This window comes from Demequina sp. NBRC 110055 (assembly GCF_002090135.1).
Taxonomy (GTDB): Bacteria; Actinomycetota; Actinomycetes; order Actinomycetales; family Demequinaceae; genus Demequina.
The window spans coordinates 1-45,501 of record NZ_BBRL01000012.1 but is presented as its reverse complement, the minus strand read 5'-3'; the positions used below and the strand labels follow the sequence as shown (position 1 = coordinate 45,501).

Annotated in this window: 45 protein-coding genes; 18 read left to right on the top strand and 27 right to left on the bottom strand. The window is 69.8% G+C overall.

Features of this window, described 5'->3' with window-relative positions:
* Window positions 1-360: 360 nt before the first annotated feature.
* From tyrS to argC, 13 genes are all read right to left on the bottom strand, one after another.
* The gene (gene tyrS, locus B7K24_RS13050; protein WP_084130780.1) at window positions 361-1,620 is read right to left on the bottom strand and encodes a tyrosine--tRNA ligase; all 1,260 of its coding nucleotides are present in this window, start codon (window positions 1,618-1,620) and stop codon (window positions 361-363) included.
* A 306-nt stretch (window positions 1,621-1,926) separates the two neighbouring features.
* Entirely contained in the window at window positions 1,927-2,496 is a 570-nt protein-coding gene (locus tag B7K24_RS13045; protein WP_084130774.1) for a uridine kinase, read from the bottom strand.
* Between the two features lie 20 nt (window positions 2,497-2,516).
* Window positions 2,517-3,644 carry an o-succinylbenzoate synthase gene (gene menC, locus B7K24_RS13040; RefSeq protein WP_084130773.1) on the bottom strand — a complete coding sequence of 376 codons (1,128 nt, stop codon included), beginning with the start codon at window positions 3,642-3,644 and terminating at the stop codon, window positions 2,517-2,519.
* Window positions 3,641-4,384 (bottom strand): hypothetical protein, encoded by a 744-nt coding sequence (locus B7K24_RS13035; RefSeq protein ID WP_084130772.1) that lies wholly within the window; start codon window positions 4,382-4,384, stop codon window positions 3,641-3,643. The genes menC and B7K24_RS13035 overlap by 4 nt, the downstream gene beginning before the upstream one ends.
* On the bottom strand, window positions 4,381-5,508 hold the full coding sequence (locus tag B7K24_RS13030) for a M20/M25/M40 family metallo-hydrolase (RefSeq protein ID WP_084130771.1): 1,128 nt from the start codon (window positions 5,506-5,508) through the stop codon (window positions 4,381-4,383). Before B7K24_RS13030 ends, B7K24_RS13035 begins: the two co-directional genes overlap by 4 nt.
* 42 nt (window positions 5,509-5,550) lie before the next feature.
* Window positions 5,551-6,981 (bottom strand): argininosuccinate lyase, encoded by a 1,431-nt coding sequence (argH, locus tag B7K24_RS13025; protein WP_084130770.1) that lies wholly within the window; start codon window positions 6,979-6,981, stop codon window positions 5,551-5,553.
* Between the two features lie 16 nt (window positions 6,982-6,997).
* Window positions 6,998-8,200 (bottom strand): argininosuccinate synthase, encoded by a 1,203-nt coding sequence (locus tag B7K24_RS13020; RefSeq protein WP_084102817.1) that lies wholly within the window; start codon window positions 8,198-8,200, stop codon window positions 6,998-7,000.
* A gap of 81 nt (window positions 8,201-8,281) precedes the next feature.
* Window positions 8,282-8,770 carry an arginine repressor gene (gene argR / locus B7K24_RS13015; protein ID WP_084130769.1) on the bottom strand — a complete coding sequence of 163 codons (489 nt, stop codon included), beginning with the start codon at window positions 8,768-8,770 and terminating at the stop codon, window positions 8,282-8,284.
* Between the two features lie 5 nt (window positions 8,771-8,775).
* Window positions 8,776-9,705 carry an ornithine carbamoyltransferase gene (gene argF, locus B7K24_RS13010; RefSeq protein ID WP_084130768.1) on the bottom strand — a complete coding sequence of 310 codons (930 nt, stop codon included), beginning with the start codon at window positions 9,703-9,705 and terminating at the stop codon, window positions 8,776-8,778.
* Window positions 9,705-10,952 carry an acetylornithine transaminase gene (locus B7K24_RS13005; protein WP_084130779.1) on the bottom strand — a complete coding sequence of 416 codons (1,248 nt, stop codon included), beginning with the start codon at window positions 10,950-10,952 and terminating at the stop codon, window positions 9,705-9,707. Before B7K24_RS13005 ends, argF begins: the two co-directional genes overlap by 1 nt.
* Window positions 10,949-11,866: an acetylglutamate kinase gene (gene argB / locus B7K24_RS13000; protein WP_084130767.1), complete on the bottom strand. Its 918-nt coding sequence runs from the start codon at window positions 11,864-11,866 to the stop codon at window positions 10,949-10,951. The genes B7K24_RS13005 and argB overlap by 4 nt, the downstream gene beginning before the upstream one ends.
* On the bottom strand, window positions 11,863-13,038 hold the full coding sequence (gene argJ, locus B7K24_RS12995; RefSeq protein WP_084130766.1) for a bifunctional glutamate N-acetyltransferase/amino-acid acetyltransferase ArgJ: 1,176 nt from the start codon (window positions 13,036-13,038) through the stop codon (window positions 11,863-11,865). Before argJ ends, argB begins: the two co-directional genes overlap by 4 nt.
* Window positions 13,035-14,084: an N-acetyl-gamma-glutamyl-phosphate reductase gene (argC, locus tag B7K24_RS12990; protein WP_084130765.1), complete on the bottom strand. Its 1,050-nt coding sequence runs from the start codon at window positions 14,082-14,084 to the stop codon at window positions 13,035-13,037. Before argC ends, argJ begins: the two co-directional genes overlap by 4 nt.
* 60 nt (window positions 14,085-14,144) lie before the next feature.
* On the opposite strand from argC, the gene B7K24_RS12985 reads away from it, so the two are divergent.
* Both B7K24_RS12985 and B7K24_RS12980 read left to right on the top strand, forming a co-directional pair.
* Entirely contained in the window at window positions 14,145-15,128 is a 984-nt protein-coding gene (locus B7K24_RS12985) for a quinone oxidoreductase (RefSeq protein WP_084130764.1), read from the top strand.
* A gap of 76 nt (window positions 15,129-15,204) precedes the next feature.
* A complete protein-coding gene (locus tag B7K24_RS12980) occupies window positions 15,205-15,714 on the top strand; it encodes a GNAT family N-acetyltransferase (protein ID WP_084130763.1) in 510 nt (169 codons plus the stop codon).
* Window positions 15,715-15,721: 7 nt separating this feature from the next.
* On the opposite strand, the gene B7K24_RS12975 is transcribed toward B7K24_RS12980, so the two are convergent.
* Window positions 15,722-16,396, bottom strand: a complete 675-nt coding sequence (locus tag B7K24_RS12975; protein WP_084130762.1) for a hypothetical protein — start codon at window positions 16,394-16,396, stop codon at window positions 15,722-15,724.
* Between the two features lie 56 nt (window positions 16,397-16,452).
* On the opposite strand from B7K24_RS12975, the gene B7K24_RS12970 reads away from it, so the two are divergent.
* From B7K24_RS12970 to B7K24_RS12955, 4 genes are read left to right on the top strand one after another with little or no spacing between them, the layout of a single operon-like run.
* Window positions 16,453-17,484, top strand: coding sequence for an NAD-dependent epimerase/dehydratase family protein (locus B7K24_RS12970; RefSeq protein WP_084130761.1), 1,032 nt, complete (start codon window positions 16,453-16,455; stop codon window positions 17,482-17,484).
* Window positions 17,481-18,209: a TetR/AcrR family transcriptional regulator gene (locus tag B7K24_RS12965; RefSeq protein ID WP_084130760.1), complete on the top strand. Its 729-nt coding sequence runs from the start codon at window positions 17,481-17,483 to the stop codon at window positions 18,207-18,209. Before B7K24_RS12970 ends, B7K24_RS12965 begins: the two co-directional genes overlap by 4 nt.
* Window positions 18,210-18,263: 54 nt before the next feature.
* On the top strand, window positions 18,264-19,253 hold the full coding sequence (locus tag B7K24_RS12960) for a zinc-binding alcohol dehydrogenase family protein (RefSeq protein ID WP_084130759.1): 990 nt from the start codon (window positions 18,264-18,266) through the stop codon (window positions 19,251-19,253).
* 39 nt (window positions 19,254-19,292) lie between these two features.
* Window positions 19,293-19,967 carry a hypothetical protein gene (locus tag B7K24_RS12955; protein ID WP_084130758.1) on the top strand — a complete coding sequence of 225 codons (675 nt, stop codon included), beginning with the start codon at window positions 19,293-19,295 and terminating at the stop codon, window positions 19,965-19,967.
* Between the two features lie 36 nt (window positions 19,968-20,003).
* Here B7K24_RS12955 and tal read toward each other — a convergent pair whose 3' ends face one another.
* A complete protein-coding gene (gene tal, locus B7K24_RS12950; RefSeq protein WP_084130757.1) occupies window positions 20,004-21,128 on the bottom strand; it encodes a transaldolase in 1,125 nt (374 codons plus the stop codon).
* Between the two features lie 238 nt (window positions 21,129-21,366).
* Between tal and zwf the strand changes: the two genes are divergently transcribed.
* Both zwf and gnd read left to right on the top strand, forming a co-directional pair.
* Window positions 21,367-22,788, top strand: a complete 1,422-nt coding sequence (zwf, locus tag B7K24_RS12945) for a glucose-6-phosphate dehydrogenase (RefSeq protein ID WP_084130756.1) — start codon at window positions 21,367-21,369, stop codon at window positions 22,786-22,788.
* Window positions 22,789-22,833: 45 nt separating this feature from the next.
* Window positions 22,834-23,871: a phosphogluconate dehydrogenase (NAD(+)-dependent, decarboxylating) gene (gene gnd, locus B7K24_RS12940; protein WP_307182645.1), complete on the top strand. Its 1,038-nt coding sequence runs from the start codon at window positions 22,834-22,836 to the stop codon at window positions 23,869-23,871.
* On the opposite strand, the gene B7K24_RS13700 is transcribed toward gnd, so the two are convergent.
* On the bottom strand, window positions 23,872-24,336 hold the full coding sequence (locus B7K24_RS13700) for a hypothetical protein (RefSeq protein ID WP_234986714.1): 465 nt from the start codon (window positions 24,334-24,336) through the stop codon (window positions 23,872-23,874).
* Between the two features lie 114 nt (window positions 24,337-24,450).
* On the opposite strand from B7K24_RS13700, the gene B7K24_RS12935 reads away from it, so the two are divergent.
* A complete protein-coding gene (locus B7K24_RS12935; RefSeq protein WP_373994172.1) occupies window positions 24,451-25,347 on the top strand; it encodes an SDR family oxidoreductase in 897 nt (298 codons plus the stop codon).
* 74 nt (window positions 25,348-25,421) lie between these two features.
* Here the strand turns inward: B7K24_RS12935 and B7K24_RS12930 are convergent, their stop codons facing one another.
* The 3 genes from B7K24_RS12930 to B7K24_RS12920 all read right to left on the bottom strand — a co-directional run bounded on the left by B7K24_RS12930 (window position 25,422) and on the right by B7K24_RS12920 (window position 28,556).
* On the bottom strand, window positions 25,422-25,640 hold the full coding sequence (locus B7K24_RS12930; protein WP_084130755.1) for a hypothetical protein: 219 nt from the start codon (window positions 25,638-25,640) through the stop codon (window positions 25,422-25,424).
* 433 nt (window positions 25,641-26,073) lie between these two features.
* Window positions 26,074-26,889 carry a phosphodiester glycosidase family protein gene (locus B7K24_RS12925; RefSeq protein WP_144268322.1) on the bottom strand — a complete coding sequence of 272 codons (816 nt, stop codon included), beginning with the start codon at window positions 26,887-26,889 and terminating at the stop codon, window positions 26,074-26,076.
* 41 nt (window positions 26,890-26,930) lie between these two features.
* The gene (locus B7K24_RS12920) at window positions 26,931-28,556 is read right to left on the bottom strand and encodes a sodium:proton antiporter (protein WP_084130753.1); all 1,626 of its coding nucleotides are present in this window, start codon (window positions 28,554-28,556) and stop codon (window positions 26,931-26,933) included.
* Between the two features lie 123 nt (window positions 28,557-28,679).
* On the opposite strand from B7K24_RS12920, the gene B7K24_RS12915 reads away from it, so the two are divergent.
* A complete protein-coding gene (locus B7K24_RS12915; RefSeq protein WP_084130752.1) occupies window positions 28,680-28,973 on the top strand; it encodes a hypothetical protein in 294 nt (97 codons plus the stop codon).
* 22 nt (window positions 28,974-28,995) lie between these two features.
* Here the strand turns inward: B7K24_RS12915 and B7K24_RS12910 are convergent, their stop codons facing one another.
* Window positions 28,996-30,123 carry an Rv2578c family radical SAM protein gene (locus B7K24_RS12910; protein WP_084130751.1) on the bottom strand — a complete coding sequence of 376 codons (1,128 nt, stop codon included), beginning with the start codon at window positions 30,121-30,123 and terminating at the stop codon, window positions 28,996-28,998.
* Between the two features lie 48 nt (window positions 30,124-30,171).
* Window positions 30,172-30,942: a hypothetical protein gene (locus B7K24_RS12905; RefSeq protein WP_084130750.1), complete on the bottom strand. Its 771-nt coding sequence runs from the start codon at window positions 30,940-30,942 to the stop codon at window positions 30,172-30,174.
* A 239-nt stretch (window positions 30,943-31,181) separates the two neighbouring features.
* On the opposite strand from B7K24_RS12905, the gene B7K24_RS12900 reads away from it, so the two are divergent.
* The 6 genes from B7K24_RS12900 (at window position 31,182) to B7K24_RS12875 (ending at window position 37,361) form a co-directional block, all read left to right on the top strand.
* Window positions 31,182-33,095 (top strand): DUF4914 family protein, encoded by a 1,914-nt coding sequence (locus B7K24_RS12900; RefSeq protein ID WP_084130749.1) that lies wholly within the window; start codon window positions 31,182-31,184, stop codon window positions 33,093-33,095.
* Window positions 33,096-33,151: 56 nt separating this feature from the next.
* The gene (locus B7K24_RS12895) at window positions 33,152-33,673 is read left to right on the top strand and encodes a GNAT family N-acetyltransferase (protein WP_084130748.1); all 522 of its coding nucleotides are present in this window, start codon (window positions 33,152-33,154) and stop codon (window positions 33,671-33,673) included.
* A 78-nt stretch (window positions 33,674-33,751) separates the two neighbouring features.
* Window positions 33,752-34,414 carry a sugar O-acetyltransferase gene (locus B7K24_RS12890; RefSeq protein ID WP_234986713.1) on the top strand — a complete coding sequence of 221 codons (663 nt, stop codon included), beginning with the start codon at window positions 33,752-33,754 and terminating at the stop codon, window positions 34,412-34,414.
* Window positions 34,415-34,513: 99 nt separating this feature from the next.
* Complete coding sequence (locus tag B7K24_RS13580) at window positions 34,514-35,467, top strand: hypothetical protein (protein ID WP_084130747.1); 954 nt, start codon at window positions 34,514-34,516, stop codon at window positions 35,465-35,467.
* A gap of 155 nt (window positions 35,468-35,622) precedes the next feature.
* Window positions 35,623-36,123: an RNA polymerase sigma factor gene (locus tag B7K24_RS12880; protein ID WP_084130746.1), complete on the top strand. Its 501-nt coding sequence runs from the start codon at window positions 35,623-35,625 to the stop codon at window positions 36,121-36,123.
* The gene (locus tag B7K24_RS12875) at window positions 36,120-37,361 is read left to right on the top strand and encodes a hypothetical protein (protein ID WP_084130745.1); all 1,242 of its coding nucleotides are present in this window, start codon (window positions 36,120-36,122) and stop codon (window positions 37,359-37,361) included. The genes B7K24_RS12880 and B7K24_RS12875 overlap by 4 nt, the downstream gene beginning before the upstream one ends.
* A gap of 10 nt (window positions 37,362-37,371) precedes the next feature.
* Here the strand turns inward: B7K24_RS12875 and B7K24_RS12870 are convergent, their stop codons facing one another.
* Entirely contained in the window at window positions 37,372-37,827 is a 456-nt protein-coding gene (locus tag B7K24_RS12870; RefSeq protein ID WP_084130744.1) for a DUF1801 domain-containing protein, read from the bottom strand.
* 1 nt (window position 37,828) lies between these two features.
* Window positions 37,829-39,232: a serine hydrolase gene (locus B7K24_RS12865; RefSeq protein WP_144268321.1), complete on the bottom strand. Its 1,404-nt coding sequence runs from the start codon at window positions 39,230-39,232 to the stop codon at window positions 37,829-37,831.
* Between the two features lie 256 nt (window positions 39,233-39,488).
* Between B7K24_RS12865 and B7K24_RS12860 the strand changes: the two genes are divergently transcribed.
* Together B7K24_RS12860 and B7K24_RS12855 are read left to right on the top strand one after the other, a co-directional pair.
* The gene (locus B7K24_RS12860; protein WP_084130743.1) at window positions 39,489-40,889 is read left to right on the top strand and encodes a hemolysin family protein; all 1,401 of its coding nucleotides are present in this window, start codon (window positions 39,489-39,491) and stop codon (window positions 40,887-40,889) included.
* Window positions 40,882-41,937, top strand: coding sequence for a hemolysin family protein (locus B7K24_RS12855; protein ID WP_084130742.1), 1,056 nt, complete (start codon window positions 40,882-40,884; stop codon window positions 41,935-41,937). The genes B7K24_RS12860 and B7K24_RS12855 overlap by 8 nt, the downstream gene beginning before the upstream one ends.
* A 62-nt stretch (window positions 41,938-41,999) precedes the next feature.
* Here B7K24_RS12855 and B7K24_RS12850 read toward each other — a convergent pair whose 3' ends face one another.
* From B7K24_RS12850 to B7K24_RS12840, 4 genes are all read right to left on the bottom strand, one after another.
* Window positions 42,000-42,152, bottom strand: coding sequence for a methionine/alanine import family NSS transporter small subunit (locus B7K24_RS12850; protein ID WP_084102846.1), 153 nt, complete (start codon window positions 42,150-42,152; stop codon window positions 42,000-42,002).
* Window positions 42,149-43,813, bottom strand: coding sequence for a sodium-dependent transporter (locus tag B7K24_RS12845; protein WP_234986712.1), 1,665 nt, complete (start codon window positions 43,811-43,813; stop codon window positions 42,149-42,151). Before B7K24_RS12845 ends, B7K24_RS12850 begins: the two co-directional genes overlap by 4 nt.
* A gap of 133 nt (window positions 43,814-43,946) precedes the next feature.
* Window positions 43,947-44,270, bottom strand: a complete 324-nt coding sequence (locus B7K24_RS13695; RefSeq protein WP_373994171.1) for a hypothetical protein — start codon at window positions 44,268-44,270, stop codon at window positions 43,947-43,949.
* Window positions 44,209-45,480 carry a DUF222 domain-containing protein gene (locus tag B7K24_RS12840; RefSeq protein ID WP_084130740.1) on the bottom strand — a complete coding sequence of 424 codons (1,272 nt, stop codon included), beginning with the start codon at window positions 45,478-45,480 and terminating at the stop codon, window positions 44,209-44,211. Before B7K24_RS12840 ends, B7K24_RS13695 begins: the two co-directional genes overlap by 62 nt.
* Window positions 45,481-45,501 lie beyond the last annotated feature (21 nt).

Here is a 45,501-nt window from a genome sequence, read left to right as displayed (position 1 = left end):
CATCTTTGCCTTTCGGCTCGGATTTGGGGCAACCCTTCTAACTTACACTGTTCGATCCGCGGTGTCAAATCGGCGTTGTCGGCCGGTTTCAACCGTGTTTCGTCCAGGGCTCTCAACCTTACACCCTCGAGCACGCTTCAGCGACCCGGGTTTCTCAGTGGAGATTGGCTGTCTGGCGGGGCGGGCCTCAAGCTTTTCGCTTTCGTCCCGCGCTCCCTTCCTTGGCAGCGAGGAAGACATTACGGGCTTGAGCGGGCACCCGTCAAATCGCGTGAATCTCGGGCGTGTCGCGCCTCCGGGAGCAACAAAGCCCCTGGCAAACGCAGTAGTGGCGGCTGCCAGGGGCTCTGAGGTGGGCGACTACGCCCGCACAAGTCCCACAGATTTTTTTCCGCGCCGGAGGACAAACCAGCCCCCGGCAAGCGGGGCATGAGCGGTGACGACCGCGTCGAGGCCGTCAACCTTGACGTTGTTCACGTAGGCCCCGCCGTCCTGGATGGCCCTACGAGCGTCCGACTTCGACTGCACGATGCCGGCCTCCACCAGCGCATCGACCACGAGGGTCTCTTCCGCGATCTCGGCCGAGCCCAGTTCCGCAGCACACCCAGAGAGGGTCTCGGCATCGAGATCGGCCAGCTCGGCCCGCCCGAACAACGCCTGCGATGCGGTAACCACAGCAGCGGCCGTCGCATGCCCGTGCACCAGTGCGGTCACGTCGTACGCCAGGGTGCGCTGCGCCTCACGCTTGAAGGGCTCCTCCGCCGTCAGCCGTTCCAGCTCGGCGATCTCCGCACGCGTGCGGAAGGTGAACACCTTGAGGTAGTTGGCCACGTCGGCATCGGCCTGGTTGAGCCAGAACTGGTAGAAGGCGTACGGGCTCGTCATCTGGGGATCGAGCCACACGGTGCCGGACTCGGTCTTGCCGAACTTGGTGCCGTCCGCCTTGGTGATCAGCGGCGTCGACAGCGCATGCACGCTGACGCCTTCGGCCTTGCGGATGAGTTCGGTTCCCGACGTGAGGTTGCCCCACTGGTCGGAGCCACCCGTCTGGAGGCTGCACCCGTGACGGCGGTACAGCTCGAGGTAGTCCATGCCCTGCAGCACCTGGTAGCTGAACTCGGTGTACGAGATGCCGTCGTCCGAGTTCAGCCGGCGCGCCACCGTGTCCTTCGCGAGCATGGTGCCCATCCGGAAGTACTTGCCCACGTCGCGCAGCAACTCGATGGCGGACATGTCCTTGGTCCAGTCAAAGTTGTTCACCATGGTGGCGGCATGCTCACCCTCGAAGTCGAGGAAAGGCTCGATCTGGCCACGGATGCGCTCCACCCATTGATGGACGACCTCAACCGGGTTCAGTGTGCGCTCCCCCGCCATCTTGGGGTCGCCGATCAATCCCGTCGCACCACCCACGAGGAGCAACGGGTTGTTGCCGGCCTGCTGGAAGCGCTTGACCGTGAGGATCTGGACCAGGTTGCCAATGTGAAGGCTGGGCGCCGTCGGGTCGAAGCCGCAATACAGAGTGATCGGGCCCTCGTCGAGAGCCGCACGCAGCTCGTCTTCACCGGTGGTCTGGGAGATTAGCCCGCGCCAGGCGAGCTCGTCGAGGATGTGATCGTTCATGGTGTGGCCATTGTGCCAGGCCCATACGCCGAGAAGGTGAAGCGCCCGCATCGCCATTGACACGGGCAACATTTGGGCGAGGGACATCCGCCAGACAAGATTTGTCGCTGGGTACGCGCCCAGAAGCCTCGAATCGGCGCTGAGGGGTGGACATCCATGAGGGTCCAACCGACTCGGGTCGTCGCGTACCCAGCGACTAGTTCAAAGGTAGGACCCCGGACCTGAGAGGTCTCTCAGATACTGCAACGGGTCACATGGTCCCGCGTGAGAAGTGACATGGTCCCCGCGCCGGCCCACATCCCCACGCTAGGCTCCGGTCCACTCCACGGCCCCGCCGTCCACGATGAGGTCGGCGGCTCCCCGCGTGCCGTCCGCCGCAAAGTGTTCGCGCTCACCGCGCGCCCAGGCACGCCAGTGTCCCTCGCTGTCGGCGCCCTCGCGGTGCAGCCACCTCTCATGGCGCACATCGACCGGCGCCTCGACCCAGATGAGGAGGCTCGCGTGGCTGCGAGCGTCGCGCTGGCCCACGCCGACGCCCTCGATCAGCACAACAGGTGCGGGGGCCAGCGTCAGTTCCTCGCCCCGCATTCCCTGGTGCCAGTCCCACCGCGCGAACGTCGCCGGCGCTCCGGACGTGAGCGGCTTCACCACCTGGCCGACGAGCAGCGGTGTGAGAGTCGCGAGCCCGCCCCATCCCTCATACATGTCGTCGGCGTGCAGCACTGGCGCGTCATGGAGGATGCCGGCGAGGCGGCAGGCGAGGGTGGTCTTGCCCGCTCCCGCGGGACCGTCGATCAGGACGATGCGGCTGCCACCCGAGGTGGGTGGGGCCGCCGCGACACGCGCGGCGAGGTCGTCGAGCGGCGACTGGGGCATCGGCCCAGGGTACGGGCTGCCTACGCGACGCTCACGACACGGGCCGCGTCGCCGAAGCGTGCGAGGGCGTCGGCGTGAGGCTCCTCGCACAGCCCGGGGAAGGTGGGCACGGCGATGTGGCCGTCGTCGATCACGTACGGCGTAGTGAGGTCTTCGGCGTAGAAGCGGGAGGACGCGGAGATGTCGCCCGGCAGCGTGAACCCCGGCAGCGCCGCGAGGGCGGCGTTGGCTCCCCTGGCCAGTCCCGTCTCGAGCATCCCGCCACACCACACCGCAATGCCGCTGGCGCGTGCGACGTCGTGGATGCGGCGAGCCTCGAGATAGCCGCCCACGCGCGAGGGCTTGATGTTGATGACGGCGGCCGCGCCCAGGTGGATGGCGTCGGCAGCGGAGGCGGCCGAAACCACCGACTCGTCGAGGCACATGGGAGTGGTCATGACGCGCGCAAGCTCGGCGTGCTGACGCAGGTCGTCCTCGGCGAGCGGTTGCTCGATCAGCAGCAGGTCGAAGGCGTCGAGGCGGCGCAGATGCGCGGCGTCGACGAGGGTGTAGGCCGCGTTCGCATCGACCTGCAAGGGCACGTCGGGGTGCGCCTCGCGCACCGCACGCACCGGCTCCACGTCCCATCCGGGCTGGATCTTGAGTTTGATGCGCTGATATCCCTCGTCGACGTAGCCCGCCACGGTGTCGAGCAGCCGCGGGATAGAGTCCTGGATGCCCACGGACACGCCCGAAGGGACGCGCGTACGGGTGGCGCCGAGGTAGGCGGCAAACGACAGTCCGGACGCCTTCAGCTGAGCATCGAGCACGGCGGCCTCGAGTGCGGCCTTCGCCATGCGATGCCCCACGATCGGCTCGAGGACCTCGCCGACGGTCTCGGCCGTCAGTCGGTCGTCGCGCGAGGCCGCCGCGAGCCGTGGCAGCAGGAACCGTTCGATGACATCGGCCGCGCCGGCGGCGTACTCCTCGGAGTACACGGGCTCGGCAAGGGCTCCACACTCCCCCCAGCCCGTCGTCTCGACGCCGTTCACCCGCGCGTCCACGCGCACGGTGAGGACCGTCCTCGCCGTCTGGGTGGAGAAGGAGGTGGTGAACGGGGTGACGAGCGGCACGCGCAAGGTCTGCAGGGTCACGGTGTCGAGGATCATGGGGTCTGCTCCAAGAGGTAGGAATGGTCGTCGAAGCCCGTGACGGACCAGCCGCGGCCGATGCGTCCGTTCAGTTCCGTACGTAACCGCGCCCGCCAGTCGGCCGCCTGGGCGGGGTCACTGCGGCGCAATGACTCGATGTCGGCGGGGACGGGCACACGCAGGGCGGAGGGAGTGGCGGGCAGGGCGCCACCGTGCACGCCGACCGGACGTGTGAGGTCCCAGGCGACGAGCAGCCGGTCGCTGCCCTGCCCGACGTTGACGGCATCGGCCATCTCGCCGTAGAAGTCCACGAGGTACTCCTCGACGCTGACGCCCAGTCGGCCGATGTTGAAGGCCGCGTTGCGCGCCACCAGCGGGTCGAAGGTCCAGGTCACCCGGGTCAGTCCGCGCTCGAGGCACCAGGCACGCTGATCGAGTTTGAGCGCGAGGCCGATGCCGCGGCGCGCCGCCTCGGGCGCGACGCCGGCGACGTGGGAGTGCAAAGCATCGCCCAGTGGCACGGCGAAGTAGCCGACACAGGCGGCCACGAGTCGCGCGTCCGTGTACGCACCCGCGACGTACGCGCCGCTATGTCGCAGCGCCGCCATGAGCGGCGCCTCGATCACGGCGTTGCCCCACAGCTGTTGCAGCAGGACGGCGGCGTCCCAGGTCTCGGTGGCGCCGAGGGGGCGGATGACGACACCGGCGGCGCTCGCCGCAGCGTCGGCCTCCACGCGCGCTTCGGCGGCCTCACTCATGCCGGGTTCCTCAGCACGTCGTCGATGATGGCGGCCAACAACGCGGTACGGGGTTCGACATGGGCGACGAGGACGTGTTCGTCGTCGGCGTGCGCTCCCCCGCCCACACCGCCGAGCCCGTCGAGGGTGGGCACGCCAAGCCCCGCGGTGAAGTTGCCGTCAGAGGCGCCCCCGACGGCGCAGTCGGACAGGTCCGCGATGCCAACCTCGGGGGCGATGCGGGAGGCGCGCGCGTACAGCCCCGCGGCCCGCTCGCGTTCGAGAGGGGGGCGATTAATACCGCCGTCGATGCTGAGGCTCGCCCCGGACACGGTGGGCGCGAGGCTGCGGATGGAGGCATCGACGCGCTCCAGCTCGGCGGCGGACGAGGCGCGCACGTCGACATCGATCGAGGCGGTCGCCGGCACCGTGTTGAGCGTGCTGCCGATGCGCCCGGAGGTGGGCGTCACGGTCGTACCGAGCGATGCGTCCCCGAGGTCCGCGATGGCATGAATGAGGTGGGCGAGCTCGACGCCGGCGTTGATACCCGCTTCGGGTTCGAGGCCGGCGTGCGCGGCGCGTCCGTGAGCATGCACCGTGTACATCGACGTGCCCTTGCGCGCCGTCTTGAGGGCGCCGCCGGGACCGGAGGCCTCGAGAACCAGGACGGCGTCGGCGCCGGATGCCTCGTCCTCGAGCAGGGCGCGCGAGGTGACGGAGCCGACCTCTTCATCCCCGGTGACAAGGAGCGTGACCCCCGCCACGGCATCGGCGCCCCGAGAGGCCAGGGACGCGACGGCGTGGGCGGCCTGCACGAGACCGATGACCATGTCGAAGCAGCCCGGCCCCGTGAGGACCCCGTCGCTCACCTGGACGGGGTGCGTCGCGAGCGATCCGTGCGGCCAGACGGTGTCGTGATGGCCGAGGAGCAGCACGCGGGTGGGCACGCCGAAGCGCCAGCGCAGGTGCGTGACGCCGTCGATGACGATGCGTTCGGGTGTCGCGGGCAGCCCCGCGGCGGCGAAACGGGCGCCCAGCACCTCCGCAGTGAGGTCGGCGCTGCGCGCGACGGCTTCGAGGTCCGAGGATGGCGACTCGCACGCCAGCAGGCGTAGCGCATCGTTCAGCATGTCGTCGAGGCTCATCGTGTGCATCCTGCCAGGGACGACGCTAACGCGAAAGGGCCGTCAGCTCGCGGCGGCCGCCCAGGGCCGGAAGTGGGCGACCCTCGCACGGGCCGCCTTGCCCTGTTCCACCACGCGCGCCGGGGCGGTGCCGCCGATGCCGTCGCGGGCCGCGAGCGAGCCCTCAACGGTGAGGACCGACAGGACGTCGACGGTGAGATCGGGGTGGATCGCCTGCAGCTCGTCCTCGGTGAGCTCGTGCAGTTCCTTGCCGCGCTTCTCGCACAGTCGCACGCAGGCGCCGGCGACCTCGTGGGCCACACGGAAGGGGGTGCCCTGCTTGACCATCCACTCGGCGATGTCCGTCGCGAGCGAGAAGCCCGCAGGGGCGAGCTCCGCCATGCGCTCCTCGCGGAACACCAGCGTGCGGATCATGCCGGCGAACGCGGGCAGGAGCACCTCGAGCGTCTCGACCGCGTCGAGGGCGGGCTCGTGAACCTCCTGAATGTCGCGGTTGTACGCGAGCGGCAGGCCCTTGAGGGTCGCCAACAAGCCGGTGAGGTCGCCGATGAGGCGCCCTGCTTTGCCGCGGGCCAACTCGGCGATATCCGGGTTCTTCTTCTGCGGCATGATCGACGAGCCGGTCGAATAGGCGTCGTCCAGGCCGGCGAAGCCGAACTCGACGGTCGCCCAGGCGATGACCTCCTCGGCGATGCGCGACAGATCGACGCCCATCATCGCCGTCACCCACGTGAACTCGGCGATCACGTCGCGCGAGGCGGTCGCGTCGATCGAGTTCTCGCACGGGGCGAGGAAACCCAGTTCGTCGGCGACACCCTGCGGGTCGAGACCCAGGGTCGAGCCGGCCAGCGCACCCGCTCCGTACGGGGAGAACGCGGCGCGTGCGTCCCAGTCGGTGAGGCGCTCGACGTCCCGCAGCAGCGGCCACGCGTGGGCCATGAGGTGGTGGCCCAGCGTCACGGGTTGTGCGTGCTGGAAGTGGGTGCGCCCCGGCATGGGGGCGTCGAGGTGGCGGTCGGCCTGCTCCAGTAGGGCGTCCACGACGTCCAGCACCCCGACGGCGATGATGCGGGCGTGGCGGCGCAGGTACATGCGCGGGAGGGTCGCGATCTGGTCGTTACGCGAACGGCCCGCGCGCAGCTTGCCGCCGACCTCGGGGCCGATGCGCTCGATCAGCAGGCGCTCGAGGGCGCCGTGGACGTCCTCGTCGGACTCGGCCGGGCCGACGGCCCCGGACGCCACGTCGGTGCGCAGCGCCTCGAGGCCGTCGACCATGGTCGAGGTCTCGTCATCGGTGAGCAGCCCGGCACGCTGCAGGGCGTGCGCGTGAGCGATGGATCCGCGCAGGTCGTCGTCGGCGTAGCGCCAGTCGAAGTGCGTGGACTTGCTCAGGCGCGCGAGGGCTTCGGCGGGGCCGTCGGCGAAGCGGCCGCCCCACAGGTGTCCCTCGTTCGTACCGTGCTGCTCAGTCATGATGACAGTGTCCCTCTCAGCCGTTCAGGCGCTCGGCGCGCGCCGCGGCCTGCTTGGCGGCCAAGCCGTAGATCTCGATGAAGCCGCGGGCGGCGGACTGGTCGAACGCGTCGCCCTCGTCGTACGTGGCGAGAGCGAAGTCGTACAGGCCGGTGTCCGAGCGGCGGCCGGTCACGGTGGCGCGGCCGCCGTGCAGGACCATTCGGATATCGCCGTTCACATACTTCTGGGTGTCGTAGATGAACGTGTCGAGGTTGTCCTTCAGCGGCGAGGACCACATGCCCTCGTAGACCAGCTCCGACCACTTCTGCTCGACGTGGCGCTTGAAGCGGCCCTGCTCGCGCTCGAGGGTAACGTTCTCGAGCTCGCGGTGCGCCTCGATGAGGGCGATCGCGCCGGGAGCCTCATAGACCTCGCGAGACTTGATGCCGACCAGGCGGTCTTCGACGATGTCGATGCGGCCGATGCCATGGGCACCCGCGCGCTTGTTCATGATCTCGATCGCCTGCAGCGGCGTGACCTTCTCGCCGTCGATCGCGACGGGGATGCCGTGCTCGAACGTGATGACGACCTCGTCGGGCACCGGCGGGAAGGCCGGGTCATCCGTGTAGTTGTAGATGTCCTTGGTGGGCGCGTTCCAGATGTCCTCAAGGAAGCCGGTCTCGATGGCGCGACCCCAGACGTTCTGGTCGATCGAGAACGGGTTGGACTTGGTGGTCTCGATGGGCAGCTCGTGGCGGGCGGCGTACTCGATGGCCTTGTCGCGGGTCAGCGCGAGGTCACGCACCGGGGCGATGCACTTGAGCTCGGGGGCGATCGAGGTGATGCCCACCTCGAAGCGAACCTGGTCATTGCCCTTGCCGGTGCAGCCATGGGCCACGGTGGTGCCGCCGAAGTCGCGGGCGGCCTTAACGAGGTGCTTCACGATGACGGGGCGCGACAGGCTCGAGACCAGCGGGTACTTCTCCTGGTACAGGCCGTTGGCCTGGAGCGCGGGCATGCAGTACTCCTCGGCGAACTCGTCGCGCGCGTCGGCGACGTAGGCCTCCACCGCGCCGCAGTCGAGCGCGCGCTGGCGGATGACCTCGAGGTCCTCGCCGCCCTGGCCGACGTCAACCGCCACCGCGATGACCTCGGCGCCCGTGGCATCGGCGATCCAGCCGATCGCTACCGAGGTGTCGAGTCCGCCCGAATAGGCCAGTACGACTCTGTCCGTCATGTCTGTCTCCTTGCATTGCTCTGAATGGTGGTGCCGGCGTGAGGCCGGAAACTGCTGCTGGGGCGAGGGGCGAACGGCCTGCTAGTGGCCGCCGCCCGCGGCTCGCTCCAGGAAGCGCTGCGCGAGGCGCAGGCCGCCGTCCGGGTCGCGAGAGATCACCATGATGGTGTCGTCGCCGCCCACACAGCCGAGGATCTCGATGTCGTCGTGCTGGTCGATGGCGCTCGCAAGGTATTGGGCCGCGCCCGACGGGGTACGGATGACCGCCAGGTTGGCGGAGCCGTCCGCCGCGAGCAGGAGCTCGCCGCACAGCCGGGTGAGGCGCTGGTCGGTGTCCTCGGACGCGGTCAGCGAGTCCGAGGTGGCGTAGACGTGGGCGCCGCCGAGGCCGCGCACCTTGATGGCACCGATGTCGACGAGGTCGCGTGACAGCGTCGCCTGGGTGACGTGGATCCCCTGCTGCTCGAGCCGCAGCGCGAGCTCGCCCTGCGAGCGCACCGCCTCGGTCTCGATGATGCGACGGATGAGCGCCTGGCGCGCCGCCTTCGTCGCGGGGATGGTCTGGGTCATGACGTTCAGTGCTCCACCAGCCACGTCAGCAGCGCCTTCTGGGCGTGCAGGCGGTACTCGGCCTCGAGCCACACGAGCGACTGCTCGCCGTCGATGACGTCGGCGGTGATCTCCTGCCCGCGGTAGGCGGGCAGGCAGTGCAGCACGTGGGTGCCGGGCGCGGCGAGCTCGAGCGTGTGCGCGTTCACCTGGTACGGCGTGAAGACCTGTGCACGCTCGGCCTTCTGAGCCTCGTCGCCCATGGACACCCAGGTGTCGGTGGCGATCACGTCGGCGCCGGTGACGGCCTCGTCGTGGCTCGTGGTGACGAGGACCGAACCGCCGGTCTCGTCGGCGATCTGTTCGGCGCGCGCGACCACATCGGCGTCCGGCAGGTAGCCAGCCGGGGTGCCGATGCGCACGTGCATGCCGGCCAGCGCCCCACCCAGCAGGTAGGAGTGCGCCATGTTGTTCGCGCCGTCGCCCACGTACGCGAGGTCCAGGCCGGACAACGCGCCGACACCGCCGCGCGCATCAGCCACCGCGGCAAGGTCCGCGAGGATCTGGCACGGGTGGAAGGAGTCGGTCAGCGCGTTGACGACGGGCACCGAAGTGCCCTCGGCCATCTGCTCAAGGAGCTCCTGGCCGAAGGTGCGCCACACGATCGCGCTCGTCATGGACTCGAGCACGCGCGCGGTGTCCGCGATCGGCTCTCCGCGGCCCATCTGCGAGCTCTGCGAGTCGATCACGAGCGGGTAGCCACCCAGCTCGGCGACGCCGGCGGAGAACGACACGCGCGTGCGCGTCGAGTGCTTGTCGAAGATGATGGCCACGGCCTGCGGGCCCTCAAACGGCCGGCGCGAGAAGCGGTCGCCCCGCATGGCGAGCGCGAGCTCGAGGACCTCGCGTTGCTCGGCAGGCGTGAGGTCGTCGTCGCGCAGGAAGTGACGGGTCATCACTGGTCTCCTGAGGTGAGGGGATGCGCGGCCAGGTGGCCCTCGATCCACGTGAGGAAGGTGTCCGCCTCGGCGGTCGTGAGGGTCAGCGCGGGCACCAGGCGAAGCGTGTCAGGGCTGGGCGGGTTCACGATGAATCCCGCAGCCACGGCCGCCTGGGCGATCTCGGCGCTCGCCGGAGCGGCCAGGCCGATGCCCAGCAGCAACCCCTCGCCGCGCACCTCGAGCACACCCGCCATCGCCTCGAGGCGCTCGCGCAGGTGCGCGCTGACGGCCTTGACGTTGGCGATCAGGTCCTCGTCCTCGATGACACGTAGCGTGGCCAAAGCGGCGGCCGCGGCGAGCGGGTTGCCACCAAATGTGGTGCCGTGTTCGCCCTTGCCGAGCATGGTCCCGCAGCGCTCGCCGAAGGCGATGACGGCTCCGATGGGGAACCCGCCGCCGAGGCCTTTGGCGAGCGTCATGACGTCGGGCTGGATGCCGTGCAGCTGGTGGGCGAACCACGCACCCGTGCGGGCCACGCCGGTCTGGACCTCGTCGAATACCAGCAGCGCGTCGTGGCGGCGAGTGAGCTCGCGGGCCTTCGTCAGGTACGCGTGGGTCAGCGGGATGACGCCGGCCTCACCCTGGATGGGCTCGAGCACGATCGCGGACAGGTCGTCCGCATGGGCGGCCACCGCATCGGCCAGCGCCTGTTCATCGTTGACGGGCACGAACACCACGTCGCCGATGAGCGGAGCGAAGGGGGCGCGGTAGGCCTCCTTGTGGGTCAGCGCGAGGGCGCCGGTCGAGCGGCCGTGGAAGCCGCCCTCGAGCGCGATGATGGTGCTCTTGCCGGTCTTGCGGGCCATCTTGATGGCGGCCTCGTTGGCCTCGGTGCCGGAGTTCGCAAAGAAGACACGCGAGCCGGTCGGCGCCTGCGCGAGGTCCAGCAGCTTTTCCGCCAGGGCGATCTGGGGCTCGGTCGCGAAGAAGTTCGACGTGTGCGACAGGGTCGCCGCCTGCGTGGCGATGGCCTCGACCCACGCGGGGTGGCCGTGGCCCAGCGCGTTGACCGCGATGCCGCCCAGCAGGTCCAGGTAGCGGTTGCCGTCGGCATCCCAGACGTAGGAGCCCTCGCCGCGCTTCAGCACCCGCATGGGCACGCCAAAGGTGCCCATCAGGGAGTGCTGGTAGCGCTGCAGGTCGACGGCGCCGCGCTCGAGGCCGGCCTCACCGTGGGTGCTGAGGGGCTGCTGCGCGCTCATGCCCACAGGTCCGTGTCGTCGGGGCGCACCATGGTGCCGATACCGGAGGTGGTGAAGATCTCGGTGAGCACCGAGTGGGGCTCGCGGCCATCGATGATGTGCGCCTGGGGCACGCCGCCGCGCACGGCGCGCAGGCATGCCTCCATCTTGGGCACCATGCCGGAGGCGAGCGAGGGCAGCAGCTTTTCCACGTCGCTCGCGTGGATGCGGCGCACCAACGAGCTGCGGTCGGGCCAATTGGCGTACAGACCCTCGACATCAGTGAGCATGACGAGCTTGCGGGCGCGCAGCGCCACCGCAATGGCGGCGGCGGCGGTATCCGCGTTCACGTTGAGCACAGTGGTGGGATCGTCCATGTCGGGCGCGACGGTGCTGACCACGGGGATGCGGCCCGCGTGGATGATGTCCTCGATCGCCGCGGGGTTGACCTTGACGACGTCGCCGACCTGGCCCACGTCGACGGGCTGGCCGTCGATCTCGGCGGTGCGGCGCTTGGCCTGCAGCAGGCCGGCGTCCTCGCCCGACAGGCCCACGGCGAGCGGGCCATGGTCGTTGATGAGTCCCACGAGCTCACGCGACACGGAGCCGGTGAGGACCATGCGGACCACATCCATGGCCTCGGGGGTCGTGACCCGCAGGCCGCCGCGGAACTCGGACTCGATGCCCAGGCGGCCGAGCATGTCGTTGATCTGCGGGCCGCCGCCGTGGACGACGACGGGGTGCAGGCCCAGGAGGCGCAGATGCACCACGTCCTGGGCGAAGGCGGCCTTGAGGTCGTCGTCGATCATGGCGTTGCCGCCGTACTTGATGACGACGGTGGCGCCCGTGAAGGACTCGATCCAGGGCATGGCGTCGATGAGGACGCCCACCTTCTGCTGGGGCGTGAGGTCGGGGTACTCGATGTCGGTGCTCATGAGGAGTAGGCGCTGTTCTCGTGGACGTAATCGTGGGTGAGGTCGTTGGTCCAGACGGTGGCAGAGGCGTCGCCGGCATGCAGCTCGACGATGACCTCCACCTCGCGCCCGGTGAGGTCGACGAGGTCGCGGTCCTCCCCCACGCCGGCGGCGCGGCAGACCTGGATGCCGTTGACCCACACGTCGAGGGTGCGGGCGTCGAACGGGGCCACCTCCGCGGGCACGGTGCCTGCGGCCGAGATGATGCGGCCCCAGTTGGGGTCGTTGCCGAAGATCGCGGTCTTGAAGAGGTTGGAGCGGGTAATGGCGCGGGCGACCGCCTCGGCGGCGGCCTCGGTGGTCGCTCCGCGCACGGTGACGGCGATGTCGTGGGCGGCGCCTTCGGCATCGGCCACCAACTGGCGGGCCAGGCTCGCGAGGACCTTGGTGAGGGCCTGTTCGAACGCCGCGGCGTCTGGGGTCTCGCCGCTCGCGCCGGACGCCATCAGCAACACCGTGTCGTTGGTCGACATGCAGCCGTCCGAGTCGACGCGGTTGAGGGTCGAGGCGACGGCCGATGCGAGGGCCGCCTGGGCGGTCGCGGCATCGACCTGGGCGTCGGTGGTCACCACGCACAGCATGGTGGCCATGCCGGGGGCGAGCATGCCCGCTCCCTTGGCCATGCCGCCCACGGTCCAGCCGTCGCGGGTCGCGACGGCCGTCTTGGAGACGGAATCGGTGGTCATGATGCCTTCGGCGGCATCCTGGCCGCCGTCGGCGCTCAGGCCCGCGATGGCGGCATCGGCCCCAGCGAGAAGGTTGTCCATCGGCAGGCGCACGCCGATGAGCCCGGTGGAGCACACGGCGACGTCGCCAGCGCCGGTCTCGCGGCCGGAGGCTGTGAGCGCCTGCGCGACATGCTCGGCCGTGGCGTGGGTGTCGGCGAACCCTTCGGGTCCGGTGCACGCGTTGGCGCCGCCGGAGTTGAGGATGACGGCGTCGATGCGGCCATCGGAGGCGGCCTCACGCGACCACGTCACGGGTGCCGCCTCGACGCGGTTGGTCGTGAAGACCCCGGCGGCAACCTTGGACGGCCCGTCGTTGACGACGACGGTGACGTCCTTGGCGCCGGTGGACTTGATGCCGGCCGCGACGCCTGCCGCGACGAAGCCCTGTGCTGCGGTCACGCTCACGGCGCTACCCCCTGAAGCTGCAGGCCGGTGGTCTCGGGATACCCCAGCGCGATGTTCATGGACTGGAGGGCCGCTCCCGCGGTGCCCTTGACGAGGTTGTCGATCGCGCTCACCACGACCACCCGGCCCGCCTTCTTGTCGACGGCGACCTGCACCAGGCAAGTATTGGCGCCGAGCGTGGCGGCGGTGGTGGGCCACTGTCCCTCGGGGAGGACGTGGACGAACGGCTCGTCGGCGTACGCGTTCTCCCACGCGGCGCGCACCTCATCGGCGCTCACACCCGCGGCCAGCGGCGCGGTGATGGTCGCGAGGATGCCGCGGGCCATGGGCACGAGGGTGGGCGTGAAACTGATCTTGACGTCCTCGGCGCCGGCGACCTCGAGGTTCTGCACGATCTCGGGGATGTGACGGTGAGTGCCGCCCACGGCATAGGGGCTCGCCGCGCCCAGGCCCTCGGAGGCCAGCAGGTTGGTCGCGAGCTTCTTGCCCGCGCCGGAGTAGCCGACCGCGAGGACGGCCGTGATGTCGGTCGGGTCGACCACTCCCGCCGCGACGCCGGGCTGCAGGCCCAGGGTGACGGCGGTGACGTTGCAGCCGGGCACGGCGACGCGCTTCGCGCCCGCGAGAGCGTCGCGCTGGTGGCCGCTCCCGGTGATGAGCTCGGGCATGCCGTAGGGCCAGGCGCCGGAGTGGTCGCCGCCGTAGTACTCGGCCCAGGCCGCGGAGGAGGCGAGGCGATGGTCGGCGCCGCAGTCGAGCACGAGGGTGTCGGGCGGCAACTGCGCCGCGATCTCACCGCTGGTCCCGTGCGGCAGGGCGAGGACGACGACGTCGTGGCCCGCGAGCGTGTCGACGCTCGTCTCGACGATCTCGCGAGCCGCGAGGGTTCGCAGGTGTGGCTGATGCACCCCCAATCGATCGCCGGCGGAGGAGTGCGCGGTGAGCGAGCCGAATTCGACGTCCGGGTGCTCGCTGAAGACGCGCAGGACCTCGCCGCCGACGTATCCGGAGGCTCCAGAGACTGCGACCTTGAGTGCCATGTGCATAACTATACAGATCTTTGCATGACACGACGACGGCGCGCGGGGCCGTGTCACGATGGTGCCATGCGCGCCGTCATCGCACCCGTCGCCGGTCCCGCCAGCACGATGGAGATGCGAGACGTGCCCGCTCCCGAGCCCGACCCCGGCCAGGTCGTGGTCGACGTCGCCGCCGCCGGCGTCAATTTCATCGACACCTACCGGCGCTCGGGCGTCTACCAGGTGGACTACCCGCACCGCGTGGGCGCGGAGGGCGCGGGACACGTCGTTGATGTGGGCCCCGGCGTCACGGGGGTGGCCGTGGGCGACCGCGTCGCCTGGTGTGCGGCTCCCGGCTCGTACGCCGAGCGCGTCGCCGTGGACGCTGCCGACCTGTACGCCGTGCCGGCCGACGTCGACCTCACCGTCGCCGCCGCCGCGATGCTGCAGGGGCTTACCGCTCACTACCTGTGCACGTCGAGTTATGCAGTGGCGGACGGGCACACCGTGCTCGTGCATGCCGGCGCCGGCGGCGTGGGGCTGCTGCTCACGCAGATGGCGGTGAACCGCGGCGCGCGCGTCATCACCACCGTGTCCACCGCAGAGAAGGAGGCCCTGTCGCGAGGGGCGGGCGCGGCCGAGGTGATCCGCTACGACCGCTTCGCCGACATGGCGTCCGAGCTTCCCACGCGCGTGCGTGAACTCACGGACGGCGAGGGCGTGGACGTCGTGTACGACGGCGTGGGTGCCGCCACCTTCGACGGCTCACTCGCTTCGCTCGCCGTGCGAGGCACCCTGGTGCTGTTCGGCGGCGCGTCGGGACAGGTCACACCGTTCGACCTGCAGCGCCTCAATGCGGGCGGCTCGCTCACGGTGACGCGTCCGACGCTCGAACACTTCCTGCGGACACCTGAGGAGCGCGCATGGCGGTCGCAAGAACTCTTCGCGGGGATCGCGGACGGCTCGCTCGACGTGCGCATCGGCGCGACCTATCAGCTCGGTGAAGCCCGCGCCGCACACGAGGCTCTCGAGGGTCGCACCACGACGGGAAAGGTCCTGCTCCTGCCGTAAAGCCGGGACGCACCTCGCAACTCCGGTGACGCGGATTCGTCACGCGTTCGTGACACGCACACGGCACAATGTGGCCATGCAGTTCCTCCGCCTGCGCGTGATGCGCGAGTCCGACCTCGACGCGGTGCTGCGCCTGAACAACGACGCCTCCCCCACGATCCGTCCCCTCGACGCCGCGGCGTTGGCCGAGTTGCGCGGTATGTGCGACGTGGCCCTCGTGGCGACCAGCCGCGTGGGCGACATCACCGCGTTCCTGCTCAGCCTGGGCGGCGGCCAGCCATATGCCTCACCCAACTATCGCTGGTTCGAGGAGCGCCACACGCGCCACCAGTACATCGACCGCATCGTGGTGTCCTCGGCGGCGCGCGGCACCGGCATCGGCCGGGCGCTATACGAGTCCGTCTTCGAGCGGGCCCGCGAGCGCGGCGCGAACGAGGTCACCACGGAGGTCGCGCTCGAACCGCTCGATCAGCGCTCCCTGTCGTTTCACGAGGCGCTGGGATTCCGCCGGCTCGGCGAGCATGCCCTCACCGACGGCCCCGCGCGGGTGGCACTCCTGGCCCGCACCGTCGACGGCCTGCCGTAGGGGGTCGTCAGAGTTCGGGCGTATCTCCCGGCGCGTCATTCGCCGTGATGATGGTCCACAGCGCATGCTGGAGTACGCGACGCTGCACACTCATGCGCCGTGCGGCCTCCGTGAGCGCGCCCGACGCCCCGTCGACGCCCAGCGTGACCGCGTCCTCTCCCACGCTGTCCGCGATGAAGGCCACCATGCGCGTGTCCGGACGCAGGTCGGCCTGCATGTGCACCGCGATCGAGTCGGCCGTCACGGGGCCGATACCGCGCACACTCATGAGGACGCGCTCGACGGCCCTCGAGGCATCGGTGGCCGCCTCACGAAAGCGCACCGCTGAGGTGATGCCCTGCTCCGCCAGCAGGCCGGCGGCCTCGAGGACCACCTCGACGCGCCTGCGTGGCACCCCGAGCACCGTGGAGCCGCCCCACTCGTCGCCGAGGTAAGCGGCGAGGTCATCGGGTGCAATCGCCGCGAGGTCGGCGAGGTTGTCGAGCATGCGACCGGGACGGGCCACCATGTAACGGGAGGCGAGCGAGTCCACGACGCGGCCCTGGACCTGCGCGGCGAACACGCCACCGATGAGCGCGAGCTCGGCCTGGGCCGGAAACCCCCACGGCGCGGCGTCTCGCCATCCACGCGGCAGCTCGGTGGACACGGCGCGCTGGAGCGCGACCCCCCAGTCGTCGATCATGGCGTCAGAGTACTCCCGCGAATGAGGCCCGAGGCGCCTGACAGTAGCCTGAGGGCATGCGCATCCTCATTGTCGGAGGGACCGGCCTCATTTCGTCCGAGGTGGCCCAGGCGGCCGTCGCCGCCGGCCACGAGCTCACCCTCGTCAACCGCGGCCGCTCGGCCACCGCCCAGCCTCCCCACGGCGCCCGGAGCGTCGTCGTCGACGCGACCGACGCATCGGCCCTTCGTAGTGCCCTCGCAGGCGAACGGTACGACACCGTGCTGCAGTCGATCGCCTTCACGCCCGAGCATGTCGCCGCCGACGTCGAGACCTTTGCGGCGCTGACGGATCAGTACGTGTTGATCGCCACCTCGGCGAGTTATCAGACGTTCGATCGGCTCCACCTCACCCGCGAGGACGACCCGCAGGAGAACCTGTTCTGGGAGTACGCACGCCTCAAGGCGCAGGCGGAGCAGGTGCTCCGCGAGCACGCGACCGCGGCCGGGCTGGGTTACACGATCATCCGGCCCGCGCACACGTATGGCCCCAGCAAGATCCCGGCGTTCACCGGCAACAGCCGCCACCCGTGGACCATCGTGGAGCGCATGCGGCGCGGCGCGGACGTCGTCATTCCCGGTGACGGGACAGGACTGTGGACTCTCACCCATGCGCGCGACCTCGCGGCGGCGGCCGTGGGCCTGTTCGGCAACGACCGCGCACTGGGCGAGGCGGTCCACATCACGTCGGACGAGGCGCTGACGTGGAACGCCATCTATGGCGCGATCGCCGACGCCGCCGGGCTCAGCGCCGAGCAATTCGGAGCCCAGCGCGTCTGTGTCCCCTCCGACGCCATGGTGACGGCCGCGCCCGATCAGGCTGGCTCGATCTACGGCGACAAGATGCACCCCGCCGCCTATGACACGTCGAAGATCAAGGATCTGGTGCCCGGCTGGGAGGCCAAGATTTCGTTCGCCGAGGGCATCCGCGAGTGTGTGGAGTGGTTCGAGGCCGATCCCGCACGCCAGAGCGTGGACGACGCCGCCAACACCATGCTCGATCGGCTCGCCGCTATCTATCGTCACGCCCTCGCCGAGGCGGGCGCATGACGCTGTTTCGCCGGGGGCGCGCGCAGGCGATGGCAGGCGAGGACGCGTCCGCGCGCGAGCGCATGCTCGAGGCCACCGTCGAGGTGCTCGGGCGCGACCCGGGTGCGCCGCTGGGGGCGGTCGCGCGGCGCGCCCGCGTCGACGAGGACACGGCGCGGCGGCTCTTTCCCACCAGGGCCGCGCTCGTGGAAGCCACGGTGGTGCGCGGCGCCGCACGCCTCGCCGGGGCGGTGTTCCTCGACGACGGTGAGCCGCTGACGCAGATCGCCATGCTGATCGGACGTGTCTGGCAGGACCAGGCCCCCGTCCTGCCTCTCGCCCGCATGGCGGCGCGCGGCCCGTACCGCCGGGCGGTCGAGAAGGCGCTCACCCCCCTGCGTGCCACGCTGCGCGAGGCGGTGGCCGACGCCTCCGTCCGGCTCGAGATTCGTGACGACCTCTCCCCCGCCGCCATCGCGTGGCTCATCGAGCAGGCAACCGTCGACGTCATCGAAGCGGCCGACGCGAAGGCGCTCGGGGACGTCGACGGCCTGCAGCTCGTCATGACACACGCGCTGTGTGCCGCGGGCCTGGGGTGGGCCGCCGCCACCGAGGTAGCGACCGAAGCGCGGGTGAGGCTCGCCGGCCCCGACGCCACCACGCCCCCTGCCCTGCCGCCGCACGACGCGCCCGACCACCCCGCCGACGACGCCTCCCCGGAACAGGTCGACCCGCCCCAGGGTTGACGCCCCAGACAAGCACTCCGGCAGGCATCGGGCCTGTCGCGACAGGAGGACCTCATGCATGCCATCGCCGCGCTCGACTCGCGACCCGTCGAGGACCCGCTCGCCCTCCAGGACATCGAGGTCTCCGACCCCACCGTCCGCGATCGCGACCTCCTCATCCGTGTCGAGGCGGTCTCGGTCAACCCCACGGACGTGAAGCGCCGGATGAAGGTCAAGGCCGATGGCCCGCCGCGCATCCTCGGCTTCGACGGCGCGGGCACCGTGGTAGCCCTCGGCTCCGCCGTCGAGGGCTTCGCGGTGGGTGACGAGGTGTGGTGGTCGGGTGACGCGTTCCGCGACGGATCGAACGCGGACCTGCAGGCCGTGGACTACCGGATCGTCTCCCGCAAGCCCGAGTCGGTCTCCTTTGCCGATGCCGCCTCGCTGCCGCTGACGGCCATCACCGCGTGGGAGGGCATGTTCGAGCGAATGCGGATCAACCGCGAGGACACCGGCACGATTCTCATGGTGGGCGGCGCCGGCGGCGTGGGCTCCATCCTGATCCAGCTCGCCAAGCGGCTGACGGGCCTGCGCGTCATCGCGACGGCGTCGCGCGAGGAATCCGCGGCATGGTGCCGGCGGATGGGGGCCGATGCGGTGGCCGACCACCGCGATCTGGCCGCCTCGGTCCTGGAGCTCGCGCCCGATGGCCTCGAGTACGTGTTCTCGTCGTACACGCCCGGCAACATCGAGGCCTACGGTCAGGTGCTGCGACCGTTCGGGCAGATCGTGTCGATCGACGGCGGGAAGCTCGACCTGTTGCCCCTGTTCGCAAAGTCCATCGGCTTCCACTGGGAGTACATGTTCGCGCGCTCGCGGTACGAGACATGGGACATGGCCGAACAGGGTCGGATGCTCGCGGAGACGGCGGCGCTCGTGGACGCCGGCGAGGTGGTCCCCACCGCCACCGCACGCATCGGCGATTTCTCCGCCGCCGGCATCCGTGAGGCTCACCGGCTCGTCGAGTCGGGCCGGCTCATCGGCAAGGCGGTCGTCCACCGCTAATCACTCGCGCGCGCCGCCCGCGTCTGGCACGCTCGAGTCATGCGCTCCTCGATCGCGGTGACCGCCACGTCCGTGGGTCTGGTCCTTGCGCTCGCGGGGTGCGCGGGCGGCGACGCCGACCCCGCGTCGTCGGGCGCGCCGTCCCCCCGGGCGGGCGACGCCGAGGCGGCGCCCACGGCATCCGCCACCGCATCGGCGAGCGCAACGAGCGGGACCTCGCAGACGTCGCCGGACGCCATCGCCGGCGGCATCGACCCCTACTGTGAGGCGGCGCGCGACGGCTACGCCGCGCAGATCGCGTTGCTCGAGGCGACGGACGCCAAGAGCATCGAGACGGGCATCGAGGACGACGCGGGCAGCATCGACGTCGTCAACGCCGCGGGCGCCCGCATGCTCGAGGCCATCGCCACCCTCGAGGAGGAATGGGGCGCCGCGCACGACAGGATCGACTCGGTCGCCTGGGACGACGCCGCCGCCTCGGTCACGACGGCTCAGGCGGACCAGGCCTTTGTCGACTTGTTCGCGTACATCGACGTGTACGCGCGCCCCGAGGCCGAGATCGTGGCCTCCGTCGGCTCGATCGCCGAGTACGACGAGGCCATGGTGACGTTGTTGGCGCAGCCTGGCGCCGCGGAGTCCATCGGATCGGGGGCCGCCGCAGTGAGCCACATCGTCGCGTACACGCGGGCCCGCTGCGGCGACCTGTCCGAGTAGGAGCCGTGAGAGCGCGACCTCACGCGCGCGACCTGCCTATCGAGCCAGCTGCTCGGCGACGCGGGCGAGGAGTTCCTCCCACGCGTCCGCGAACTTGGCGATGCCCTTGTCCTCCAACTGCGCCGTGACATCGGCCATATCGACGCCGGCGGACGTGAGTGCGCCGAACGTCGCCCGCGCCTCGTCGCCGGTGCCATGCACCGTGTCCCACCCGTCGGTCGACGCCGGCACGGGGCCGTGATCGGCGAAGGCATCGATCGTCGACTCGGGCATGGTGTTGACGGTGCCGGCCGTCACGAGCTCGTCGACGTACATCGTGTCGGGATAGGCGTCGTTCTTCACCGACGTCGACGCCCAGAGCGGACGCTGCGGGTGGGCTCCCGCCGCGGCGAGTGCGGCCCACCGGGGCGAGGCGAGGACGTCTTCATGGTGTTCGAACGCGAGACGCGCGTTCGCGATCGCGGCCGTGCCGGCAAGCGGTGATCCCTCACCCAGGGCCGACAGCCGCTTGTCCACCTCGGAGTCCACGCGGGAGATGAAGAACGAGGCGACCGACTCGATGCCGGCGAGGTCGTGGCCGGCCTCGAGGGCTTCCTCAAGCCCCGACAGGTAGGCGTCAACCACGTCGCGGTAGCGCTCGAGCGAGAAGATCAGCGTGACGTTGACCGAGATGCCCTCGGCGATCGCGGCACGAATGGCGGGAAGGCCCTCGACGGTCGCGGGAATCTTGATCATGACGTTGGGCCGGTCCACCAGCCACCACAGTTGGCGCGCCTCCGCGATGGTGGCCTCGCTGTTGCGGGCGAAGCGCGGGTCGACCTCGATGGAGACGCGGCCGTCCACGCCGTCGGTCGCGTCGTAGACGGGGCGCAGCACGTCGCATGCCTCGCGCACGTCAGCGGTGGTAATCATCCGCACCGACTCCTCGACGTCCACGCCGCGGGCGGCGAGCTGAGCGATCTGGTCGTCGTACTGATCGGAGCCGGACACGGCGGCGGCGAAAATCGAGGGGTTGGTGGTGACGCCCACGATGGACTTTTCTGCGACGTCGCGGGCCAGCGAACCGCTTGCGAGACGCTCGCGGCTGAGGTCGTCGAGCCAGATGGACACGCCGGCGGCGGACAGCGCGGCGAGCGGGGTCGTGGTCGAGGTGGTCGTCATCGGGGTTCTCCTTGCGTCGTTGCGTTGCGCGGGCATGCTCGCGTCAACGAGGCCACCCGCGCCGGGATTCCGTCGGCCAGCATAGGAGGGGGCCGATGCGGCGGCCAGGAAACCCGGCGATCGTCACCGAGGGTTCACCTCGGTCGCGTCACGAGGGGGTTGCCATGGTGCGTTCCGCCGCACAGGCAACTAGGCTCGCCAACGCGACCCACCTGCACGTATCGATGTCTGGAGTGTCATGCCTGGAGCCGCCCCCGGTACCCCATCCGATGCGCTCGTGTTCTTTGGCGCGAGCGGAGACCTGGCCCGCAAGTCGATCTTCCCGTCCCTGTATCGGATGGTGAAGGCGGGCACCTTGGACGTCCCCGTCATCGGCGTCGCGTTCTCCCAGTGGAGCGTCGATGACCTGGCCGAGCGTGCCCGCGAGGCGGTGCGCGCCAAGCACGGCGATGCGGTGGACGCCGAGGCGCTTGAGCGCCTGGTGGGGCTGCTGCGCTACGTCGACGGCGACTACCAGGACGCGGCGACTTTCCAGGCGCTGCGGGATGCTCTCGCCGAGTGTGCCCGCCCCACCCATTACCTGGCGATTCCGCCGTCGCTCTTCGGCACCGTCGTCCAGGGACTGAAGGCCGTGGGGCTGCACGGGGACGCGCGGGTGGTGGTGGAGAAGCCGTTCGGCCGTGACCTCGCCAGCGCGCGCGACCTCAATGCCGTGATCCGCGACGCGTTCGACGAGGAGTCGATCTTCCGCATCGATCACTTCCTGGGCAAGGAAGAGATCATGAACCTGCTGTACTTCCGGTTCGCGAACGCCATGTTCGAGCCGATCTGGAACCGCAACTACATCCAGTCCGTGCAGGTAACCCTGGCCGAGGACTTCGGGGTGCGCGACCGCGGGTCGTTCTATGAGTCCGCCGGGGCGCTGCGCGACGTCGTGGAGAATCACCTGTTCCAGATCGTCGCCCTGCTCACGATGGAGGCGCCCACGTACCAGGGCTACGGCGCTGTGCAAGCGGCGAAGGTCAACGTCTTCAAGGCGATGCGGCCGCTGAGGCGCCAGGACTACGTCCGCGGCCAGTTCGTGGGTTACCGCGACGAGCACGGCGTGGACCCCCACTCCGATGTCGAGACCTACGCGGCCGTGAAACTCCACATCGACTCGTGGCGGTGGGCGGGAGTGCCGTTCTATCTGCGCACCGGCAAATGCCTCGCGGTCTCCGCCGGCGAGGTCGTGGTGAACTTCACGCGGCCGCCGCAGGCCCTGTTCGACGATGCTCAGGACCCCGATCAGCATCCCAATCGGCTGCGCTTCCGCCTGTCTCCCGAGGGCGAGATCGGGCTGTCCGTACGCGTCAAGCGTCCCGGCGAAGAGTTCGTGGGTCACGAACAGGAACTGAAGCTACCCACCGAAAGCCCACTCGAGCGCGAACCCTACGAGCGACTCCTCGCCGATGCCCTGCGCGGCGACAGCGCCCTGTTCACCCACGAAGACTCGGTCGAGGCGGCCTGGCGTGTGGTCGACGACGTCCTCACCGACCACGCTCCCGCCATCGCGTACCAGCCGGGCTCGTGGGGCCCGGAGGAGGCCGCCGGCCGCCTCATCGGCGACGACGGCCCCTGGCACAATCCCGCAGTCCTGCCCGGACACGGCGGCCACTAGGCCCGCCCACGGCATCGGCCCCCCTACGACGACAAGGAGACGGATATGACGACGACACCCCTGCAGCTGGGCATGATCGGCCTGGGGCGGATGGGCGCGGGCCTCAGCCGCCGGCTCATGCGCGACGGCCACACGGTGGCGGTGCACGACGTGTCCCCCGAGGCGATCGACGCCCTCGCGGCCGAGGGTGCCGTCGCGGTCCGCGAGGTCGCCGACTTCGTGACGGCGCTCGAGGCGCCTCGCGCGATCTGGGTGATGGTGCCGGCGGGGCGCATCACGCAGTCCGTGATCGAGTCGCTCGCCGCCGTCCTGGAGCCCGGCGACACCATCATCGACGGTGGCAACAGCTACTACCGCGACGACCTCGCGCACGCGGCGACGCTCGCCGAGAAGGGCATCCACCTGGTGGACTGCGGGACCTCGGGCGGCGTGTGGGGCCTCGAGCGCGGCTTCTGCCTCATGGTCGGCGGTGAAACCGAGGTGGTGCAGCGGCTCGCGCCGATTTGGGACACCATCTCCCCCGGTGTCGAGGCCGCCGAGCGGACCCCGGGGCGCGACGGCGACCCGACGCCCGCCGAACGCGGCTGGCTGCACTGCGGCCCCAACGGCGCGGGCCACTTCGTGAAGATGGTCCACAACGGCATCGAATACGGGCTCATGGCCGCCTACGCCGAGGGGCTCAACGTGCTGCGCAACGCGAACATCGGCTCCCGCGACACAGCCGCGGACGCCGAGACGGCGCCGATGGCTCACCCCGAGTACTACCAGTACGACATCCCTGTCGACGAGGTGGCCGAGGTGTGGCGCCGCGGCTCCGTGGTGGGCTCGTGGCTGCTCGACCTCACCGCGGAGGCGCTGCACCGTGACCCCGACCTGGACGGCTTCTCGGGGCACGTGTCCGACTCCGGCGAGGGCCGTTGGACATCGATCGCAGCGATCGACGAGGGCGTGCCGACCCCGGTGCTCACGACGGCGCTGTACTCACGCTTCGCCTCGCGCGACCTGGACATCTATGCCGAGAAGGTGCTCTCCGCGATGCGCAAGGGCTTCGGTGGGCACGAGGAGAAGCCCACGGGCGAATAACTACGCCTCGGTTCGTAGACGCAGGGTGTCCATTAGGCCGGGCTCGTCGGCCACTCCCAGGTAGACCTCCTGGCCATCACGCAGCGTCAGGACCACGGCCGACGTGCCGGTGGTGCTGTAGGCGCGGGCGTGGCGATGGGTGATGCCCCACCTGAGGCCCCAGCCGCCGAATTCCCGCAGCGGCTTGTAGTCGCGACGCTCGACGGCCACGACGTCCTCGAGCGCGATGGTGCGTACGGTCAGGCCCGCGAGGCGAACGCGGATGCCTTCCGTGCCGACCTCGATGACCATCGGGATGAACAGGGGCGCGACGAGCACGGCGATCGTGATCCAGGCGAGCCAGGGCGCCTCGCTCCAGCCGTCGGCGACGAAAAAGAGCACCACGACCGCGATCAGGGAGACGATCAGGGCTGTCGCGGCAAGGGTGTTCTGGTACGACCACTGGACGGAACGGTAGGTCGGCATGGCATCCAGCCTGGCACGCGGGCCCCGGCCACGGCATCGGCCATCCGAAGGAACATCGCGGGGCACCGCGCGGTTGACGCCCAGGACACTGACGCCAACAGCAGGGAGGACCTCGTGGCCTTCGATCAGTTGACCTTTGACAACCCCGCCGAGCGCTTCGCCCACATCAAGCCCGAGGCACAGCACCAGCAGTTCCCCGGCTCGGATGCGGACCTCACTCCCGGCGCCGACCATGGAGAGACCTCGTACCGCGGCACCGGGAGACTCACGGGGCGCAAGGCCCTCATCACCGGTGGCGACTCGGGCATCGGCGCTGCGGTCGCGATCGCGTTCGCTCGCGAGGGTGCCGACGTCGCCTTGAGCTTCCTCGAGTCCGAGCGGGCCGACGCCGAACGCATCGGCGGCCTCATCGAGTCCGAGGGCCGCAAGGCGGTGCTCATCCCCGGCGACCTTCGCCAGCGCGAATACTCTCGCCAACTGGTCGCCGCCACCGTCGAGGCGCTCGGCGGGCTCGACATCCTGGTCAACAACGCGGGCAACCAGGTCTATCAGAAGGACTTCCGGTCCTTCGACGAAGAGGAGCTCGACAAGACCCTGCGCACCAATATCGACGCGATGTTTTGGCTGACCAAGGACGCCCTGGCGCACATGGGACCGGGGTCGACCATCATCAACACGACGTCGGTGCAGGCGTACAAGCCGTCGCCCATCCTCATCGACTACGCGACCACGAAGTACGCGATTAACGGCTTCACCAAGGGCTTGGCCACCCAACTCGCGGCCGAGGGCATCCGCGTCAATGCGGTCGCCCCCTGCCCCATCTGGACGCCGCTGCAGGTGACAGAGGGTCAGCCGCCCGAGAAGGTCGAGCAGTTTGGCGAGAACACGGCGCTTGGCCGCATGGGACAGCCCGTCGAGCTCGCGCCCGCGTACGTGTTCCTGGCCTCCCCCGAGTCGAGCTACGTGGTGGGCGAGACCATCAACGTCAACGGTGGGCTCCCCACGCCGTAGAGCACACCTCAAGCGTGCGGCGGTTGTCTCACACGGCCGATGCCGCGGTCGCGCAGGCGCGGTCGCGCCGCCCATCAGGCGGCGCGACCGGCCATCGCGAGGCCCGCGCGGGCGGCGCGGGTGCGCCGCACCGCGCGGTAGTAGGCGCGGCGTGCGCGCCTGGCGAGGTGCTCCCTCGCGCTGAGGCGCGGCCGGTGGTCGCGTTCGGCGACGCGGTCCGCGTGCAGCAATTCGGGGTGGTTCGCCAGGTGCTGCGCGAGCAGCGCCAGGGTCTCTACGGGGTACTGGTTCATGTCGATTCACCTCCCCTCACTGTTGTCGAGGGGTCTGTCGTCACGCGTCGCGAGGGTCGTCTCGGGACGCGACGGGAAGGGCGCCCCTGGACGCACGGATCGTGCTGAGGGGCGAGGAGGCGCTCACGTGTGCCCGGTCAAGGGGCGGCAGGCGGCGCGGCGCGGACGCACAGGTCCGCGGGCGTGGGGGCCGTGGGTCGCTAGCCGTTAAACGACTGCGTGCGCACTGCGGCGCGCCAGGGCGCGACAACACGGCGGGCGTCAAAGCCCTGCGAGATCTGGATATCCATCATCGTGTTGCCTCCCTTCGGGTGAATCGTGCCCGGCCCGCACCGAGCGGCCTCAAGGTAGCACCGTCGTACCTGAGCGCGCCAGGAAGTTTTGCCAAGTTGTGACACAACGGACGAATCGTGCCCGCGTCTGGCGAGGGAGGTTAGCGCTCGCGCGCCGTGATGATCCCCGCGTAGGGCCCGTCGAGCGGCCCCGGTTCCCCATCCCCGGCGACCCAGAGCGTGGAGATGTCGCCATCGAGGTAGAGCGCGTCCTCGACCCCTAGCTCCTCGGCAAACAGCCCGGCGAAGTCCCACAGGTTGGTGAGACTGAGCGAGATCGCGAGGTACACCGTCTCCCCATCGGGGCTCACCCCCACGCCGTTACGCACGGCGAGATTGGTCGAGCCTTCGGTGAACTCCGGGTGGACCTCGCCGTCGAGTAGCAGGGCCGGCCCCGACTGTGTGGCCTGCGTCAGCGCGGCGCCGGCGGCGGGATCGAACGCGTGCGACTCGGTCACCTCGGCCGTGCCGTCGTCGCGCACCGCGAACACGGCGTTGGGCATGAGGTGGAAATTACCGCCGCCGTCGCTGAGGTTGAGGGGCCTCCGTTCCTCCCCGTCGGCGACGAGCAGGCCGCCGGGAGTGAGGTCATCGCTGAAGATGCCGGCATTGGTCGCCACTTCGATGTCGGTCTCGACCTCGAGCAGGTCTCGCAGCATGGTGCCGTCGGCGTCGGGCCACTGAACCCGCAGGTCCCACTGCTCGAGCGGCAGGGTGACGACGCGGTAGCGGTTGCCCGCGTGCTCGATCACCCGAGCATCGGCGGCCGATGCCGTCGCCGGGGCCGCGCTCGCCGTCGCCTCGGAGCTCGCGGTCACGGTGACCGTGTCGCGCGACTCGTCGCCGCTCGCGCAGGCGGACAGGCTCACGAGGAGTGCCGCGCCCACGCTCATCGCCATGCGCCGGGAGATGTTCACCCCGGGAGTGTACGGCGCGAGGCGTGCGGGCCCACGCTGCGTCACATCTCGAGGCGGATCTGTTCGCTGTCGAGCCGCTCGAGCGTGTCGGACAACAGGGCCGACGAGAAGATGCCCAGCCGGCGGGCGTCGATGAGGGCGTCGCGCTGCACCTCGATGACCGCGACCCGGCTGCCGAGCGCGTCGGCGCCGCCCGCGTCGGCCACGGCCTGATCGAGGTGCTCGTCGAGTTCGGCGCGCTCGCGGGCAGCCTCCTCGGGACTCGCGCCGCGCGACGGCTTGAGCCAGGCCACCACCCATCGCACGGTGCCGCCTTGGATGACGAGCGAGCCGACGGCGACGAGATAGGCGATAAGGACCAGGAGGGCGCGGTCGGGGGTGTCGGTCGGCAGCGTCTGAGCGGCGGCCACGGTGACGACTCCGCGCATGCCGGCCCACACCATCACGGCGCCCTCGCGGGGGCCCAGCGGCGCGCGCACCAGATAGCCGGCGTCCGCCTGGGCGCGGGTGAGGTGGCGGTCCACGTGCTCGTGGGGAACGTCGCCGCGTAGGATGCGCCGGCCCGTGATGCCGCCGGCGGCGCGACCGACCTGCCGGATGGCCTCGGTCTGGGTGTCGGGATCGGCCAGGCGCGTGCGAATGTCATCGAGATGCGGGCGCAGCCGCTCGGCACGGCGAGCGCGCCTGGCCTGAGCGGCGAGGAGTGGCGTAATGAACGCGGCGCGCAAGAGCAGCACCAGCACGATGGTGACGAGCGCGAGCGCGACGGCGAAGCCGATGCCCTCGTGCTGCTCCTCGACCTCCTGGATGACGCCGACAATCTCGAGACCCACGATGAGGTAGACGACGCCCTCGAGGATGAGCTCGATCGCATGCCACGTCTGCTGATCGGACAGCCGCACCTGAGGCGAGAGCGCCTTCGCCGCACCGTTGCCCGTCACGAGGCCGCAGACCACCGCGGCCACCAGGCCGGAGGCGCCCACCATTTCGGCCGGCACCGACGCGATGAACGGCACGGCGAGGGTGAATACGGTGTTGGCGGTGGTGTCCTTGATGCGGTTGGAGACCCACAGGTTGAGGCGGCCGATGACGACGCCGATGATCACGGCCACCGTCATCGCGAGGATGAACTCGAGCGCGATATCCCACACGGTCACGGCCGCCGCCGCGGCCGCGACCGCACCACGTAGCAACACCAGCGCGCAGGCGTCGTTGAGCAGGCTCTCCCCCTCGAGTAGGCTCACCATGCGAGGGGACACACCGAGGCGCTTGATGATCGACGTCGCCACGGGATCCGAGGGGGACACGATCGCGCCCAACGCGAAGGACCACGCCCACGACAGGTCGTCGATCACCCAGTGGAAAAACACGCCGAGCACGGCGGTCGACAGGATGGTGAGCAGGATCGATAGCCCCGAGATCGACCTGAACTCGCGGCGGAAGTCGGTGGCGGGGATCGAGGCGCCGGCGGCGAACAGAAGCGGCGGCAGCACGCCGGCGAGGATGACCTCGGGGTCGATCTCCACCGTCGGAACACCGGGCAACAGGGACGCGCCGAAGCCAAGCGCCACGAGAATCAGCGGTGCCGCGACCCCGACCCGGGGGCTCACCGCCGTCGCGATGGCGATGGCGACGAGCGCAAAGACGCCGACGATCAGGATCTCCACGTACCCCGCTCCTCCCCTGGTGCCTGCGGATTCATCGTAGCCACGCCGCACGCGACCGGGACCCAGGGCGGTTCCGAGCGCGTCGCGCCGGGGCGTAGCATCGAGGAGCCGGAAGGAGACCCCATGACTACCGCACAGCAGTCCGCCGTGCGTGCTCACCTGCGCACGCGCACCCCCGTACCGACGTTTAAGTCGGCGATGGGCCGGGAGCGGGCGCCGATGCGAATGTGGGTCACGGGCTTCACCCAGCGCGGCATCATGGTCAGCGACGGCGAGGGCGCGGCGGTGTGGATCGTCGACGAGCGCTCACGCCACGCCGTGGAGCAAGCCCTCAACGTCGGCATCTCCGCGCTGGATCTGCACGACGACGGCACGGCCGTCATCGCCGGCACCGAGCTGAACATCGCGCCCTGGTAGAGAGCCGCACCGGAACCGACCGCTAGAAGAGCGCGTCCTGCAGTTCCGCGAGGTTGCTGTGGACCCCGCGTGCCGTAGCGGGCATCGCGACCGCGTCGCGCGCGGTGGTACGTCGCCACTCTCCGTCGCTGTCGCGCGCCTCGGCGCGCTTCACCGCCCCCGTGGTCGATCCCATCGAGCCGGTGTTCGGGTCCTCGACCGCACGCGCGAGGCCGTGGCGCTGAATCAGCGGCTTGATGCGCGCGGCGAGCCAGCGTCGGTACTCCTTCGGCGCATACGCACCGTCCCCATAGAGCTCGCGGTAGCGCGGGGTGAGGTCGGGCCGGTGCGTGTTGAGCCAACGCGCGTACCACTCCTTGACGCCGGGACGCAGGTGGAGGGCCGTGTAGGTCACCGAGGTGGCGCCGGCCGCCTTGATGCGCGCGAGCGCGGCGTCGAGGTGCTCCTCGGAGTCCGTGAGGAACGGCAGGATCGGCATCATGAAGACGGCGACGTCGAAGCCCGCCTCGGCCGCCGCGGTCACGGTCGCCAAGCGCGCCGCCGCGGTGGGCGTACCGGGCTCCATGGACTGCTGAATGTCGTCGTCGAGGATGGCGATCGACATGGCGAGGTCCACGGGCACCTGCGTGGCCGCAGCGCTCAGGCGCGGTAGGTCGCGGCGCAGCAGCGAGCCCTTGGTGAGGATCGAGAATGGCGTGCCCGAGTCCGCGAGCGCGTCGATGATGCCCGGCATCAGCCGGTAGCGGCCCTCGGCACGCTGGTAGGGATCGGTGTTGGTGCCGAGCGCGACGTGCTCGCGCTGCCATGACTTCTTGGCGAGGTCCTTACGCAGCGCCTCGACGACGTTGACCTTGACGATCACCTGGTTGTCGAAGTCACGCCCGGCGTCGAGCTCGAGGTACTGATGGCTGGGCCGGGCAAAGCAATAGACGCAGGCGTGGCTGCACCCGCGATACGGGTTGATGGTCCACGTGAACGGCACGGCGCTGGACTGGCCCACCTTGTTCAGCGCGGTCTTCGCGAGCACCTCGTGAAACGTGACCCCCGCGAACTCGGGAGTCGTCACGGAGCGCACCAGGTTGCTGATCTTCGCCAGGCCCGGCAGGGCATCGGCGCTTTCGGCGGCGATCGCCTGGCCTTCCCATCGCATGCGACGATTCGAACACATGTTCGATCCGGGCGCAAGCGACCCGCCCGCTCACCCCTCGAGATCGACCTGACGCAGCGCCAGCGTGAAGTCGGGCGCCTCCCCCTCGGGCACGGCAATATCGACCACCATCGCGGTGGCGTCACGCTCCTGCGGCGCAGGGACGCTCCACGAGACGTGGTCCAGCTCGGCCTCGGGCTGGCCGATCACGGTGGGCTCGCGCCCGCAGCCGAACTCCTCGTCGGCGGCCACCAACCCCTGGAGGACATAGATCTCGCTCTCCCCGCCCGTGGGGCAGGGGCCGAAGTCGACCCACTCGGTCATCCAGTAGTTGTCGTCGGTCGCGGGTTCCCACGCGAGTTCCACCCACACCTCGCCGCGGGGCTGACCTGCCGCCCGCCAGGGCCACTGCGTCTCGCGCACCTCGGTCGCCCACCGCGTGCTCGCGACCGCGCGGTAGTAGTCCTTCGCGGGGTCCTCGTCGGGCACGCGATAGGCGTCGACGCAGGCGGCGGCTTCACCTTCGAACATCACCGTGGCCAAGAACTCGGGCCGTAGGTCGGAGGCAACCCACGCCAGGGGTTCAACGCACGAGGTCTGCACCGGCCCCGCCAGGCCGCTCGCCGAATCCGAAACGACCACCGGAGCACCCTCGGGAACCCCCACCGCCTGCGGGGCGCCGTCGTCGAGGGTGGCGCGCGCCGCGATCCACACCACGAGGAGGACGAAGGCGACCGCCACGAGCGCTACGCGCACCCCTGCCCGGCGCGCTCGAGTCCCCTCGCGCTCGTCCGTCTCGGAAATCTCCGCCGTCTGTGCCATGACGCCCCCTCACGGCCGCGGGGCGCCCATGCGCCGCTCGCACCTGGCCAAAGCATATGGCCCGCCGGACCCGAGCGGAAGAACCGCGCGAGCGGGAGCCAGCCGTCGCATCGGCCGCCGGGACGTTCGTCCCTTGGAGATTTCTTTGCCGTCGCAATACTCGAAGGTGGGGCGCCCCGGCCCGCGACAGACCACCACGGCATCGGCCCTCTGGCCGCCGCACGCGAAGGAGCCAGCCCATGTCCATCATGCTCGATTCCCCGGTCCTCGCCCAGGTGTCGCTCGGCCCCGAGCTGACCGCCACGCTCGCGGCCGCACCCTCGGTCACGGTGCCCGCGACGCGCGCCGAGCTCTATGCGCTCGCGCTGGGCCCCGCTGGCGGACCTCACCACCGGGTGGACTACGACGTCGATGGCGAGGTCGTCACGGAGGCGACCGTGACACGGTGCCGCAACGGTGTGGCTGCCAACTATCCCGAGGACTACATGCGCCGGCGCGACCCGCAGTGCATGGTCATCGCCGACTCGCGCCCCACCGACAAGACGCGGTTCGCCGACCGCTTCGGACAGGCCTTCACCGGCACGCGCGCCGACACGTTTGCGTGGCTCGCCGACCAGGATCTCGTGGTGGTGCCCTTCAAGGCCGGCGGCCTCACCTACGGCTCACCCTCGCTCGCGGTGGTCCCGCTGAACGCCGCCTTCTTTGCGCTCGCCCTGGTCGACCTGCAGGGTTGGGTCACGTTCGACGAACTGGGAGCCTTTTCGCCGCGGTCGATCCTCTACGTGGCCCCGCCCATGCGTCACACCCACTTCGGCGGCAAGCAGGTGGTCGTCCACGATCGCACCGCGACCCTGCACGAGATCTTCGCCTACAACCTGTACCCGGGCCCCAGCGCCAAGAAGGGCGTGTTCTCGGTGCTGCTCGACATCGGCGAGACCGAGGGATGGATCACGGCGCACGCCTCGTCGGTACGGGTCACCACGCCGTACGACAACGAGACCGTGATCATGCACGAGGGCGCCTCGGGCGGCGGCAAGTCCGAGATGTGCCAGGACCTGCGCCGCGAGGACGACGGCCGGATCCTGTTGGGCCGCAACGTGGTCACCGGCGAGGACTATCACCTGACACTGTCCGAGACGTCGGACCTCTCCCCCGTCACCGACGACATGACGCTGTGTCACCCGGCCGTCCAGGACGGCAGCGGCAAGTTGGTGGTAGCCGATGCCGAGGACGGCTGGTTTGTCCGCGTCGACAACCTCACGTCGTACGGCCAGGACCCGCACTTCGAGCGCGCGGTGATCCACCCGGAGCAGCCGCTGGTGTTCTTCAGCATCGATGGGGTGGCCGATGCCACCGCCCTGCCGTGGGAACACACTCCCGACGCCGACGGCACCCCGTGCCCCAACCCCCGCGTGGTGATCCCCCGGCGCGGCATCGACGGCATCGTCCACGAGCCCGCCGCGGTCGACGTGCGCACGTTCGGCGTGCGGATGCCCGCCTGCACCCGCGACAACCCCACCTACGGAATCATGGGGATGACGCACTTCGTGCCGCCGGCAATCGCGTGGCTGTGGCGACTCATCGCGCCCCGCGGCGACAAGAATCCCTCGATTGGGGAGGCGGCCGATGCCGTGGCCACCTTGGCGCACGGCGGCATGGTCTCGGAGGGGGTCGGGTCGTACTGGCCGTTCTCGACGGGCACGAAGGTCGCCGCGGCGAACCTCCTTCTCGAGCAACTCACCACCTACGACCGGACCCGCTACGTCCTCACACCCAACCAGCACATCGGCGCCTACAAGGTGGGGTTTGCCGCCGAGTGGCTCACCCGCGAGTGGCTCGCACGCAAGGGCGGCGGCCGCATGCGCCACGACCAGCTCGAGCCGGCGCGGTGCGCACTGTTCGGCTACGCGCCGACCGAGATCACGCTGGACGGACAGTCGGTGAGGCGCACGCTGCTGCGCCCCGAGATGCAGTCGCAGGTCGGCACCGAGGTCTACGACCGCGGCTGCGCGATCCTCACCGGCTTCTTCAAGGCGGAACTGGCGCGATTCCTCACTCCTGACCTGTCGGACCTGGGCCGGCGGATCATCGAGACGTGCCTGGCCGACGGAGGCGTGGAGGACTACGAGGCACTGACTCCGATGTACCGATAGCGCCGTGCGGCCGCTTCACCGCGCGACGAGGCGGCCACACCCGTAATGTCAAACGTATGGACCCGGCAGCGTTGCCCCTCTCGGCGACTACCCGCACCGCGACTCCCCACGATGCGGCAGTACTCGCCGCCATGCTGTGCGACTTCAACCGCGAGTTCGCGGCGTCGGTCGACGACCGCGAGGTTGTCGAGGCGCGACTCAGCCGCCTGCTCGCGAGACGCGACTTCTTCGCCGTGTTGGTCGGAGAGCCGGTGATCGGCTTCGCGACGGTGGCGCTGAGGGCAACGTCCTACGGCGACGGAGACATTGCGGCGCTCGAGGACCTCTATGTGAGGCCGGCAGAACGCGGGCGCGGCGCGGGATCGGCGCTCATGACCGCGCTCGCGGCTCAGGCGAGGGCGCGCGGGATCGAGGCCGCGGAGGTCTTCGTGGACGAGCCCGATGCCGACGCGCTGCGCTTCTACCAGCGCCACGGCTTTGTGCACCGCGACCCCGCCACTGGCGACCGCGCCTTCTACCTGCACCACGAACTCGACAGTGGGCAGCGGCTGCCCCATCCGGAGCGTCACTTCGCGTAAGACCGGCGGAGGTCCTGGTGTCGGCTGAGTCAGGCCCCTTAGGTTGTGGGGAGTTACCCGCCGCCGCAAGGAGTCACTGTGACCGACCCAGCCCAGCAACGCGCCGACGACTACCGCGCCAAGATGGCCGAGCCGCCCGTCGAGGACGACAGCCGTAGCGAGTATCAGAAGCTCGCGGCAGACGAGTGGTTCCGCTACCGCGCGGGCCCCGAGCTCGCCGACATGCAACGGGCCACCTTGGCGCGCCTGCGTGAGCTGAGCACCCTGTACTACGACGAGCCGGGCGTCGCGACCCACCTGCTCGAGGAGATGCTTGGCGAGTGCGGCCCAGGGCTGGACTTCCGTCCCCCGATCTACTTCGAGTACAAGGAACGCGTCCGCATGGGTGCCCACGTGTTCATCAATGCCAACCTCATGATCCTCGGCTCGGGCATCGTCACGATCGGGGATCACGCCCTCATCGGGCCCGACGCGAGGTTCTACACGGTCAATCACGCCTTCGACGTCGAGACGCGTCGCGAGGGCTGGGAACGGGCCTTCCCCATCACCCTCGAGGAAGACGTGTGGCTGGGAGGCTCGGTGGTGATCTGCCCGGGCGTCACCATCGGCCGCGGCTCGGTCGTGGCGGCCGGCTCCGTCGTCACCAAGGATGTCCCGCCGGGGGTCGTCGTCGCCGGCAATCCGGCGCGAGTGGTGCGCCACCTCGACACCGAAACACCAGGTAACGAGGTTATTTCCTAAATTCTTGGGTGGCGTGTCAACCCGTTCGCCCTCCCGTGCATCACGTTCATGGAGCCGCTCCACGGCATGCAATGACGCACAGCACGGAAGGAGAATGCCATGTCCACTACGACACCACGCTCTCAGACCACCACGGTCGGCATCTCGTCGGCGGCGGTGGGGGCCGTCCTCGCCCTGGTCGGCTCATGGGCCATCGGCGGGGCGGCCTCAGCCGACGACCTCGTCACCGCTTCGACGGCCGATGCCGTCGCCCAGCAGGCAACGACCAGCAGCGAAGCGCTGCAGGTGGAAGGCGTCCGCTACGCCTCCGGCGTGTGCATGCCGGGCGAGGACACGACCTATACGGCTGCGGCCTCGGGCTCGGCCGGATCGGGCGACGACGCGAGTGCAGACGCCAGCGGCGGCGCTTCCCAAGGTACGGCGGGCGCCGACGGAGCAGGCGGCATGGATGGCACCAACGGCGCCGATGGCGTCGGCGGCGCTGGCGGTGCCGGAGGCGCTGGCGGTGCCGGAGGAGCTGGCGGTGCCGGAGGAGCTGGCGGCGCTGGCGGTGCCGGAGGAGCTGGCGGCACAGGCGGTTCCGGTGGAGATGGCGGCTCCGGCGGCAGCGGTGGCGACGGCGATTCCGGCGGTGATGATGGTGGCGCCGGAAGCGGTGACGACGGCGGCTCGCTCATCGACGCGGATGTCGACCTTGATGTCGGCGGGGACGACTCGCTCGTGGATGCGGACGTCGACCTGGGCGTCGGCACCGATGACTCACTCGTCGACGCTGACGTGGACCTCGACGTCGGCACCGACGGCTCGCTCATCGACGCCGATGCCGACCTCGACGTCCTGAACAGCACCTCGGGCGGCAACGGATTGCTCGATGCGAACGTGGTCGCAGATCTTGGCTCCCTGCTCGACGCGGACGTCGACGCGCAGGTGGGCGGAGACGACGACTCGCGGTCTCTCATTGAGCTCGATACGTCCGGCCTGCTCGCGCCTCAGCAGAGCAGCGGAGGTTCCTTGCTCGACGTCAACCTCGATTCCCTCCTGGGATCGCGGTGATCCACCGCTGCACCCGCGTCCCGCGCCGGCCACCTCAGCGGCCGGCGCGGGGCGTCGCGCGGCGACAGACGTGGACATCGTCACACTTGCCCGCAGCACACGGACACACCTGGTAGACCTGAAGCCAAGCGACTACTCCGGGGGGAGGGAAGCTCATGACCGCACCGACGCGGCTCAGGGAACGCATTGCCGAGTTCCTGGACGCCGACTACGGACGCGTCGTGGGCGCGGTGGCGCTGGCCACCGGGGACCGGGATCGTGCCGAGGACGCCGTCCAGGACGCCCTCGTGAAGACCCTCACTGGAGATACCGAGCCCGACAACCTCGCGGGCTGGGTCACCGTGGTCGCTATCAACTTTGTCCGCCAATCCTGGCGGCGGGCCGATGCCCAAGGCCGGGCCTACGTCCGAGCGGCCACCTGGGACGACCTGACGGACGCCGAGGCGCAACGCACCACGGACGCGATCGCGGTGTCCTCCGCGCTGGGTCGACTGCCCGAACGGCAGCGGATGGCGGTAGTGCTGCACTACTACGAAGGGCTGTCGGTTGCCGAGGTCGCACACACGCTCGGCATCAGCACCGGCACCGTCAAGACTCAACTCAGCAGAGGCCGCGAGAACCTCGGGAGCCACCTGCGGAAGGAGGCGTCGCGATGAGCATGTCAGACCGGGAACTGCGCGCATTGCTGCAGGATGCGGCACCGACGCCGCGCCTTCGCGATCGCGACGCGCTACTCGACTCCCTCGTCGCGCGCGTCGAGGCGGGCGGCGTGGATGTCGCCGACGCCCCGGCGCCCGCAGCCACTCTTACAGCGGTCCGCCCCGCCCTTGATGAGACAGAGACAGTGGAGGTAGCGGCGCCGGCTCAGCGACAGCGTCGCGGACGCCTGGGTGTCGCCGCGGCGAGCATCAGCGTGGCGGGATGGATCGCGATCGGTGTCGGTTCGGCCGCCGCGGCGGCGGCCGGTGCATGGATGATCACGCATGGGTTTGACGGGGGCGGCGATCGTGGACGGGACTCCGAGCCGACTGTCATCGAGTGGGCCGAGGAGGATTCGGCGACCGAACGGGATCAGACCGTTCTTGGCACGAGTGTGCTCCCCACCACGGCTCCGAAGGTGCTCTGGGACGAGGCCGACGGCCGATCAGTAGCGGCGCTAGGCGCCGAGGCCGGAGCCGCCCGTCCCACCTCCACCGCTCCCCCTGACTCGCCGTCGGAGCCGCAGCCGGCCGTACCGCCCGCATCCGAGGACGATGCGGCACCGGCCGGCGGTACGGGAGCGCAGCGCTCCAGCGACGGCTCCGGGCAGGAGTCCGCCCCGTCGCACGTCAATGACGACGCCCCCGACCCCGCCGAGGCCGTCGGTGACGCGCCCGCCCCGGCCGTCGAGGCGGAGGTGAGCGTCCCCGTCGTGGGCGGCGCCGTCGAGGACACCACCGATGCGGTCACCGACATCGTGGAGGGCGTCGGCGACGGGGTGACGGGCACGGTCGAGGACGTCGAGGACACCGTCGTCGACGTGGTTCCGGAAGGCCCCTTGCGCGACACGGTGCGACCCGTCATCGACGCCGTCGACGTGTCGGGCCTCGTCGCCTGGCTGCTCGACTCGCTGCTGTGCGCGGCGGATTCGGCCGTCGCGGTGACCGCCAGCGACAACGTCGGCGTGGAGGACGTCAGCCTCGCCGTTGGCGTGGCGGGCTCCACGCTCGTGGACGTCGACCTCGCACCTGCCGGCGGCGACACCTGGACGGGTGCGGTGTCGCCACTGTCCGCACTGGACCTGGGGATCCTCAACCGGGTCGTCTCGGTCGAGGTCACCGCCGTCGATGCCGCGGGCAACACCGCCACGGCGGTCACGGAGAAGACTGTCGAGATCCTCTCGTGCCTCGGCTAGAGGCTCGTGGCTACGAGTAGGTCGCGAGCCTGCCCGCATGACGGGCCATCTCGCTCAGCACGTCTAGGTCGATGTCCTCGGCGGACCGGAACGTGAGGACGGCCGCTCCCGCGGTGACCTTGCGTCCGGGAGCCGCCAGGCGTCCGGCGTACACGCGCGACAGATAGTCGCGCCCATCGGCGGCGTTGACGTACAGGCTCACATGTCGTTGTTGGCGCGCGAGGCCCACGAGAAACCATTCGACGCTCGCGCCGCGCGGCCGCTGCTGGACGATGTCTCCGTAGCCGATGATCGCCTGCTCGGTGCCGCCCCAGAAGACGCCGCGCCACAGTCGCCGGCTCGCGCCGGGCAGCGCCGCCGCGAGAGCCGCGTCGATGACGGCGAGAGAGGCATCGGCGGCAGCGGCATCGGCCACCAGAAAATCGTGGACGCTGTCGCTCGTGGGCCGTACAGGGTTGTCGGTCATGTCATTCGACGGCGGGCAGCGCTCGTGCGCCGAAGTGGGCATACGCGCGGCCCGCGTCGGTGCGATAGAACGTCACGGGCGACCAGGTCTCCCCGCCACGGAAGCGGATCGCATACACGAGCCGAGTGTCGTCGCCGTTGACGGCGGTGAGGTCGTACTCCTGGACGGGTTCGGGATCGAGGTCCGCGAGCGCGCCGAGCATGGTCAGCCGCATGCGGGGGTGTGTCCCGTCCATGAACGCGTCGAGTTGCAACGCAGCGCCCCGGTAGGTGCCCTGCCAGTCACCCAACGGCAGGTCGACGCTCTCCCCCGGCGGCCCGAAGGCAGGGGCGGCCTCGATCGCCGCGATGTCCGCGAACATCTCCCGAAAGAGGGTCTCGAAGAGGTCCTGGGACTGCCCGCCGTTGGTCAGCAGCGTCACCGCGAGCCCGGCGGACGGCAGGATGCGCAGGAATGCGTGTTGGCCGACGGTCGCGCCGTCGTGGCCCAGCAACCGTTCTCCGAGCCAGCTGAAGCGGATCCATCCGAGGCCCCACGAGTCGCCCAGCGATTCGCGATCGGGAAGGTCGACCTGGTGGGCCGCCATGGCATCGGCCGACTCCGGCGAGACGAGCCGCTCCCCCGACAGCCCCGTGCCGCGGTGCAGGTGCGCCTGGACGAAGGCGAGGAGGTCGGCCGCCGTCGAGTTGATCAGACCGGCGGGGCCGACGGAGCGCGGCATGGCCCACACCGGCGCGGGCACCGGGTGCGGCAGCCCCACGACGTGTCCGAGGGCGGTGTCCTGGAGGAGCGCGTCCTCGGGCAGGGTGCTGGTGCGCTCGAGGCCCAGCGGGGCGGCGATCCGGTCGCGGATGGCGGCGTCCCAGGTGGTACCGAAGACTCTCTCGATCACGCGGCCCAGCAGGATGAACCCGGTGTTCGAGTACGACCAGGTCTCCCCCACGGGTGAGACCTGCTGGGCGGAGTGCAGGGTCTCCACGTAGCGCTCGAGCGCGTCGTCCCCGCGGCCCGTGTCGGAAAACACGTCGCCATCGACCCCGTTGGTGTGGGTCAGCAGGTGCGACACCGTCAGCTGTTCACGGGCGGCCTTGTCCGCGAGGGTGAGCTCGGGCAGCACCTCGCACACGCGGGTGTCGAGCGTCAGCAGTCCCTCGTCGATGGCCTGCATCGCCAAGGTCGCGGTCCACACCTGAGTGATGGAACCGATCTGGAAGACGGTGGACTCCGTGACGGGTTGACCCGTCGCCACCCGGGACACGCCGTGAGTCAGGATGTCGACGTGGTCATCGGCGGCATCGGCCTCGGTCCGCAAGATCCCCACCTGCGCGCCGGGGACCCCGAAACGGTCCGCGAGCGCCTCGAGGCGCGTCTGCCAGTGGGCGGCGTCCACGACCAACTGCGTCATCGGTGTCTTCCCCTCACGCGCTTGTGGGCGGCTCCCCCGACCGCGCTCTGACTTCACCGTAACCGAGACTCCCGCGAGCGCCCAGGTTCACGTAGAATCCCCGCATGTCCGACGGCCATAGTCCGAAGCGCCGGCCCTTCGCGCACACGCGAGTCCCGGCGCCTGCCCTCGTCCACCTCAGCCACCGCGCTGACCTCGCCTTCGCGTACGCACCGTGCGTCGTGAGCGCGAGTTCTCACAGCATCGGCCGTGTCGCATGACCGAAGCGTGGCTCTTGCTTCTTCTGGCGGTGCTCCTCATCGCCGCGAACGCCCTGTTCGTGGCCGCCGAGTTCGCCTTCATGACGGTCGACCGGCCGAGCGTTGACCGCGAGGCCGCGAGCGGCGACAAGCGCGCCGCCTCGCTGAAGTCGGCGATCACGACCCTGTCGACGGAGCTCTCGGGCGCCCAGCTCGGCATCACGGTGACGTCGCTGCTCGTGGGTTTCATTGCGGAGCCGTCCCTCGCGACGCTGCTCGCGCCCGGGCTCGAGGCGTTCGGCCTGCCGTCGGGATCCGCCATGGCCATCGCGATCACGGCGGCCTTCATCATTGCGACCGCCACGCAGATGGTCTTCGGTGAGCTGGTGCCCAAGAACTGGGCCATTGCGGAGCCGATGCGGATCGGCCGCGCCGTCGCCGGCGCCAACCGCGGCTTCACGTGGTTCATGGGGCCGCTCATCCGCTTCCTCAACGGCTCAGCGAACTGGCTGGTGCGCCGCCTGGGCATCGAGCCGCGCGAGGAGCTCGCGTCGGCACGCTCGGCCGAGGAGTTCGAGGCGATCGCGTCGCGCTCGGCGGCGCAGGGCACCTTGGAGCCGCGCGTTGCGACGCGTCTGGCGCGCGCGGCGGAGATGCGGGAACGCACCGCGTCGGACGCGATGACCCCGCGCACACGCGTGGACTTTGTGGCGGCCGATGCGACCGTCGCCGAGGTACTCACCCTCGCCTCCCGTACGGGTCACGCCCGCTTCCCCGTCACCGGCGAGGATGTCGACGACATCGTGGGCGTGGCGCACTTCAAGCGAGCGCTTGCGGTGCCCGTGCGCCAACGGAAGTCGACCCCGGTGTCGGAGATCTGCATGCCCGTCGAGTCGGTGCCGTCGACCATGCCTCTCGCGGCGGTGCTCGAGGCCCTGCGCGCGGGTTCCCAGGTCGCGGTGGTCGTCGACGAGTACGGCGGCACGGACGGCATCGTCACCCTGGAGGACCTCGTCGAGGAGATCGTCGGCGAGATCGAGGACGAGCAGGACCGACCCGTCTCGCGCTACCGCAAGGTCGGCGACGACCGATGGTCGCTGTCGGGGCTGCTGCGTCCCGATGAGGCCGGCGACGCCATGAACCTGGACCTCCCCGAGGCGAAGGAGTCCGACACGCTGGGCGGCTTCCTCACGGAGCAACTGGAGCGCTTTCCCGTGCCCGGCGACACCATCGAGGTCGCGGCCATGAACGAGGCCGAGCTCGACGAGGACGACCTACCCACCCCGGTCCAGGTGCGGATGACGGTCACCCGCGTGGACGGCCACCGCGTGGACCGCATCATCATCGAGATCATCGAACCGGAAAACGAGGACGCCGTGCGCAAGGACTTCGCTCAGCAGGAGGGCAGCAATGTCTGACGGGCTCGCGATCGGACTGACCGTCCTGCTGCTGTTCGGCAACGCCTTCTTCGTGGGGTCCGAGTTTGCGCTCGTCTCGGCGCGGCGCAGCCAGATCGAGCCGCGCGCCGCGGCTGGCTCCTGGAGCGCGCGCATCACGGTGCGCGCGATGGAAAAGGTGTCGCTCATGATGGCGGGCGCGCAGTTGGGCATCACGGCGTGCTCGCTGGGCCTCGGTGCCCTGGGTGAGCCTGCGGTCGCGCACCAACTCGAGCGGCCGCTGGGCGCGCTGGGCATCGAGGGCGCGTGGTTGCACGGCATAGCATTCGCCATCGCGCTGCTCATCGTGGTATTCCTCCACATGGTGCTGGGCGAGATGGTGCCTAAGAACATCGCAATCGCGGGTCCCGAGCGCTCGGCGCTGCTGCTGGGACCGGCGCTGTACGGCATCGTGTGGATCCTGCGACCCGTGATCGTGGCGCTGAACTGGCTCGCGAACATCGTGCTCCGTGCCCTCCGGGTCTCCCCGCGCGATGAGGTCGAGTCCGCGTTCGACGCCGACCAGGTGGCCGCGTTCGTGGCCGAGTCGCGGGAGGAGGGCCTGATCGACGAGGACGAACACCTTGTGATGTCGGGTTCGCTCACCCTGTCGTTCGAGACGGTGCTCGATGTGCTCACGCCGTGTGACGAGCTCGAGGTGCTCCCCGTCGACGTCACGCCCCAAAAGGCGATCAAGGCGTCGCTGCGCACCGGGTTCTCCCGGTTCCCGCTGGTGGATGAGGACGGCCGCTACGTGGGCTACCTGCACCTCAAGGACTTCGTCGATCCGGAGCGCGGCACGGCCACCAAGCCGATCCCCGACTCCGCGGTGCGGCCCTTCACCTGGGTGACGGCCGATGCCTCACTCGAGCGGGCGCTAACCGCCATGCAGGCGCGCGGCACCCACATCGCCCTCGTCAAGGACACCGAGACCGACGAGGTCATCGGCGCGGCGATGCTCGAGGACGTCATCGAACGCCTGGTGGGCGAGGTCGTGGACGCCGGTCAGATGGTCGACGCGGACGCGTAGTCCAGGCGCGTCAGTGACGCTCGGGCCGGCGCGAGCGGCGGGCCACTGCCCGCACCGCGCGGCTACGAGGCGGCGGGATCGACGTGCTCGTCCTCGCCGCCGGGCGGGAGATCGTCGCGCTCGGGCCGGCGAGCGAGGAACCAGATGGCTCCGGCGAGGCCGCCCCAGATGACGATCATCGACACGAGCATCAGGGCGATGGCGGGGCCGCTCATGGCTGGCCCTCCTTGTCGTCTGCTTGCGGTGGTGGGGGCGGCGGCGTGGCGCGTCGAATTGGCGGCGGCGTGACGTCTAGCGGCTCGGGCGTGAGCATCGGGTCGGGCGCGAGGTCGAGCTGCGGCCGGGTGGGCCACGGATGGAACTCACCGTGGTCCTTGGCCCAGGCGAAGGCGGGCATCGCGATGGCGACGACGGCGATGAAGCCGAGCGTCCCCCACCCGAAGGCGGCGAGGTACCAGCCGGGGTAGCCCGGGTAGCCGTCTGCCAGGAGCGCGATGAACTTCGACACGAACATGTACAACAACAGCACGGCGACCAGGTTGATCACGATGGTCCACACGCGACCCACCCGGAAGGTCGAGATGGCGGACAGGTGCCGCGACAGTTCGGGCCCGCGGCGAGCGAGCCACAGCGCGGCCGCGATCATCAGCACCGCGCCGAATACCACGCCGAGCTGGTTGGACCACTGGTCCATGACGTCCAGCAGGTTGAGGCCGGTGGTGGTGCCGAAGCCGATGATCGACAGGATCGCGGACGGAATTCCGACCGTGAGCGCACCGCGCTGCGGCGACCAGCCGAACTTGTCCTGGAGCGCACTCGACACGGTTTGGAGGACCGACACGAGCGAGGTCAATCCCGCGACCACCAGAGAGCCGAAGAACAGGGCCCCGAACAGCTGACCTCCCGCCATCTGCGCGATGACCGTGGGGAACGTGACGAACGACAGCGAGATGCCGGTGAGGCCGTCGAGATCGGCGACCGCGACATTCTGTTGGGCGGCGAGGAAGCCGATGGTCGCGAACACTCCAAGGCCGGCGAGCAGCTCGAAGGAGCTGTTACCGAAGGCCACGACCAGGGCCGGGCTCGTAACGTTGGAGCGACGCCTGCGGTAGGACGCGTAGGTCATCATCACGCCGTAGCCGAGCGACAGTGAGAAGAAGATCTGGCCGTAGGCGGCGACCCACACCTCGGGATTGGAGAGCGCCGAGAAGTCGGGGGTGAAGAGCGCGTCAAGACCCTCGGCGGCGCCGTCGAGGAACAGCGCACGGACCACCAGGATCCCAAAGGTAACGACCAGCAGCGGAATGCCGATCACGTTGAGCCGCTCGACGCCCTTGGCCAGGCCACGCCACAGCACCACAATCGTCACGATCCAGATCGCCGCGAGCGGGATCAGCACCCCGGGCACGAAGTCGAGGGAGAAGCCCGGCGCCGCCGCCTGGAGGTACTCGCCGCTGAAGAAGCCCGCGGGGTCATCCGCGTAGGCCAGGTCAAAGCTGAAGACGAAATAGCTCAGCGCCCACGCGATGATCGCCGTGTAGTACAGCCCGATGATGAAGCAGATGGCCACGTGCCACCACCCGACCGCCTCGGCCCTGTGGTGCATGCGACGAAAGCTCAGAGGGGCTGAGCCGCGGAAGCGATGGCCGATGCCGTGCTCGAGCAACAGGATCGGAATGCCTGCCGTCAGCAGCGCGATCAGGTAGGGGATCATGAACGCTCCCCCGCCGTTGTCGTAGGCCTCGCCGGGGAAGCGCCAGATGTTCCCCAGGCCCACGGCGGAGCCGATGGCGGCGAGGATAAATGCGGTCTGCCCCGACCAGTGTTCGCGCTTGTCGCGCTGCTGGGGCGCGGTGGTGCCGGAACGCTTCGCCACGCTCGTCCTCCTTTGGTTGGCGCGCCTGGAGCGCGGCCGAGCCAGTTGCCTGGTAACTGGCACCACGGTAGCGCGGCGTGCCTGAGAGGGCAGGGCGTTCGTGCCCGACCCGCCGATGGGCAGAGTTCTCCCGTCAGACGCTGACGAAGTGATTGAGCTCGGCTTCTTCCTGAGGAGTGGGCCACCAGTAGTCGTCCACCTTGCGGTCACTCTCGAGGAGGTCGGCAATGAAGTGATCGTCGATGACGGGTTCGCCGCCGAGGGTGGGAGGCGCAGCGAGGTCAAGGTCGAAGGCGGCGTCGCCGCCGAGGAACCTCTGCGACTCGTCACCGCCGGGGGGCGTGAAGTAGACCTTGCCGTTGAAGATCTCGATGATCCAGCCGTAGCGGTGCACGTCATGGTGACATCGGGTGCAGAGCATGACTCCGTTGTCCACCGTGGTGAGGCCGCCGAACATCCACCACCGGATGTGATGAGCCTCGCAGTGTGCGGGCGGCGCATGGCACCGTGCGCAGCCGCCGTCGCGTTCCAGCATGGCGTCGGCGCTGCTTCTGAGTGAACTTACGGTGCTGGGGATTCTGGTGGAGCACGTTGCCGTAGGTGTCGACGAACTGCATCACGAATTCGGCGTCTCCGCAGCACATCCCGGCCGCCTCGAGCGACACCGGCGTCTCGATACCGTCGATGGTCGCCAGCCCCGTCTGGCGCTCCAGGTCGCGCTTGTCAACGCGCACCACCACGGACGTGCGCACGCCGGACTTGTGCATCTTGCCGCAGCCCAAGGCGTGGCGGGCCAGCTCATGGAGGGCATCAGCGCGGATCTGTCCGACGGTGCGCTTGTCGTCCCCTGGGGCTTGCTCGTCGCGAGATTGTTTGCGCACGTCACGCGTCGCCAGTTGCTCGATCACCGTGATGATGGGTGCCGCCGTGACAGCGTCGAGCTTGCCGTGGAACGTCACCATCCCTGAGACGTCCTGCTTCCACCAGAAGTACCGCTCCTCGTGATGGCGCCGCTCACGCTTGACGAGGTCCTTCTGGTCGACCTTCGCAATCGCTCGCGACACCACGCGCTTCATCTGGTGCACGCTCAACCCGGCGGACTTCTCTACAAAGGCGGCCTCGACCGAATCGAGATAGTCCGGCTCGACGCGGTCGCGCAGCAAGTTAAGCCCCTCGACGATCACCGCCGCGGTCTCGATGGACATCGCGCCCGCCGTCTGTGCCGCCGCGACCAACGGATACTTGGGCCGCGTGACCGGCGCAGGCGGCGGTGCGGGCGCAGGCACGGGGCCTCGATCCCCCGCAGCACCAGCCTTGGACAACAGCTCCGGCTCCACTACAGGCACCGGCACCGGCGTAAACGCGTCCCCCGCCTCCATGGCACTCATGGCGCGTGCCACCGAACCGCCGGTGAACGTCGAGATCATGTTCCCTGCATTGCCGTGACCCTCGCGACGTGCGAAGCCTCCGCCGGGCTCCTCCGGGGCGCTGCGGCGCTTCACGTCGGCGGCGTAGCGCGCGGAGAATGCCCCCGCGATCTTCTCCAGCGTGGCGGCCGCCTCCAACTGCTCGAGAAACTCGTCGCGAGACAGCGCGGACACGTCGACCCCCATCAGCTCCCGGATCTGGGAGCCGATGCGCTCGATCTGTGCCGCTGAAATGGCCATGACTCTATGACACCAGAGGGG

Coding starts and splice junctions, on each gene's coding strand:
- B7K24_RS12855 (WP_084130742.1), top strand. CDS start 40,882: ATGTCTGACGGGCTCGCGATCGGACTGACCGTCCTGCTGCTGTTCGGC.
- B7K24_RS13030 (WP_084130771.1), bottom strand. CDS start 5,508: ATGAGCCTCGACGACATGCTGAACGATGCGCTACGCCTGCTGGCGTGC.
- B7K24_RS12870 (WP_084130744.1), bottom strand. CDS start 37,827: ATGACCGACAACCCTGTACGGCCCACGAGCGACAGCGTCCACGATTTT.
- menC (WP_084130773.1), bottom strand. CDS start 3,644: ATGATCCTCGACACCGTGACCCTGCAGACCTTGCGCGTGCCGCTCGTC.
- B7K24_RS13695 (WP_373994171.1), bottom strand. CDS start 44,270: ATGTTCGGCGGCCTCACCACGGTGGACAACGGAGTCATGCTCTGCACC.
- B7K24_RS13005 (WP_084130779.1), bottom strand. CDS start 10,952: ATGAGCGCGCAGCAGCCCCTCAGCACCCACGGTGAGGCCGGCCTCGAG.
- B7K24_RS13035 (WP_084130772.1), bottom strand. CDS start 4,384: ATGAGTGAGGCCGCCGAAGCGCGCGTGGAGGCCGACGCTGCGGCGAGC.
- gnd (WP_307182645.1), top strand. CDS start 22,834: ATGACGACGACACCCCTGCAGCTGGGCATGATCGGCCTGGGGCGGATG.
- zwf (WP_084130756.1), top strand. CDS start 21,367: ATGCCTGGAGCCGCCCCCGGTACCCCATCCGATGCGCTCGTGTTCTTT.
- B7K24_RS12910 (WP_084130751.1), bottom strand. CDS start 30,123: ATGCGATGGGAAGGCCAGGCGATCGCCGCCGAAAGCGCCGATGCCCTG.
- B7K24_RS12965 (WP_084130760.1), top strand. CDS start 17,481: ATGACGCTGTTTCGCCGGGGGCGCGCGCAGGCGATGGCAGGCGAGGAC.
- B7K24_RS12900 (WP_084130749.1), top strand. CDS start 31,182: ATGTCCATCATGCTCGATTCCCCGGTCCTCGCCCAGGTGTCGCTCGGC.
- B7K24_RS12930 (WP_084130755.1), bottom strand. CDS start 25,640: ATGAACCAGTACCCCGTAGAGACCCTGGCGCTGCTCGCGCAGCACCTG.
- argR (WP_084130769.1), bottom strand. CDS start 8,770: ATGACCCAGACCATCCCCGCGACGAAGGCGGCGCGCCAGGCGCTCATC.
- B7K24_RS12895 (WP_084130748.1), top strand. CDS start 33,152: ATGGACCCGGCAGCGTTGCCCCTCTCGGCGACTACCCGCACCGCGACT.
- B7K24_RS12960 (WP_084130759.1), top strand. CDS start 18,264: ATGCATGCCATCGCCGCGCTCGACTCGCGACCCGTCGAGGACCCGCTC.
- B7K24_RS12880 (WP_084130746.1), top strand. CDS start 35,623: ATGACCGCACCGACGCGGCTCAGGGAACGCATTGCCGAGTTCCTGGAC.
- B7K24_RS12980 (WP_084130763.1), top strand. CDS start 15,205: ATGCAGTTCCTCCGCCTGCGCGTGATGCGCGAGTCCGACCTCGACGCG.
- B7K24_RS12875 (WP_084130745.1), top strand. CDS start 36,120: ATGAGCATGTCAGACCGGGAACTGCGCGCATTGCTGCAGGATGCGGCA.
- argB (WP_084130767.1), bottom strand. CDS start 11,866: ATGAGCACCGACATCGAGTACCCCGACCTCACGCCCCAGCAGAAGGTG.
- B7K24_RS12955 (WP_084130758.1), top strand. CDS start 19,293: ATGCGCTCCTCGATCGCGGTGACCGCCACGTCCGTGGGTCTGGTCCTT.
- B7K24_RS13020 (WP_084102817.1), bottom strand. CDS start 8,200: ATGACGGACAGAGTCGTACTGGCCTATTCGGGCGGACTCGACACCTCG.
- B7K24_RS12970 (WP_084130761.1), top strand. CDS start 16,453: ATGCGCATCCTCATTGTCGGAGGGACCGGCCTCATTTCGTCCGAGGTG.
- B7K24_RS12850 (WP_084102846.1), bottom strand. CDS start 42,152: ATGAGCGGCCCCGCCATCGCCCTGATGCTCGTGTCGATGATCGTCATC.
- argH (WP_084130770.1), bottom strand. CDS start 6,981: ATGACTGAGCAGCACGGTACGAACGAGGGACACCTGTGGGGCGGCCGC.
- B7K24_RS13580 (WP_084130747.1), top strand. CDS start 34,514: ATGTCCACTACGACACCACGCTCTCAGACCACCACGGTCGGCATCTCG.
- argC (WP_084130765.1), bottom strand. CDS start 14,084: ATGCACATGGCACTCAAGGTCGCAGTCTCTGGAGCCTCCGGATACGTC.
- B7K24_RS12840 (WP_084130740.1), bottom strand. CDS start 45,480: ATGGCCATTTCAGCGGCACAGATCGAGCGCATCGGCTCCCAGATCCGG.
- argF (WP_084130768.1), bottom strand. CDS start 9,705: ATGACCCGTCACTTCCTGCGCGACGACGACCTCACGCCTGCCGAGCAA.
- B7K24_RS12975 (WP_084130762.1), bottom strand. CDS start 16,396: ATGATCGACGACTGGGGGGTCGCGCTCCAGCGCGCCGTGTCCACCGAG.
- B7K24_RS12860 (WP_084130743.1), top strand. CDS start 39,489: ATGACCGAAGCGTGGCTCTTGCTTCTTCTGGCGGTGCTCCTCATCGCC.
- B7K24_RS12865 (WP_144268321.1), bottom strand. CDS start 39,232: ATGACGCAGTTGGTCGTGGACGCCGCCCACTGGCAGACGCGCCTCGAG.
- tyrS (WP_084130780.1), bottom strand. CDS start 1,620: ATGAACGATCACATCCTCGACGAGCTCGCCTGGCGCGGGCTAATCTCC.
- B7K24_RS12905 (WP_084130750.1), bottom strand. CDS start 30,942: ATGGCACAGACGGCGGAGATTTCCGAGACGGACGAGCGCGAGGGGACT.
- B7K24_RS13045 (WP_084130774.1), bottom strand. CDS start 2,496: ATGCCCCAGTCGCCGCTCGACGACCTCGCCGCGCGTGTCGCGGCGGCC.
- B7K24_RS12985 (WP_084130764.1), top strand. CDS start 14,145: ATGCGCGCCGTCATCGCACCCGTCGCCGGTCCCGCCAGCACGATGGAG.
- B7K24_RS13700 (WP_234986714.1), bottom strand. CDS start 24,336: ATGCCGACCTACCGTTCCGTCCAGTGGTCGTACCAGAACACCCTTGCC.
- B7K24_RS12915 (WP_084130752.1), top strand. CDS start 28,680: ATGACTACCGCACAGCAGTCCGCCGTGCGTGCTCACCTGCGCACGCGC.
- tal (WP_084130757.1), bottom strand. CDS start 21,128: ATGACGACCACCTCGACCACGACCCCGCTCGCCGCGCTGTCCGCCGCC.